Annotated in this window: 46 protein-coding genes (1 of these 46 running past the window's edge); 13 read left to right on the top strand and 33 right to left on the bottom strand. The window is 71.7% G+C overall.

What is annotated here, in order from left to right; genetic code table 11:
- The first annotated feature begins 309 nt into the window (after positions 1-309).
- The 4 genes from AB0E91_RS25825 (at position 310) to AB0E91_RS25810 (ending at position 5,237) form a co-directional block, all read left to right on the top strand.
- Positions 310-3,588, top strand: coding sequence for a nitrate- and nitrite sensing domain-containing protein (locus tag AB0E91_RS25825; protein WP_361786473.1), 3,279 nt, complete (start codon positions 310-312; stop codon positions 3,586-3,588).
- 10 nt (positions 3,589-3,598) lie between these two features.
- Positions 3,599-4,012, top strand: a complete 414-nt coding sequence (locus AB0E91_RS25820; RefSeq protein ID WP_005479603.1) for a roadblock/LC7 domain-containing protein — start codon at positions 3,599-3,601, stop codon at positions 4,010-4,012.
- Positions 4,013-4,108: 96 nt separating this feature from the next.
- On the top strand, positions 4,109-4,675 hold the full coding sequence (locus tag AB0E91_RS25815) for a DUF742 domain-containing protein (RefSeq protein WP_361786470.1): 567 nt from the start codon (positions 4,109-4,111) through the stop codon (positions 4,673-4,675).
- Positions 4,656-5,237 carry an ATP/GTP-binding protein gene (locus AB0E91_RS25810; RefSeq protein WP_361105885.1) on the top strand — a complete coding sequence of 194 codons (582 nt, stop codon included), beginning with the start codon at positions 4,656-4,658 and terminating at the stop codon, positions 5,235-5,237. Before AB0E91_RS25815 ends, AB0E91_RS25810 begins: the two co-directional genes overlap by 20 nt.
- A gap of 122 nt (positions 5,238-5,359) precedes the next feature.
- Here AB0E91_RS25810 and AB0E91_RS25805 read toward each other — a convergent pair whose 3' ends face one another.
- The 3 genes from AB0E91_RS25805 to AB0E91_RS25795 all read right to left on the bottom strand — a co-directional run bounded on the left by AB0E91_RS25805 (position 5,360) and on the right by AB0E91_RS25795 (position 7,962).
- Positions 5,360-5,548 carry an acyl-CoA carboxylase subunit epsilon gene (locus AB0E91_RS25805; RefSeq protein WP_356095393.1) on the bottom strand — a complete coding sequence of 63 codons (189 nt, stop codon included), beginning with the start codon at positions 5,546-5,548 and terminating at the stop codon, positions 5,360-5,362.
- Positions 5,549-5,571: 23 nt separating this feature from the next.
- On the bottom strand, positions 5,572-7,155 hold the full coding sequence (locus AB0E91_RS25800; protein ID WP_361786465.1) for an acyl-CoA carboxylase subunit beta: 1,584 nt from the start codon (positions 7,153-7,155) through the stop codon (positions 5,572-5,574).
- A gap of 309 nt (positions 7,156-7,464) precedes the next feature.
- Positions 7,465-7,962 (bottom strand): hypothetical protein, encoded by a 498-nt coding sequence (locus AB0E91_RS25795; protein ID WP_361786462.1) that lies wholly within the window; start codon positions 7,960-7,962, stop codon positions 7,465-7,467.
- 227 nt (positions 7,963-8,189) lie between these two features.
- Between AB0E91_RS25795 and AB0E91_RS25790 the strand changes: the two genes are divergently transcribed.
- Positions 8,190-8,792: a YceI family protein gene (locus tag AB0E91_RS25790; RefSeq protein WP_361786458.1), complete on the top strand. Its 603-nt coding sequence runs from the start codon at positions 8,190-8,192 to the stop codon at positions 8,790-8,792.
- A gap of 139 nt (positions 8,793-8,931) precedes the next feature.
- On the opposite strand, the gene AB0E91_RS25785 is transcribed toward AB0E91_RS25790, so the two are convergent.
- A complete protein-coding gene (locus AB0E91_RS25785) occupies positions 8,932-10,281 on the bottom strand; it encodes a hypothetical protein (RefSeq protein ID WP_361786455.1) in 1,350 nt (449 codons plus the stop codon).
- Positions 10,282-10,344: 63 nt separating this feature from the next.
- Positions 10,345-13,365 carry a glycoside hydrolase family 3 N-terminal domain-containing protein gene (locus tag AB0E91_RS25780; RefSeq protein ID WP_361786452.1) on the bottom strand — a complete coding sequence of 1,007 codons (3,021 nt, stop codon included), beginning with the start codon at positions 13,363-13,365 and terminating at the stop codon, positions 10,345-10,347.
- Positions 13,366-13,619: 254 nt separating this feature from the next.
- Here AB0E91_RS25780 and AB0E91_RS25775 point away from each other — a divergent pair, with 254 nt between their 5' ends.
- Together AB0E91_RS25775 and AB0E91_RS25770 are read left to right on the top strand one after the other, a co-directional pair.
- Positions 13,620-15,488, top strand: a complete 1,869-nt coding sequence (locus tag AB0E91_RS25775) for a ricin-type beta-trefoil lectin domain protein (protein WP_361786449.1) — start codon at positions 13,620-13,622, stop codon at positions 15,486-15,488.
- Positions 15,489-15,570: 82 nt separating this feature from the next.
- Complete coding sequence (locus tag AB0E91_RS25770; RefSeq protein WP_361786446.1) at positions 15,571-16,158, top strand: GPP34 family phosphoprotein; 588 nt, start codon at positions 15,571-15,573, stop codon at positions 16,156-16,158.
- A 37-nt stretch (positions 16,159-16,195) separates the two neighbouring features.
- On the opposite strand, the gene cimA is transcribed toward AB0E91_RS25770, so the two are convergent.
- From cimA to AB0E91_RS25735, 7 genes are all read right to left on the bottom strand, one after another.
- Positions 16,196-17,800 carry a citramalate synthase gene (gene cimA, locus AB0E91_RS25765; RefSeq protein ID WP_361786443.1) on the bottom strand — a complete coding sequence of 535 codons (1,605 nt, stop codon included), beginning with the start codon at positions 17,798-17,800 and terminating at the stop codon, positions 16,196-16,198.
- A 402-nt stretch (positions 17,801-18,202) separates the two neighbouring features.
- The gene (locus tag AB0E91_RS25760; protein WP_361786440.1) at positions 18,203-19,294 is read right to left on the bottom strand and encodes a branched-chain amino acid aminotransferase; all 1,092 of its coding nucleotides are present in this window, start codon (positions 19,292-19,294) and stop codon (positions 18,203-18,205) included.
- Between the two features lie 316 nt (positions 19,295-19,610).
- Complete coding sequence (locus tag AB0E91_RS25755) at positions 19,611-20,654, bottom strand: 3-isopropylmalate dehydrogenase (RefSeq protein WP_361786437.1); 1,044 nt, start codon at positions 20,652-20,654, stop codon at positions 19,611-19,613.
- A 78-nt stretch (positions 20,655-20,732) separates the two neighbouring features.
- On the bottom strand, positions 20,733-20,864 hold the full coding sequence (locus tag AB0E91_RS25750) for a hypothetical protein (RefSeq protein WP_018544689.1): 132 nt from the start codon (positions 20,862-20,864) through the stop codon (positions 20,733-20,735).
- Between the two features lie 261 nt (positions 20,865-21,125).
- Positions 21,126-21,782, bottom strand: a complete 657-nt coding sequence (locus AB0E91_RS25745; RefSeq protein WP_361786434.1) for a maleylpyruvate isomerase N-terminal domain-containing protein — start codon at positions 21,780-21,782, stop codon at positions 21,126-21,128.
- Positions 21,783-21,903: 121 nt separating this feature from the next.
- On the bottom strand, positions 21,904-23,535 hold the full coding sequence (gene pruA, locus AB0E91_RS25740; protein ID WP_361786431.1) for an L-glutamate gamma-semialdehyde dehydrogenase: 1,632 nt from the start codon (positions 23,533-23,535) through the stop codon (positions 21,904-21,906).
- Positions 23,536-23,600: 65 nt separating this feature from the next.
- Complete coding sequence (locus AB0E91_RS25735; RefSeq protein ID WP_361786428.1) at positions 23,601-24,527, bottom strand: proline dehydrogenase family protein; 927 nt, start codon at positions 24,525-24,527, stop codon at positions 23,601-23,603.
- A gap of 166 nt (positions 24,528-24,693) precedes the next feature.
- Here AB0E91_RS25735 and AB0E91_RS25730 point away from each other — a divergent pair, with 166 nt between their 5' ends.
- Positions 24,694-25,917 (top strand): helix-turn-helix domain-containing protein, encoded by a 1,224-nt coding sequence (locus AB0E91_RS25730; RefSeq protein WP_361786425.1) that lies wholly within the window; start codon positions 24,694-24,696, stop codon positions 25,915-25,917.
- A 4-nt stretch (positions 25,918-25,921) separates the two neighbouring features.
- On the opposite strand, the gene AB0E91_RS25725 is transcribed toward AB0E91_RS25730, so the two are convergent.
- Positions 25,922-26,506, bottom strand: a complete 585-nt coding sequence (locus AB0E91_RS25725) for a TetR/AcrR family transcriptional regulator (protein WP_361786422.1) — start codon at positions 26,504-26,506, stop codon at positions 25,922-25,924.
- Between the two features lie 96 nt (positions 26,507-26,602).
- On the opposite strand from AB0E91_RS25725, the gene AB0E91_RS25720 reads away from it, so the two are divergent.
- On the top strand, positions 26,603-28,183 hold the full coding sequence (locus tag AB0E91_RS25720; RefSeq protein ID WP_361786419.1) for an MFS transporter: 1,581 nt from the start codon (positions 26,603-26,605) through the stop codon (positions 28,181-28,183).
- Positions 28,184-28,244: 61 nt separating this feature from the next.
- Here AB0E91_RS25720 and serA read toward each other — a convergent pair whose 3' ends face one another.
- From serA to AB0E91_RS25690, 6 genes are all read right to left on the bottom strand, one after another.
- Entirely contained in the window at positions 28,245-29,834 is a 1,590-nt protein-coding gene (gene serA, locus AB0E91_RS25715; RefSeq protein WP_161179540.1) for a phosphoglycerate dehydrogenase, read from the bottom strand.
- Positions 29,835-30,092: 258 nt separating this feature from the next.
- Entirely contained in the window at positions 30,093-31,091 is a 999-nt protein-coding gene (gene ilvC / locus AB0E91_RS25710; RefSeq protein WP_361786416.1) for a ketol-acid reductoisomerase, read from the bottom strand.
- 116 nt (positions 31,092-31,207) lie between these two features.
- The gene (gene ilvN / locus AB0E91_RS25705) at positions 31,208-31,732 is read right to left on the bottom strand and encodes an acetolactate synthase small subunit (RefSeq protein WP_018544678.1); all 525 of its coding nucleotides are present in this window, start codon (positions 31,730-31,732) and stop codon (positions 31,208-31,210) included.
- A gap of 21 nt (positions 31,733-31,753) precedes the next feature.
- The gene (locus AB0E91_RS25700) at positions 31,754-33,604 is read right to left on the bottom strand and encodes an acetolactate synthase large subunit (RefSeq protein WP_361786412.1); all 1,851 of its coding nucleotides are present in this window, start codon (positions 33,602-33,604) and stop codon (positions 31,754-31,756) included.
- Between the two features lie 244 nt (positions 33,605-33,848).
- Positions 33,849-36,869 carry an EAL domain-containing protein gene (locus AB0E91_RS25695; RefSeq protein ID WP_361786409.1) on the bottom strand — a complete coding sequence of 1,007 codons (3,021 nt, stop codon included), beginning with the start codon at positions 36,867-36,869 and terminating at the stop codon, positions 33,849-33,851.
- A 405-nt stretch (positions 36,870-37,274) separates the two neighbouring features.
- On the bottom strand, positions 37,275-38,243 hold the full coding sequence (locus tag AB0E91_RS25690; RefSeq protein ID WP_361786406.1) for a 2-hydroxyacid dehydrogenase: 969 nt from the start codon (positions 38,241-38,243) through the stop codon (positions 37,275-37,277).
- Between the two features lie 129 nt (positions 38,244-38,372).
- On the opposite strand from AB0E91_RS25690, the gene AB0E91_RS25685 reads away from it, so the two are divergent.
- On the top strand, positions 38,373-39,383 hold the full coding sequence (locus AB0E91_RS25685) for an aldo/keto reductase (protein ID WP_361786403.1): 1,011 nt from the start codon (positions 38,373-38,375) through the stop codon (positions 39,381-39,383).
- 120 nt (positions 39,384-39,503) lie between these two features.
- Positions 39,504-40,658, top strand: coding sequence for a PQQ-dependent sugar dehydrogenase (locus tag AB0E91_RS25680; RefSeq protein ID WP_361786400.1), 1,155 nt, complete (start codon positions 39,504-39,506; stop codon positions 40,656-40,658).
- Positions 40,659-40,731: 73 nt separating this feature from the next.
- Here AB0E91_RS25680 and AB0E91_RS25675 read toward each other — a convergent pair whose 3' ends face one another.
- The 5 genes from AB0E91_RS25675 to AB0E91_RS25655 form a co-directional block, all read right to left on the bottom strand.
- The gene (locus AB0E91_RS25675; RefSeq protein ID WP_361786899.1) at positions 40,732-43,791 is read right to left on the bottom strand and encodes an AAA family ATPase; all 3,060 of its coding nucleotides are present in this window, start codon (positions 43,789-43,791) and stop codon (positions 40,732-40,734) included.
- A 104-nt stretch (positions 43,792-43,895) separates the two neighbouring features.
- A complete protein-coding gene (locus AB0E91_RS25670) occupies positions 43,896-44,156 on the bottom strand; it encodes a hypothetical protein (protein WP_361786397.1) in 261 nt (86 codons plus the stop codon).
- Positions 44,157-44,365: 209 nt separating this feature from the next.
- On the bottom strand, positions 44,366-44,980 hold the full coding sequence (locus AB0E91_RS25665) for a hypothetical protein (RefSeq protein WP_361786394.1): 615 nt from the start codon (positions 44,978-44,980) through the stop codon (positions 44,366-44,368).
- A gap of 35 nt (positions 44,981-45,015) precedes the next feature.
- Entirely contained in the window at positions 45,016-45,591 is a 576-nt protein-coding gene (locus tag AB0E91_RS25660; RefSeq protein WP_361786391.1) for a GNAT family protein, read from the bottom strand.
- Positions 45,592-45,715: 124 nt separating this feature from the next.
- Positions 45,716-46,216: a hypothetical protein gene (locus AB0E91_RS25655; RefSeq protein ID WP_361786388.1), complete on the bottom strand. Its 501-nt coding sequence runs from the start codon at positions 46,214-46,216 to the stop codon at positions 45,716-45,718.
- Between the two features lie 76 nt (positions 46,217-46,292).
- On the opposite strand from AB0E91_RS25655, the gene AB0E91_RS25650 reads away from it, so the two are divergent.
- Positions 46,293-47,090, top strand: coding sequence for a methyltransferase domain-containing protein (locus tag AB0E91_RS25650; protein ID WP_361786385.1), 798 nt, complete (start codon positions 46,293-46,295; stop codon positions 47,088-47,090).
- Positions 47,091-47,168: 78 nt separating this feature from the next.
- On the opposite strand, the gene gatB is transcribed toward AB0E91_RS25650, so the two are convergent.
- The 6 genes from gatB to AB0E91_RS25620 form a co-directional block, all read right to left on the bottom strand.
- Positions 47,169-48,683: an Asp-tRNA(Asn)/Glu-tRNA(Gln) amidotransferase subunit GatB gene (gatB, locus tag AB0E91_RS25645; protein WP_361786382.1), complete on the bottom strand. Its 1,515-nt coding sequence runs from the start codon at positions 48,681-48,683 to the stop codon at positions 47,169-47,171.
- 16 nt (positions 48,684-48,699) lie between these two features.
- A complete protein-coding gene (locus tag AB0E91_RS25640; protein ID WP_161182188.1) occupies positions 48,700-48,939 on the bottom strand; it encodes a hypothetical protein in 240 nt (79 codons plus the stop codon).
- Positions 48,936-50,429, bottom strand: a complete 1,494-nt coding sequence (gene gatA / locus AB0E91_RS25635) for an Asp-tRNA(Asn)/Glu-tRNA(Gln) amidotransferase subunit GatA (RefSeq protein ID WP_161182189.1) — start codon at positions 50,427-50,429, stop codon at positions 48,936-48,938. The genes AB0E91_RS25640 and gatA overlap by 4 nt, the downstream gene beginning before the upstream one ends.
- Before the next feature lie 6 nt (positions 50,430-50,435).
- Positions 50,436-50,732, bottom strand: a complete 297-nt coding sequence (gene gatC / locus AB0E91_RS25630; protein ID WP_018531282.1) for an Asp-tRNA(Asn)/Glu-tRNA(Gln) amidotransferase subunit GatC — start codon at positions 50,730-50,732, stop codon at positions 50,436-50,438.
- A 115-nt stretch (positions 50,733-50,847) separates the two neighbouring features.
- A complete protein-coding gene (locus tag AB0E91_RS25625) occupies positions 50,848-51,342 on the bottom strand; it encodes a cupin domain-containing protein (protein WP_361786377.1) in 495 nt (164 codons plus the stop codon).
- A gap of 17 nt (positions 51,343-51,359) precedes the next feature.
- Complete coding sequence (locus AB0E91_RS25620; protein WP_361786374.1) at positions 51,360-51,731, bottom strand: DUF4267 domain-containing protein; 372 nt, start codon at positions 51,729-51,731, stop codon at positions 51,360-51,362.
- 91 nt (positions 51,732-51,822) lie between these two features.
- On the opposite strand from AB0E91_RS25620, the gene AB0E91_RS25615 reads away from it, so the two are divergent.
- The gene (locus AB0E91_RS25615) at positions 51,823-52,404 is read left to right on the top strand and encodes a TetR/AcrR family transcriptional regulator (RefSeq protein WP_361786371.1); all 582 of its coding nucleotides are present in this window, start codon (positions 51,823-51,825) and stop codon (positions 52,402-52,404) included.
- 63 nt (positions 52,405-52,467) lie between these two features.
- Here AB0E91_RS25615 and AB0E91_RS25610 read toward each other — a convergent pair whose 3' ends face one another.
- From AB0E91_RS25610 to AB0E91_RS25600, 3 genes are all read right to left on the bottom strand, one after another.
- Positions 52,468-54,678 (bottom strand): bifunctional diguanylate cyclase/phosphodiesterase, encoded by a 2,211-nt coding sequence (locus AB0E91_RS25610; RefSeq protein ID WP_361786368.1) that lies wholly within the window; start codon positions 54,676-54,678, stop codon positions 52,468-52,470.
- A 260-nt stretch (positions 54,679-54,938) separates the two neighbouring features.
- On the bottom strand, positions 54,939-57,134 hold the full coding sequence (ligA, locus tag AB0E91_RS25605; protein WP_361786365.1) for an NAD-dependent DNA ligase LigA: 2,196 nt from the start codon (positions 57,132-57,134) through the stop codon (positions 54,939-54,941).
- A gap of 15 nt (positions 57,135-57,149) precedes the next feature.
- On the bottom strand, positions 57,150-57,671 hold the 3' portion of the coding sequence (locus AB0E91_RS25600) for a methionine synthase (protein ID WP_361786362.1). 486 nt of this gene lie beyond the right edge of the window; 522 of the gene's 1,008 nt are visible here — the last part of the coding sequence; its start codon lies off the right edge, out of view; its stop codon occupies positions 57,150-57,152.

The following is a 57,671-nucleotide window of genomic DNA, read 5'->3' as shown; positions in this document are numbered from 1 at the left end:
GTGTTCATAACAGTTCGGCAGAGGAATATCCGGGGATCGCCACGGGGCGCGTTCGTCCGGTGTCGCTGCGCGCACGAACCCCCCGCCTTTTGCTGGGACTCGCTCGGTATTGACCCGTTTTACCTGCGCCTTACAACCGCGCTGCCCCTGTTTGGAACTGCGCTGGTCCACGTGCTGGAATGCCTGAACTGCCCAGGGGTCAAAGACGTACTGAGTGGCCGAAGACGAACCGGGCTCTGCGAAGACAAACCGGGCTCTGAAGAGACTGCGGCACGAGACGGTGCCGACCGCCGAGAGGTTGTTGGTCGAGTGAGGCGAAGCAAGAACGGTCCCGAGCCGTCGGCGCGGGGCAACTTCACCCCGCCGCCGCGCGCTGCGGCCCCCGCACCGGTTGCACCGGGTCCGGAGCCCGAGGCCGCAGCACCCGCGGCTTCCGGAGGCCGGTTCTCGCCGCGCAACTGGCGGGTGCCGACCAGGCTGAACGCGATCCTGCTCATACCCGTGATGGTCGGTCTGGTCATGGGTGGCTTCCAGGTGAAGAACTCGATCGACACCTGGCAGGACGCGCAGGACGCGGAGAACACCGCCATTCTGGTGCGGGCGTCGCTGTCGTACGCCGACGCCCTGTACAACGAGCGTGACATCAGCGCCGCTCCCCTGCTGAAGGGCAAGGCCGAGACCGCCGAGGACAAGGCGACGGTCACGGGAGCGCGCAAGGCCACCGACGACGCGGCCGACGCGTTCGACAAGGCCGCGCAGAACATGCCGAGCAAGCCGGGCCTGGAGCGCCGGCTGAAGCTGTTCCGCGAGACCGAGCCCTTCCTCCAGACGCTGCGTGCGGGCGCCTACGGCCCCAAGTTCACCGGCGTGCAGACGGAGGAGGGCTACATCAAGGTCGCCCACCCGCTCATGGAGTTCGCCAACGAGCTGGGCCTGGGCACCGGAAACATCACGTCCTACGGCCGTACCGTCTACGCCATCTCGCTCACCAAGGCGGCGCTCTCCCTGGAGCGCTCCATCGGTATGCACATGCTGGTGAAGCCCGGTCCGGACGCCCCCAACCTGGCCAGCCAGCGCGTCGCGCTCTCCTCCTACGCCTATCTGGAGGGCATCGCGGTCGAGGAGTACCTCGGCGGCGGTACCCAGGAGGACTCCGACCGGCTCGACCAGGAGAAGCGGGACATCCAGGCGCAGGGCGCCAAGATGGTGGCCGAGGCCAAGGCCCAGGACCCGTCGTACAAGGCTCCGCCCGCCGACCCGCAGAACATGGTCACGGCGCTCGCCCAGCTGAAGACCACCGACCCGATCGAGCGGCAGCAGCTGGCCCAGCAGGGCGTCACCCCCGCCAACTGGTGGGCGGTCAACACCCTCAAGTTCAAGGCGTACCGCTCCATCGAGTCGGACATGGCCAACAAGGCCGTGAGCGAGGCCTCGGGCATCGCCGACGACGCCAAGATCTCCGCGATCATCACCGGTGCGGCCGTCGTGATCGCGCTGCTGCTCGCCTTCGTCCTCGCCGGTACGGTGGCCCGCCAGATGAGCCGCTCGATGCGCCAGCTGCGCAACGCGGCCTTCGGCATCGCCGAGCAGCGTCTGCCGATGCTGGTCGACCAGCTCTCCCGTACCGACCCCGGCCGGGTCGACACCCGGGTCGCCCCGATCCCGATCCACACCAAGGACGAGATCGGCGAGGTCGCCCGCGCCTTCGACCAGGTCCACCGCGAAGCGGTCCGGCTCGCCTCCGAGCAGGCCCTGCTGCGGGGCAACATCAACGCGATCTTCACCAACCTGTCGCGCCGCAACCAGTCGCTGATCGAGGGCCAGCTGACCCTGATCACCGACCTGGAGAACAACGAGGCCGACCCGGACCAGCTGGAGAACCTCTTCAAGCTGGACCACCTCGCGACCCGTATGCGCCGCAACGGCGAGAACCTCCTGGTCCTCGCCGGCGAGGAGCCGGGCCGCCGCTGGGACCAGCCGGTCCCGCTGGTCGACGTCCTGCGCGCCGCCTCCTCCGAGGTGGAGCAGTACGAGCGCATCGAGCTCTCCGGCGTCCCGGACGCCGAGATCCACGGCCGTGCCGTGACCGACCTCGTCCACCTGCTGGCCGAGCTGCTGGAGAACGCGACGACGTTCTCCTCCCCGCAGACCAAGGTCAAGGTCACCGCGACCCGTCTCCCCGACGGCCGCGTGATGATCGAGATCCACGACAAGGGCATCGGCCTGACGGCCGAGGACTTCGCGGACATCAACCACAAGCTGGCCAACCCGCCGACCGTGGACGCCGCGATCTCCCAGCGCATGGGCCTCTTCGTGGTCGGCCGGCTGTCCGACCGGCACGGCATCCGTGTCCAGCTCCGCCCCTCGGGCGAGCAGGCCGGCACGACCTCCCTGGTCATGCTTCCGGACGCGATCACGCACGGCGGTGGCGGCGAAGTCCCGCTGGAGCACGACGAGTTCACGGTCTCGCAGATCATCCCGGAGCAGCAGTTCCCGGGCGAGAACTTCGGTCAGCAGCAACAGCAGCCGCAGCAGCAGCCGTTGCGCACCGCCGCCGAACTGGGCTTCGACGACAGCCGCTACGAGGTGCCGGACGACATCCGGGGTCTCGACCCCGTCGGCCGCTCGCTGATGCGCGAGGAGCGCCGCGCCGCGCTGGAGACCCACGGCCACCAGCCGCAGGAGGAGACCGGGCAGCAGCCCGCGTTCCCCGATGCCTTCGAGCAGCCGCAGCAGGGCTTCGAGGACCCCTCCGGCTTCCCGGCGCAGCAGCACCCGCAGGCCGCCGCCCCCGAGGCGCAGCAGCCGTACCAGGAGCTGCCGCAGGCGCCGTACGAGGAGCAGCAGTACTACGCCCAGGACGCCGGGGTGCCGCAGAACGACGGCTTCGCCCAGAACGGCGGCTACCCCGACGTGTACCAGGAGCAGGCGCAGAACGGCCATGCGCCGGCGCACGCCTCGGCTCCCGACGCGTTCGGTCCGTACGACGGCGCCAACCGTCAGGACGAGTGGTCCGGGCAGAACGGTTTCCAGAACGACTATCCGGCCCAGTACGCTGCGGAAACGGAGTCTTCGCAGGCCGGTGACGTGAGTGAGCGGAACGGCGTAGGCTTCGAGCGTCCCGGACCGGCCTCCCCCGCCGCCCACGACATGACGAACGCCGGGCTTCCCCGCCGCGGTGGCGTCACGAGCGGTGCGAACGGCGTGAACGGCACGGCCCACGGACAGCAGGGGGCGCCGGCCTCCGCGGCGGGCCCGCTCGCCGCGAACAACGGCGACAGCGGCTGGCGTTCGGCGAACGACGACCGCTGGCAGCAGGCGTCGCAGCTGCGCAAACCCAAGGCGGGCGGAGTCACCTCCTCCGGTCTGCCGCGGCGGGTACCCAAGGCCAACCTGGTCGAGGGCACCGCCGAGAGCACCCCTCAGGGGGGCCCACAGGTCTCCCGCGCCCCGGAAGACGTCCGGGGCAGGCTGAGCAACCTGCGTCGCGGCGTCGAACGCGGACGCAACGCAGGCAGTGAAACGAACGGCCAGGCCACTAACAATCAGCACAGTGGTCCTGACAGCACCTACAACCAGGAGCGTTAGTGTGAGCCCGATGAGCCAGGCGGCACAGAACCTGAACTGGTTGATCACCAACTTCGTGGACAACACCCCGGGGGTGTCCCACACGGTGGTGGTCTCCGCCGACGGACTCCTTCTGGCGATGTCCGAAGGCTTTCCGCGCGACCGCGCCGACCAGCTCGCGGCCGTCGCCTCCGGTCTGACGTCTCTGACGGCAGGCGCCTCCCGGATCTTCGAGGGAGGCAGCGTGAACCAGACAGTTGTGGAGATGGAGCGAGGATTCCTCTTCATCATGTCCGTATCCGACGGTTCCTCGCTCGCCGTACTGGCCCACCCGGAAGCGGACATCGGCCTCATCGGGTACGAGATGGCCCTTCTGGTGGACCGCGCGGGCACGGTCCTGACCCCGGATCTGCGTGCGGAACTCCAGGGCAGCCTTCTCAACTAGCAAGCGGACGGTGCGCGTTCGCGTCCCGGGGCCGTAAGGTTTCGGGACGCGGCTCCACGCATATGGATGCCCGGCACAGTCGGAGGAGGAGAGAAAGTGGCAACACCCCCAGGCGGTTCGCATACGGGTGGCTGGTCGTACGGTCCCGTGCAGGGACAGGACGGCGGTACCGCGAACCCGTACGCTCCCTCCGCCCCCGACCACCGGCAGCCCTACGTACCGCAGGGTCCCGGTCCGGCTCCCTACCAGCAGCCCCAGGCCCCGCGCATCCAGCCGGTGCCCCCGCGCCGCGCCGAGCCGGCGTCGGCCCCGGCCGCCTCGAACAACCCCTTGGTGCGTCCGTACGCCATGACCGGCGGCCGGACGCGCCCGCGCTACCAGCTCGCCATCGAGGCACTGGTGCACACCACCGCCGCTCCGCATCAGATGCAGGGTCAGCTGCCCGAGCATCAGCGGATCTGCAACCTGTGCCGGGAGATCAAGTCGGTAGCCGAGATCTCGGCTCTCCTGACGATCCCCCTCGGCGTGGCCAGGATTCTCGTCGCCGACTTGGCGGAGGCGGGCCTGGTCGCCATCCATCAGCCCGGCGGCGACGAGAACGCCGGTGGCCAGCCAGCCGTGACTTTGCTCGAAAGGGTGCTCAGTGGACTTCGCAAGCTCTAGCGGAGGGCCTTCCCGCTCCACCACGTCCGCGAAGATCGTGGTGGCGGGCGGCTTCGGTGTGGGCAAAACCACGTTCGTCGGCGCCGTCTCGGAGATCAACCCGCTGCGCACCGAGGCCGTCATGACGTCCGCTTCGGCCGGCATCGACGACCTCACCCACACCGGGGACAAGAAGACCACCACGGTCGCCATGGACTTCGGCCGTATCACCCTCGACCAGGACCTGATCCTGTACCTCTTCGGTACGCCCGGTCAGGACCGCTTCTGGTTCATGTGGGACGACCTGGTGCGCGGCGCCATCGGCGCCATCGTGCTGGTCGACACCCGCCGCCTGGCCGACTGCTTCCCGGCCGTGGACTACTTCGAGAACTCGGGCCTGCCGTTCGTCATCGCCCTCAACGGCTTCGACGGCAGCCAGCCCTACAACCCGGAGGAGGTCCGCGAGGCCCTCCAGATCGGCCCGGACACCCCGATCATCACGACGGACGCCCGCCACCGCGCGGACGCCAAGAGCGCGCTGATCACCCTGGTCGAGCACGCGCTGATGGCGCGCCTTCGGTAGTACACACCCGCTGCGAAAGGGGCCCCTCCTGTCGGGAGGGGCCCCTTTCGGTTTCCGGAGCGGGACACGGAGAAGCGGGCCGCCCCGGGTGGGGCGGCCCGCTCTCGTGGGGCGTGTGCGGCTCAGTGCCAGCTGTGCGGGGCGCGGAAGCCGGGCTCGCGCTCCAGGCGGCGCCAGGCGGCGCGGGGGCGGCCTGCGGAGGGGCGGGTGGTGTGGCGGGCCGCGGCGCGGGCGAGGAGGACGGCCGTGATGGCGGCGATGTCCTCGGGCTCGGCGTGGCCCTTCTCGACGCGGATGTCGGGAGTGTTCATGGCTTCGGTCTCCGAGGGCTCGATCACTGCGGCGGGTTGCCGTGCTTGCGGGAGGGCAGGTCGGCGTGCTTCGACTGGAGCATCGCCAGCGACTTGACCAGTACCTCGCGGGTCTCGGCGGGGTCGATCACGTCGTCCACCAGGCCGCGCTCCGCCGCGTAGTACGGGTGCATGAGCTCGGCCTTGTACTCCTTGACCATCTTCTGGCGCATCGCCTCGGGGTCCTCGGCCTCGGCGATCTGGCGGCGGAAGATGACGTTGGCGGCGCCTTCGGCGCCCATCACGGCGATCTCGTTCGTGGGCCACGCGTACGTCAGGTCCGCACCGATGGACTGGCTGTCCATGACGATGTAGGCGCCGCCGTACGCCTTGCGCAGGATGAGCGAAATCCGCGGCACGGTCGCGTTGCAGTAGGCGTAGAGCAGCTTCGCGCCGTGCCGGATGATTCCGCCGTGCTCCTGGTCGACACCGGGGAGGAAGCCCGGCACGTCCAGCAGCGTGATGATCGGGATATTGAAAGCGTCACACATCTGGACAAAGCGCGCAGCTTTTTCGCTCGCCTCGATGTCCAGTACGCCCGCAAGGACCTGCGGCTGGTTGGCGATGATGCCGACGACCTGGCCGTCGAGGCGGGCCATCGCGCAGATGATGTTCCGCGCCCAGCGCTCGTGGACCTCCAGGTACTCGCCGTCGTCGACCAGTTCCTCGATGACCTTGGTCATGTCGTAGGGCCGGTTGCCGTCGGCGGGGACCAGGTCGAGCAGGACGTCGCCGCGCCGGTCGGCGGGGTCGGAGGACTCCGCGCGGGGCGGGTTCTCGCGGTTGTTCTGCGGGAGCAGCGACAGGAGGTAGCGCACCTCCGCGATGCAGGTCTCCTCGTCGTCGTACGCGAAGTGGCAGACGCCGGAGGTCTCGGCGTGCACGTCGGCGCCGCCCAGGCCGTTCTGGGAGATCTCCTCGCCGGTGACCGCCTTGACGACGTCCGGGCCGGTGATGAACATCTGCGAGGTCTCGCGGACCATGAAGACGAAGTCGGTGAGGGCGGGGCTGTAGGCCGCGCCGCCCGCGCACGGGCCGAGCATCACGCTGATCTGCGGGATGACGCCGGACGCCTTGGTGTTGCGCTGGAAGATGCCGCCGTAGCCGGCGAGCGCGGAGACGCCCTCCTGGATGCGGGCACCCGCGCCGTCGTTGAGGGAGACCAGCGGCGCACCGGCCGCGATGGCCATGTCCATGATCTTGTGGATCTTCGTGGCGTGGGCCTCGCCCAGCGCGCCGCCGAAGATCCGGAAGTCGTGCGCGTAGACGAAGACCGTGCGGCCCTCGACCGTGCCCCAGCCGGTGATGACACCGTCGCTGTACGGCTTCTTGGCCTCCAGGCCGAAGCCGGTCGCGCGGTGCCGGCGCAGCTGCTCGACCTCCTGGAAGGAACCCGGGTCCAGGAGCAGCTCGATGCGCTCCCGCGCCGTCAGCTTGCCCTTGGCGTGCTGCGCCTCGGTCGCCTTCTCGCTGGGGCCCGCCAGGGCCTGCGCACGGATCTCGTGCAGCTCGGCGACCCGACCACGCGCGTCCGTCGGCTCACCCGTCGTCTCTTCCAAAACGGTCATGTAGCGACCTTACGAAGGACATCAAGGAAAGCGAGCCGTCCACTCCGTACAGTCTCCGAAGCGTTTTCCTGGTACCACCGAACAGAACTATGCCGACATGCAGCTGTTCCGACTGCCCGGAGGGCGTCGGCGTTGTAGGGGTGCCACAAAGGCCGGTACCGGAGCGGGGCGCGGATCCGATGCCGCGACACGCCAGCCGTGGGGTGAAACGGGGACTCCGGACGGCCGACCCCGCCCACCGTACCCCGAACGGCGGCGGGGGCCGTCCCGGGGTTTTCCGCCCCGGTACGGCCCCCGCCTCGCGGCCGCTCAGCAGCCGCCGCAGTTGTAGTAGAGGACGTCCCAGTGATTGCCCTCGTCGGCGTAGATGTTGCCGGAGCCGGACTGGTACTGCGGCGCGCCGTCGCCGCGCAGCCCGATGTAGGTGAAGGTGTTCTTGATGTACGAGGTCACGCAGGTGTTCTTGCCGTAGTCCAGCTTGTAGCCGTTCCAGTGCGAGTAGGTCCCCGAGGCGTGGCCGGTCTCGGTGCCGCCGGTGATGTTCAGCGCGCAGCCGGTGGCCCGCTTGAGGGTCTGGGCGCCCTGGGCGGTGGGGAGGTTGAGCTGGTCGAACGACGTACAGGTGGAGTTGTTGCGGTTGGAGCAGCCTCCGGAAGAGGACCAGGTGATGCCGACGTCGCGGAACATCTGCGTGGCCGTGGCGTGAGTGATCTTGGTGACGGCGAAGGCGTCGGAGGCGGTGCCGACGACGGCGACTCCGGGCGCGACGACGAGCGCGAGCGCGGTCAGAACGGAACGGATCTTCACGTGGGGAACCCTTCCTGCGGTGGGCCGTGCTTCCTGTGGGGCGGCTGTGCAGGTGGCGCACCGCAGATGGTGCCCGAGTTCTACGCGCGTCCGCCAGAGGGCGGACGTGGTGACTGTGTGTTGGCGTGAAAACACGCACCGGATGATGTTGAAAACCAAACAGAATGGCGTTACCTTCGTAACCGCAGGGTTCGTTGAACCTTAAACAACCTCTCGAGGAGCACACGATGGGCATCTTCAGCCGCAAGGACAGCGCCACCACCGCCGCCACCGCCGAGCCCGGCAGCGACCTGGCCGGGCTCACCGGCGAGTACACGATCGACCCCGCGCACACCACGCTCGGCTTCACGGCGCGGCACGCGATGGTGACCAACGTGAAGGGCAGCTTCACCGAGTTCACCGGCACGCTGCACCTCGACGGCTCGGACGTCGCCAAGTCCACCGCGAGCCTCGACATCAAGATGGACAGCATCGACACGGGCAACGCGGACCGCGACACGCACCTGAAGTCCGCCGACTTCTTCAAGACGGACGAGTTCCCGACGATGACCTTCCGCTCGACCAAGGTGGAGTCCCTCGGCGGTGACGACTACCGCATCACCGGCGACCTCTCCATCCTCGGCACGACCAAGCCGATCTCCATCGACCTGGAGTTCAACGGCTCCGCCAAGGACCCGTTCGGCAACGACCGCATCGGTTTCGAGGGCAAGGCCGAGCTGCTGCGCTCGGACTGGGGCCTGACCTGGAACGCGGCCTTGGAGACCGGTGGCGTGCTCGTCTCCGACAAGATCAAGCTCAACTTCGACGTGTCGGCCATCAAGAACGCGTGAGCCTCTGGCGGCCCGGCCGCGAGTACGGCACCGCGACACCGACGAGCGCCCCGCTTCCCCTGACGGGGGAGGGGGCGCTCGCGCGTGTGCGCCCGGCCCTGGCGCGGATGTGTCGGGCCCGGCGCGGGTGTGCCCGGGCTCAGAAGCCGCCGCCGAAGTCTCCCCCGCCGCCGCTGTCGCCGAAGCCTCCGCCGTCGCCGAAGCCGCCGAAGTCACCGGGGTCGAAGTTGCCGCCCGAGACGTCGCCGCCCTCGAAGCCGCCGAAACCGCCACCGCTGTCACCGAAGCCGCCGCCGTAGTCGGACGCGTAGGCGGGGGTGGACATCATGCCGCCGAGCATGGTGCCCACCAGGAGGCCGGGCAGCAGGCCGCCGCCGAAGTAGCCGCCCGCCCAGGGGCCGTAGGCCGGGCCCGCGTCCCAGTAGGGGCGGCGGCCGTACTCGGTGTCGACCTCGCGCACCGCCGGGTCGCGGCCGTCGGCCAGCCGGGCGGCGTCGGCCGCGCAGACCGGGACCTCGCGCGGGCTGCCGCCGGACGGCGTCCAGAGGGCGTCGGTCACCGAGGGGCCGTGGCGCGGGTCGAAGAAGCAGGGCGGGCGCCGCTCGGGCAGCACGCGTCCCTCGCGGCGGGCGGCCAGCACGGCGAGCGAGAAGCGGCCGTCCTCCAGTGTCTCGGTGACCGCGCGCACGTCCTCGGGTCTGCGGGCCCGGTCCATGAGCTGCTTGGCGTTGTCGTAGGCGTTCAGGGCGCGCTCGTAGTCGGCGCGCATCGCGTCGTCGGCGCCGGGCTCGCCGGGCCGGAAGTCGAGCCGGTCCAGCTCCTCGCCGAAGGCGGTGATGTCCTCGTCCACCACCACGCGGAGCCGGTCGAGGGCGGCGCGCTGGTCCTCGTCGCGGCGGCGCCGGTTGCGGCGGACCAGGGTGTAGGCGCCCGCGCCGGCCGCCACCAGGACGCCGGCGGCCACGATCAGTCCGGTGCCGGAGACTCCCCCGCCGGAGGAGTCCCAGCCGGACGGGGCGTGTCCCTTGACGGTGTCGAGGGCGCGGTCGGTGAAGTCGGTGAGCTGCGCCTTGGCGTTCTCGCCCTGGACGCTCGCCACCAGGTTCTCGCGGGCCGTGTTCGATATGACCACCGCGTCGGCCTTGGCGTTGAAGCGGTCGCCCAGCCTTATGCCGTACAGGCCGGTGATTCCGGTGGCGGTGCGCACGTCGGAGAAGACACTGTCGGTCGGATACCCGGCGGGCAGGACCACTATGAACACCGGCTTCCCGGCGTCCTTTATCCGCTTGGACAGCGCGTCGGCGTCGGCGCGGGAGAGTTGTCCGGAGGCGGCCGGGTCGACGTAGACCGGGTTCTCGCGCAGGGCCCGGCCGATGGTGGACGCGCTCGTCTCCGCGCTCGCGGCGGGGGCGAACACGGTGGTGAGAGCCAGCACCAGCGCGGCCAGCAGCAGCGCGGGGAGGCTTCGGGTCGGCAGGACGGCCTTCATCCTTCGACGCTACCCGAAGCCTCCCCTTTTCGGTCAGGTGTACGGATCACTGGTTCGGGTGAATCAGGCCGCCCGATAGGCCTCCGCCAGCTTGCGCAGCGCCAGTGCGTAGTTCCCGGTCAGCAGCGCGTGGTCGGCCTCGGCGAAGGGCTTCGCCATCGCCGCCGTGATCCGCTGTCCGGCCTTGTCCTGGACGATCAGCCGGGCCTTGGTGACCAGTGCCCGACCGAGTCCGCCGTCGTGCGCCCGCCCGGCCCGCTCCGCCTTCGCGCCGAGCGCCTTCAGCTCGGCCGCGCCACCCTTCGGCACGGTGGTACGGGTGGTCAGACCCCACCCGTAGGGGTACTGCGGGTCGTACGACGCGTCGCCCACGTTGATCGGCAGCTGCGCCTCGGACCTCGGCCAGGTGACTGGGAGCTGTCCGGTGAAGGCCCGCCTGCCGTAGAGCACGTCGGCCACGCCGTCGCCCTCGGTGCCGGGCAGCCAGGAGGCGACCAGGGCGTTGATCCTGCCCAGCTGGTCCCCGATGAGCTGCGGGCGCCCGGAGACGATCAGCACCGCGCACTTCATGGCCGCGCACACCTTGTCCACGGCGGCCCGGTCGGCGGCGGACAGCTGGAGGCTGTGGCCGTTGCCCACGTCGCCCACGCCCTCCGCGTAGGGGGTCTCCCCGACGACGACCACGCCCACGTCGTACCCCTTGGTCGGCGCGGAGGCGTCCTTGGAGTAGGTGACGTCACCGCCCGCCTTCCGCATCCCCTGGAGGATGGTGGTGCCGGGGACGGTGTTCCCGGAGGCGCCCTGCCAGGTGACGGTCCAGCCGCCGGTCTGGTTGCCGATGTCGTCGGCGTTGGACCCGGCGACGTACACCTTCTCGCTCTTCCTCAGCGGCAGCAGCCCGCCGCTGTTCTTCAGCAGTACCTGGGACTCGGCGGCGGCCTGGCGGGCGACGGCGCGGTGGGCCGGGGAGCCGATCGCGGACGCGCCCGAGGTGTTCGCGTAGGGGTGCTCGAACAGGCCGAGGCGGAACTTCTGGGTGAGGATGCGGGAGACCGCGTCGTCGATGCGCCGCTCGGTGACGCGTCCGGCCTTCACCTCGGCGGTGAGGGCCGCGGTGAAGTCCTTGTAGCCGTAGGGGACCATCATCATGTCGACGCCCGCGTTCACCGAGGTGCGCACGTGCGTGGCGTAGTCGCCGGGGAGCTGGTCGATGGCGTTCCAGTCGCTGATCACGAAGCCGTCGAAGCCCATGCGGCCCTTGAGCACGCCGTTGATCATGTCCGCGCGGGCATGCATCTTCACCGGGCCGCGTCCGTCGCCGATGACCTCCAGTGAGGAGTAGGACGGCATGACCGTGCCGATCCCCCGGTCCACGGCGTCCTGGTACGGCGCGAGGTGGACGGCCTCCAGCTGCTGCCGGGTGACCTTGGTGACGCCCTGGTCGATCGTGTAGGTGCCGGTGGTGGAGGAGCCGTAGGCGGTGCCGCCGTCGCCGACGAAGTGCTTGGCGGTGGCGAGGACCTTGTCGGAGCGGGCGAGGTCGCGGCCGTCGGCGCGGCCCTGGAGGCCCTGGATCACCGTCTCCAGGGACTCGACCAGCGCCGGGTCCTCGCCGAAGGACTCGTAGGAGCGGCCCCAGCGTTCGTCGCGGGTCACGCACAGGCAGGGCGCGAAGTCCCAGGGGATGCCGGTGGCGCGGACCTCGGCGGCGGTCACCGTGCCGGTCTGCTGGGCGAGCCCGGGGTCACGTGTGGCACCGATGCCGATGTTGTGCGGCATGATCGTGGCGCCGACCAGGTTGTTGTGGCCGTGCACCGCGTCCACGCCGTAGATCAGCGGGATCTGGAACCGCGTTGCCTGGGCGCGCAGTTGGAAGCCGTCGATCATCTTCGCCCACGCCTCGGGGGTGTTGGGGGTGGGCGTGGAGCCACCGCCGGAGAGCAGCGAGCCGAGGTCGTAGGACGCGATGTCGGCCGGGTCGCTGACGGCTCCGCGCTCGGCCTGGGTCATCTGGCCGATCTTCTCCGCGAGCGACATCCGGCCGAGCAGGTCGGCCACCCGCTTGCGCAGGGACAACTTGGCGTCCAGGTACGGCAGTCCGTGGGCGTCGATGACGATCTGCGGGGTCTCGGCGGGGGCCTTGGCGCCGGTCACCGTGAGCTTGAGCGGGATCGTCTCGGCGGCCTCGGCACTGCGGTCCTTCAGGGTGGCCACCTTGACGGTCCGCGAGGTGCCGGAGGGGGCGCCGGCCGGGAAGGTGAGGGTGCCGTCGGCGGGCCGGTAGTCGGTGCCGGGGCGGGCGGTGCCGCCGGAGGTGGTGTAGCCGACGGTCACCGGGTCGGTCAGCGGCTTCTCCCCGGTGGTGGAGACGGTGACGCGGACGGAGGCGGTGTCGCCCTCGCGCACGGTGTGGACGGCCGCGTCGGTGGTGACGGAGGCGTGCAGCGCGGGGTCGGCGGCGCCGTAGAGCTCGACGCCGTCCATGGCGAAGCGGCCCTTGACGCCGGTCGGCAGCGTGACGGCGTAGCCCCACATCTCGGTGAGGCCGAGGACGTGGTCGATACCGCCGACGGGCTGGTAGTCGGTGCGATAGGTGAACGCGCTGAACGGGATCTCGATCTGCTTCCAGCCGGTGAAGTCGTCGGTGAAGGAGGTCGTCCACAGCTCGGACGCCTCGCCGTTGGCGCCGCCGTCCTTGATCTCGAAGGCGATCTTCCTGCCGTTGTCCTGGCCGTCCCACCAGAAGCGGATGCCCCGGTGCGCGGACCAGTCGTGGGCGGGTCCGGCGGCGGCGTAGTCGTGGGTGAAGCCGCCGTAGCCGCTGATGTCGTAGCCGCCGGTGAGGACCTTGGTGCCCTCGGGGGCGTCGGCGCGTGCGGCCAGTTCCAGGGCGGGCGGGTCGTCGCTGTCGCCGCCCCAGGTGAAGATGCCCTCGGCGGGCTGGGCGGCGAAGGGGACCTCGCCCTCGAAGCGGTCGACGGACACGGGCGGCGGGTCGGCGGCGCCCGAGGCGGTGGCGGCCGCGGTCAGCGGGAGAGTCGCGGTCAGCAAGGCGGCGGAGACGAGCAGGGCGGTTCTGCGCATAAACCCTTCGGACCCTTCGCTTGGCTCACAGTTCACTCATGACTTAACTCACGCCGTGAGTCAACTGCCGCCCCCGGCAGGCGTCAAGGCTTCACACCGGAAGTGGAACACCGCCGACTCATGTGTGGAGCAGGGGTGTTGTGCGTTCGCCTTCTGAATGCGCGACCCCTTGACGGACGGTGGAAGCCGTCATTTACTCACGCCTCGCACGCCGCTGTTCCCCATCCCCCCACCTCCCCGAAGGGCGGCGCTCCATGGGACCACCCCTGCGTCCGGTCCGGCTGCTGCTGGCCGCGCTGCTGACCACCGCCGGGCTCGGCACCCTCGCCGTCCCCGCCGCGCACGCGGCGGGCGAGCCGGTGACGGCCTGGCTCACCACCACCGACGACTCCGGCGGGCGGCACGTCACCCGCGGGCTCCAGCAACAGGCGCCGTTCGCCTTCTCCTCGGGCACCGGCGGCTCCGGCGAGAACATCACCGTCGACGAGGGCACCCGCTACCAGACCTTCACCGGCGGCGGCGCGTCCTTCACCGACACCGCCGCGTGGCTGCTGAACAGCAGCGGCGCGCTGTCCCAGGCCACCCGGGACGCCACCCTGCGCAAGCTGTTCTCCCCCACGGACGGCATCGGCCTGTCGTTCCTGCGCAACCCGATGGGCGCCTCCGACCTGGCCCGCTCCGGCTACACCTACGACGACGTGCCCGCCGGGCAGACCGACCCCTCGCTCGCCAGGTTCTCGATCGCGCACGACCTCGCGGACGTCGCCCCGCTCACCCGGCAGGCGGTCCAGCTGAACCCGTCCCTCACCGTCATGGCCTCCCCGTGGACCGCCCCGGCCTGGATGAAGGACAGCGGCTCGCTCAACGGCGGCTGGCTGAAGGCGGAGGACTACGGCGCCTACGCGTCGTACTTCGTCAAGTACCTCCAGGCGTACCGCGATCAGGGCGTGAACGTCTCCTACGTCACCGCGCAGAACGAGCCGACCTGCTGCTCGGGCTACCCCTCGATGAGCTGGAACGCGAGCGGCCTCGCCTACTTCACCAAGAGCGAGTTGCTGCCCAGGCTCCAGCAGGCGGGGCTGTCCACCAAGGTCCTGGCGCACGACTGGAACTGGGACTCCTACGACGCCTACGCCGCCCAGACCGTGGACGACGCGACCGTGCGCAGCCACCCCAACTTCGGCGGCATCGCCTGGCACGGCTACGGCGGTGACGTCGACAAGCAGACGGCCGTGCACAACCAGTACCCGAACCTGGACGCCTTCGCCACCGAGCACTCCGGCGGCACCTGGATCGCCGACCAGCAGCGCGAGGACATGTCCAACATCATCGACTACACCCGCAACTGGGCGAAGTCGGTGACCAAGTGGTCCCTCGCGGTGGACCAGAACATGGGCCCGCACAACGGCGGTTGCGGCACCTGCACGGGTCTCGTCACCGTGCACAACGGTGACAGCCGCAGCGGGAGCGTGGACTACACCGTCGAGTACTACGACATGGGCCACCTCACCAAGTTCGTCCGCCCCGGCGCCCAGCGCATCGCCTCGACGGCCTCCACCGCCGTGCCCAACGTGGCCTGGCGCAACCCCGACGGCAGCAAGGCCCTGATCGCCTACAACGGCGGCTCCTCCGCACGCACGGTGACCATCAACTGGGGCGGACAGCAGGCCACTTACTCCCTCCCCGCCCGCACCTCCGCCACCTTCACCTGGTCCGGCACCCAGTCCGGCGACGGCGCCCGCACCGGCGCCTTCACCGGTCTCGCGGGCAAGTGCCTGGACGTGGCGGGCGGTTCGTCCGCCAACGGCACCGCCGTCCAGCTCTACGACTGCAACGGCAGCGCCGCCCAGCAGTGGACGGTCGCCACGGACGGCTCGGTCCGCGCCCTCGGCAAGTGCCTCGACGTCACCTCCGCCTCCACCGCGAACGGCGCCAAGGTCCAGCTGTACGACTGCAACGGCACCGGCGCCCAGCAGTGGTCCTACAACACCTCCACCGGCGACGTGGTCAACACGGCGGCGGACAAGTGCCTGGACGTGACGGACAACTCCTCGGCGAACGGGGCCAGGGCTCAGATCTGGTCGTGCACGGGCGCCGCGAACCAGAAGTGGACGCTCCGCTAGTCCGCACGGCGGCGCGACGGGTTTCCCGGTCGGGCGGTGGTGGTACGCGGCCCGTATCACCCCTCCTGACCGGGAGCCCCAGATGACCACACCGCAGGATCTGCTGTTCGTCGTGCTCGACGTGCGGGCCGACCGGCCCGTGGAGCGCGGGGATCTCTCGCTGGCGCTGGCGGGGGCCGAGCTGCTGGACCTGGCCGGGGCCGGGGTGGTGAGCCTCCGGGAGGACCGGATCGTGCCGACCTCAGGGCATCTCACCGGGGACCGGCTGCTGGACGAGGCGGCCGCCGCGCTGGTGCGCGAGGAGCCGTACGAGTCGGTGGAGGACTGGCTGTGGCGGCGGGGGAACGGGCTCGCCGCGGCTTATACGGCCGCGCTGGAGCCGGGCGGGTCCGGGCTGCGGCACCTGTTCAAGCGGGCCGAGCCGGCGGACTCGGCCGGGCGGCGGCAGGCGGCGGAGCGGTGGGCCGTACGGGAACCCGTGCTGACCGGGCTCGCGGCGGAGCTGGGCATCGGGGAGCCGGGGGCGAAGAGCGCGGAGGAAGGCGCCGAGGACGACCGGGTGGCGCTCGTGCTCGCCGCCGTCGGGGACGCGCTGACCGAGCTGGAGGCGGTGCGGCAGCGGCGGCGGATCGAGGAGGACGCGTTCGACAACGTCTGGCGCGCTCCCTGACCGCCGCCGCACCCGGCTGCCCGGCCCTGCTCGGCGGCTACTCGGCCGGTTCGACGCCCGCGCGCAGCAGGCCGTAGGTGTAGGCGTCCTCCAGGGCCTGCCAGGAGGCGGCGATGACGTTCTCCGCGACGCCGACCGTGGACCACTCCCCCGCGCCGTCGCCCGTGGAGATCAGGACGCGGGTCGTGGACTGGGTGCCGTGCTTGCCCTCCAGGATGCGGACCTTGTAGTCCACCAGCTCCAGCTTGGCGAGCTGCGGGTAGATCTTCTCCAGGGCCACGCGCAGCGCCCGGTCGAGGGCGTTGACCGGGCCGTTGCCCTCGGCGGTGGCGACGATCCGCTCGCCCTTGGCCCACAGCTTCACGGTCGCCTCGTTGGCGTGGGTGCCGTCGGGGCGGTCCTCGACGATCGCGCGCCAGGACTCCACGTCGAAGTACTTCAGCGGAGCGCCCTGGGCCTCGGCGCGCAGCAGCAGCTCGAAGGAGGCGTCGGCGGCCTCGTAGGTGTAGCCCTTGAGTTCGCGCTCCTTGACCCGCTCGACCACCCGGCCGACCAGTTCGCGGTCGTCGCCGAGGTCGACGCCCAGCTCGCGGCCCTTGAGCTCGATGGAGGCGCGGCCCGCCATGTCGGAGACCAGCATCCGCATGGTGTTGCCGACCTGCTCGGGGTCGATGTGCTGGTAGAGGTCGGGGTCGACCTTGATGGCGGAGGCGTGCAGCCCGGCCTTGTGGGCGAAGGCGGAGACGCCGACGTAGGGCTGGTGGGTGGAGGGGGTGAGGTTGACGACCTCGGCGATGGCGTGGGAGATGCGGGTCGTCTCGCGCAGCGCGCCGTCGGGCAGCACCTTCTTGCCGTACTTCAGCTCAAGGGCGGCCACGACCGGGAAGAGGTTGGCGTTGCCGACCCGCTCGCCGTAGCCGTTGGCCGTGCACTGCACGTGGGTCGCGCCCGCGTCGACGGCGGCGAGGGTGTTGGCGACCGCGCAGCCGGTGTCGTCCTGGGCGTGGATGCCGAGCCGGGCGCCGGTGTCGGCGAGCACGGTGGCGACGACGGCGCCGATCTGCGCCGGGAGCATCCCGCCGTTGGTGTCGCAGAGGATGACCACGTCGGCGCCGGCCTCGGCGGCGGTCCGTACGACGGCCTTGGCGTACTCGGGGTTGGCGCGGTAGCCGTCGAAGAAGTGCTCGCAGTCCACGAAGACGCGGCGGCCCTCGGCGCGGAGGTGAGCGACGGTGTCGCGGACCATCTCCAGGTTCTCGTCGAGCGTGGTGCGCAGGGCGAGTTCGACGTGCCGGTCGTGGGCCTTGGCGACCAGGGTGATCACCGGGGCGCCCGACTCCAGCAGGGCCCTGACCTGCGGGTCGTCTGCGGCCTTGGCACCGGCGCGGCGGGTGGCGCCGAAGGCGACGAGCGTCGCGTTCCTCAGGTCCAGCTCTTTCGCGGCGCGGGCGAAGAACTCGGTGTCGCGCGGGTTGGCGCCGGGCCAGCCGCCCTCGATGAAGCCCACGCCGAAGTCGTCCAGGTGCCGCGCGATGGCCAGCTTGTCCGCGACGGTGAGGTTGATGCCCTCGCGCTGCGCGCCGTCGCGCAGCGTGGTGTCGAAGACGTGGAAGGAATCGTCGAGCTCGCTGGTTGCGGTCATGGTCTCAAGGCTCCTGTTGTGATGTCGGTCTTACCGGAATGACCGGCTCCACCGTTCCCCCCAGTTTCCCTCACGCTCCGTCACCGGCCGTGGGTGGGCCGAAAACGAAAAAACCTCTCGCGGGTGCGAGAGGTCTGCGCGCGGGTCGAGGACGACGATGCCACCCGTACCTGGTCGTACGAGGTGGTCACTGCGGACCGGCGCGCCTGCTGCCCATAATCATGGAGAGCGAGAACACGGGGGAAGTCTGGCACAGAACGCCCACCGTCCCACCGGCCGTCTCAGTATGCGGGCGCGGGTGTCCAGAACGGCGAACGGGCAAGCGCCCCGGACCTGCGGGGTCCGGGGCGCTTCCCTGTCGGCGGCTGCCGGGAGCCTTACGGCGAACCGTTACGGCACGCCTTACTGCGCCAGTTCGTGCATCCAGCCGTGCTTGTCCTCGGAGATGCCGCGCTGGAGGTCGAGCAGGGCCTCGCGCAGGCGGAGGGTGACCTCGCCGGGCTGACCGTCGCCCTGCTTCCACTCGGCGCCCTCGCGCTTGACGGTGCCGACCGGGGTGATCACGGCGGCGGTGCCACAGGCGAAGACCTCGGTGAGGGTGCCGTTCTCCGAGTCGCGCTGCCATTGGTCGACGGAGACGCGGCCCTCCTCGGCCTCGTAGCCCAGGTCGCGGGCGACGGTCAGCAGGGAGTCGCGGGTGACGCCCTCCAGGATGGAGCCGGTCAGGGTGGGGGTGACGATCTTGTTTCCGTAGACGAAGAACAGGTTCATGCCGCCCAGTTCCTCGACCCACTTGTGCTCGACGGCGTCGAGGTAGCAGACCTGGTCGCAGCCCTTGGCGGCGGCCTCGGCCTGGGCGAGCAGGGAGGCGGCGTAGTTGCCGCCGGTCTTGGCGTCGCCCATGCCGCCGGGGACGGCGCGGACACGGTCCTCGGAGGCCCAGATGGAGACGGGCTTCACGCCACCCTTGAAGTAGGCGCCGGCCGGAGAGGCGATGACGATGAACAGGTACTCGTTGGACGGCTTGACGCCCAGGCCGACCTCGGTGCCGATCATGAAGGGGCGCAGGTAGAGCGACTCCTCGCCGCCGTGCGCGGGCACCCAGTCCTTGTCCTGCGAGACCAGCGCGTCACAGGCCTCGACGAAGGTCTCGACGGGCAGCTCGGGCATCCCGAGGCGGTGCGCGGAGCGCTGGAAGCGGCGCGCGTTCTGCTCGGGGCGGAAGGTGGCGACCGAGCCGTCGGGGCGGCGGTAGGCCTTCAGGCCCTCGAAGATCTCCTGCGCGTAGTGCAGGACGTTGGTGGCCGGGTCGAGCGGGATGGCGGCGTACGGGACGAGTTGGCCGTCGTGCCAGCCGCGGCCCTCGGTCCACCGGATGGTCACCATGTGGTCGGTGAAGTGGCGGCCGAAACCGGGGTTGGCCAGGATCGCCTCGCGCTCGGTGGCGGCGAGCGGGTGGGCGGAGGGCTTGAGCTCGATCGTGGGCGTCGTCATGAGCGGGAATCCTTCTCTTCCTGGCGTGGTCGGGGCGGCTTCCGGTCTTTCGGCCGGACCGGGGTCGCCCCCGGCGAAACGCAGCACCGGTCGTGGCGGGCCGCGCTCACGCACCCGCACCGGCCGGAGGGCCGGTGTGAGGACGTCCGAGCATTCCCTCATACCGCGGCTCCGCGTTCGATTATCGCGCGGAGCCGGGGCCGGAAGGAATCGGGGTGAATGCGGACCCAGAGGTTGATGGTGGCATCGCGTGGGCGCACGGCAAAGGGCCGCCGGGCGCTGGACGCGACCCGGCGGCCCTCGGGGGCCCGGCGGGTCAGCCGGTTACGCCCGCTACGAGCGCGTCGCCGATCTCGGCGGTGGAGCGGGCGGGGCCGCCCACGCGGGCGGTGAGGTCGGCGGCCACGGCCGCGTCGACGCGGTCGGCCTCGGTCTCGTAGCCGAGGTGGCGCAGCAGGAGGGCCACGGAGAGGACCGTGGCGGTGGGGTCGGCCTTGCCCTGTCCGGCGATGTCCGGGGCCGAGCCGTGGACGGGCTCGAACATCGACGGGTACTCCCGGCCCGGGTTGATGTTGCCCGAGGCCGCGACCCCGATGCCGCCGGAGACGGCCGCGGCGAGGTCGGTGATGATGTCGCCGAAGAGGTTGTCGGTGACGATGACGTCGAAGCGCTCGGGCTGGGTGACCAGGTAGATGGTGGCCGCGTCGACGTGGATGTACTCGGTGGTGACCTCGGGGTACTCCTCGGCCACCTTGTTGAAGATGTTGGTCCACAGGTGCCCGGCGAAGGTCAGCACGTTGTTCTTGTGGACCAGGGTGAGCTTCTTGCGCGGGCGGGCCTGGGCGCGGGCGAAGGCGTCGCGGACGACGCGCTCGACGCCGTAGGCGGTGTTCACCGAGACCTCGGTGGCGACCTCGTGCGGGGTGCCGGTGCGGATGGTGCCGCCGTTGCCCGTGTACGGGCCCTCGGTGCCCTCGCGGACCACCACGAAGTCGATCTCCGGCTGGCCGGCGAGCGGGGTGGCGACGCCGGGGAGCAGCTTGGAGGGGCGCAGGTTGACGTGGTGGTCGAAGGCGAACCGGAGCTTGAGCAGGAAGCCGCGCTCCAGGACGCCGGACGGGACACTCGGGTCGCCGATGGCGCCGAGCAGGATGGCGTCGTGGCCCTTGAGGGAGGCGAGGTCGGCGTCGGTGAGGGTCTCACCGGTGGCGTGGTAGCGCCGGGCGCCGAAGTCGTACTCCGTGGTCTCCAGCTTCACGTCCTCCGGGAGGACGGCGGAGAGGACCTTGAGACCTTCGGCCACGACCTCCTGGCCGATGCCGTCACCCGGGATCACTGCGAGATCGATGCTGCGAGACATGTCGGCACCCTACTCCGGCGTCCCAGGTGATGACACGAGCTGTCCGCGATGCGGACAGGATCGCCCTCGGGGGGCGGCTCAGTGGCCGGTCTCGCCGCCGTTGTCACGGCGGTCCAGGGCGCGCTGGAGGGCGGCGGCGGCCTGGGCGCGGTCGGTCTCGTTCGTACGGGAGGTGTGGCGGACTCGGCGGCGGACGGTCGTCTCGGCCATGGGAAATCGACTCCTTCGACAGAGCTGGGGCACGGCAGCGATGAGCTGTGAGACGCCGGAAGGGGCGGAGAGCGGGCGCCGCAGGGGTTGCCTGCACGGGGCGCGGCTCACGACCGCCATTCGCTGATGGAGCGAGTCGTTCGGCTCATCCCAAGCTAAGGGACCGGCCCGCGCCTGTCTGCATCATTACTCGGACTTCCTACTATCTGAGACGGCGCGTCGGGCCGGACCGGGCTGACCTGCGCTTTCGCGCGCCCCGCCTCAGCCGAGGACGAACGGCAACCGCGCGGCCAGGGCACCGAGCCGGGCCCTCTCCCCGGCCGTCGGGGCGCGGCGGCCCGTGCCGAGCAGAAGGGCGTCCGTGTCGGACATCCCGGCGGGGAAGGGTTCGCCGGTGATGCGCTCCAGGAGGGCACGGGAGGCTGCCAGGCCCTCGGCGGGCGGGGGCGGCGCGTCCGGGAGGTGGGCGACGAGGTCCAGGTGGTGGAGGGTCCATTCCAGGACGTACGCCGAGAGGTAGTCGGCGGTGGTGAGGACCTGGTCCTGGGTGGTGACCCGGGTGGCGGGGTCGGCGAGCCGAGCCGCGCGGCCCGCCGCCGAGCCCACGTCGTCCAGGTGGAACCTGAGCAGGGCGGGGTCCTCGTAGGCCGCCGCGAGCCGGACGGTCAGGGCGTCGAGGGGGTCGTCGCCGGTGGGCGGGGTGTGGGTGACGGTCCAGTAGGTCGCCGCGTCGTGGGTCGGGGGCGTGTCGGCGGGCGTGACCAGGGTGATCAGGACGTCCTGGGCGTCGACGACCAGGTGGCACACCAAGTCGCGGACGAGCCAGCCCGTGCAGCCGGAGGGGCGGGCGAAGTCCGCGTCCGGGAGGGCGGCCACCGTCTCGCGCAGCGCCGTCCAGGAGAGGGAGAAGGGGTCCATGGCGCGGGACGCTAGCAGTGGCCGGGTATGGGGGGCGGGCGCCGGCAGCGGCCGGGTACGGGAACGGCCCGGGAGACCCCGACTCGTGGTCGGGGTCTGCCGGGCCGGTTCACCGGGAAGGTCAGCCCATGTGCGGGTAGCCGTACTCGGTCGGCGGGACCAGCGTCTCCTTGATGGCGCGGGTCAGGGTCCAGCGCATCAGGTTCTGCGGGGCGCCGGCCTTGTCGTCGGTGCCGGAGGCGCGACCGCCGCCGAAGGGCTGCTGGCCGACGACGGCGCCGGTGGACTTGTCGTTGATGTAGAAGTTGCCCGCCGCGTAGCGGAGCTTCTCCATCGTGTACGCCGCCGCCGCGCGGTCGTTGGCGATGACCGAGCCGGTGAGGGCGTAGTCGGAGACGGACTCCATCTGGGTCAGCATCTCGTCGTACTTGTCGTCCTCGTAGACGTGGACGGCGAGGAACGGGCCGAAGTACTCGGTGCGGAACACCTCGTTCTCCGGGTCGGTGCACTCGACGACGGTCGGACGGACGAAGTAGCCGACCGAGTCGTCGTAGGTGCCGCCCGCGACGATCGTGCAGGTGGGGTCCTGCTGCGCGCGGTCGATGGCGTCCTTGTTCTTGGCGAAGGAGCGCTCGTCGATGACCGCGCCGATGAAGTTCGACAGGTCGGTGACGTCACCCATGGTCAGACCGTCGACCTCGGCCGCGAACTGCTCCTTGAAACCGGAGTTCCAGATGGAGGCCGGGATGTAGGCGCGGGAGGTGGCCGAGCACTTCTGGCCCTGGTACTCGAAGGCACCGCGGGTCAGGGCGGTCTTCAGCACGGCGCGGTCGGCGGAGGGGTGCGCGACCACGAAGTCCTTGCCGCCGGTCTCGCCGACCAGGCGCGGGTAGGCGCGGTACTTCTCGATGTTGTTGCCGACCGTCTTCCACAGGTACTGGAAGGTCTTGGTCGAGCCGGTGAAGTGGATGCCGGCCAGGTCGCGGTGGTTCAGGGCGACCTCGGAGACCGCGATGCCGTCACCGGTGACCAGGTTGATGACGCCCTTGGGCAGACCGGCCTCCTCCAGCAGCGCCATCAGCAGCACGGCGGCGTGGGTCTGCGTGGGGGACGGCTTCCAGACCACCACGTTGCCCATGAGGGCGGGCGCGGTGGGCAGGTTGGCGGCGATGGCCGAGAAGTTGAACGGCGTGATCGCGTAGACGAAGCCCTCCAGCGGGCGGTGGTCCATGCGGTTCCACACGCCCGGGGAGTTGGCCGGGGGCTGCTCGGCCAGGATCTGGCGGGCGTAGTGCACGTTGAAGCGCCAGAAGTCGACGAGCTCGCAGGGGCTGTCGATCTCGGCCTGCTGGGCGGTCTTGGACTGGCCGAGCATGGTGGAGGCGGCGATGGTCTCGCGCCAGGGGCCGGCCAGCAGCTCGGCGGCGCGCAGGATGATCGCGGCGCGGTCGTCGAAGGACATCGCGCGCCAGGCCGGGGCGGCGGCCAGAGCGGCGTCGACGGCGTCCTGGGCGTCCTGGGTGGTGGCGTTGCGCAGGGTGCCGAGGACGGCCTTGTGGTGGTGCGGCTGGACGACCTGGAACGGCTCGCCGCCGCCCATCCGCTTCTCGCCGCCGATGGTCATCGGCAGGTCGACCGGGTTCTCGGCCAGCTCCTTGAGCTTGGCCTCAAGGCGGGCCCGCTCGGGCGTGCCGGGGGCGTAGCCGTGCACCGGCTCGTTGACGGGGGCGGGGACCTGGGTCACAGCGTCCATGGGTTCCGTAACTCCTTGATGTGAGCGGGTGATGGGGGGCTCGGCCGAGCGGGGTGGGGGGGGTTTCAGCCCTTGCTGACCATCGAGCGCAGGAAGAAGCGCAGGTTCGCCGGCTTCTCCGCGAGGCGCCGCATGAAGTAGCCGTACCAGTCGGTGCCGTAGGCGGTGTAGACACGCATCCGGTGGCCCTCGGCGGCGAGCCGCAGGTGCTCCTCGCTCCGGATGCCGTAGAGCATCTGGAACTCGTACTCGTCGAGCTTACGGCCGGCGCGGTGGGCCAGTTCCTGGGCGATGGCGATGAGGCGCGGGTCGTGGGACCCGATCATCGGGTAGCCCTCGCCCTCCATCAGGGTCCGCAGGACACGCACGTACGCCTTGTCGATCTCGTGCTTCTGCTGGTAGGCGACCTCGGCGGGCTCCTTGTAGGCGCCCTTGACCAGGCGCACCCGGCTGCCCGCGGCGGCGAGGCGGCGGGCGTCGGCCTCGGTGCGGAAGAGGTAGGCCTGGATGACGCAGCCGGTCTGCGGGAAGTCCTTCCGCAGCTCCTCGTGGATGGCGAACATCGAGTCGAGGGTGGTGTGGTCCTCGGCGTCCAGCGTCACCGTCGTACCGATGGCGGCGGCCGCCTCGACGACGGGGCGGACGTTGGCGAGGGCCAGCTCGTGGCCGCCGTCCAGCGCTTGGCCGAACATGGAGAGCTTGACGCTCATCTCGACCTTCTCGCCGAGGTTCAGGAGCGCGAGGCGGTCGATCAGCGCGAGGTAGGCGTCGCGGGCGGCGTAGGCCTGCTCGGGGGTGGTGATGTCCTCGCCGACGACGTCCATCGTCAGCTGGAGGCCCCGGGCGGTCAGGTCCTCGATGATCGGGACGATGTCGTCCACGCCCTCACCGGGGATGAAGCGGTCGACGACCTGCTTGGTCACGGGCGCCGCCGTGACGAGACGGCGCATCCGGTCGCTGCGCGACGCGGCGAGAATCACAGGACCCAGCACGGGGCACCTCCAACAGCACAAGCACCAAGCCGGCCGTCGGCCGACGATGCGGCAACGGCGCGGAGAACCACCGTGAAACCTAAGGATCTCTCCGATGGTCGGCCATCGACAGCTGTCACGCATCCGTTCCCCCGATCTCAGACAGATGTATGAAGGCCCCTCGGATATGCGGCAGAATGCCCGGGTGGCGGCGGATACCGGATCGTTTCACCGAGGCGACTACCAGGAGCTGGTGGACGAGATCTCGGAACTGCTGGACGCCCCGGCGACCCTGGAGAGCCGGGACTTCGAGCTGATCGCCTTCGGGGCGTACGACAGCGAGGGCGACCTCGATCCCACGGCCCTGGACCCGGTGCGCGCCCGCTCGATCCTGACCCGGCGTTCGACGGCGGCGGTGCGGGCGTGGTTCGAGGGCTTCGGCATCACCCGCGCGACGGCGCCGGTGCGTATCCCGCCCACTCCGGAGGCCGGGGTGTACCGGGGCAGGATCTGTCTTCCGGTACGCCATCGGGGTGTCGTCCTCGGTTACGTGTGGCTGCTGGACGACGATCCGGGCCCGACCGATGCCCAACTGGCCGCCGCCATGCAGGTGACCGGCCGGATCGGCGCGCTCCTCGCGGACGAGGCGCGGGCCGGTGCGGGGCTCGGCCGGGAGCTGCGGGCGGTGCTGACCGCCGGGGAGGGCTGGCAGCGGGACATGGCGGTGACCGAGCTGCGTACGGCGCTCGGTCCGCGCGCGGACGGCCCGCACACCGTGGTCTGCGTGGCCCCCTGGCCCTCGGCCGACCCCGACGACGCCCCCTCGGTCCGTACGGTCCCGCACGCGACCGCGCTGTGCACGGTGCCGTGGGGTGCCACCGGGCAGAGCCTGGCGGTGCTGGTGCGGCTGCGCAGTACGGACGTGACGGCTCCGGCGCTGACGGCGGCGGCGGCGCGGCTGGTGCAGGAGGCGGAGGGCGGGGGCCCGTCCGGCGTCCGGGTCGGGGTGGGCATCGGCGATCCGCGGACCGGGATCGCGGAGCTGGGGACCATCTGGCGGGAGGCGTCGGCCGCGGCGCGGGCCGCGCTGGCCGAGCCGAGGTTCGGGCCGGTCGCCCAGTGGCGCGGGATCGGGCCGTACCGGCTGCTGACCACGCTGCCGCCGAGCGCGGTCCAGGACCCGGTGGTGCTGCCGCTCCTCTCCCCCGCCCACCAGGAGCTGGCCCGCACCGCCGAGGTCTATCTCGACCGCGCGGGCCAGGCGGGCCGGGCCGCCGCCGAGCTGGGCATCCACCGGCAGACGCTGTACTACCGGCTGTCCCGGGTGGAGCGGCTGACCGGTCTCGACCTGGACGACGGCGAGGACCGGCTGCTGCTGCACATGGCGCTGAAGCGGGCGCGGCTGGGCTGAGGGGTCAGCCCTTCTGGGCCGCTGTGATGATCTGGCGCAGCCCCTCGGTGAGGCGGTCGGCGGTGGGCGCGGACTTGGGGTCGAAGGACCACTGCGCGATGAGGCCGGTCATGAGAGTCACGTAGAACGCGCCGAGGGTGTCCGCGGTCTCGTCCGTGACGTCCTCCTCGCGGCCGCCCATGAGCAGCGGGATGAGGCCGCGCCCCGCCTCCCGCTGGGCCGTGGCCAGATGGTCGCGGACCTCGGGCATCTGGTCGCCCATGGTCACGACCTCCATGCTGAGCCGCCAGATCGAGCCCGGTTCACGCATGGTGCCGATGATGTTCGACCACACCTCCTCGAACCGCTCGGTGGAGCCGGGCGGCGTGGCGCTCTCGCCGGTCGCCTCCCCCTCGAACGTGTCACCCATCGCCTCGACGAGGGAGACGTACGCCCGCGCGAGCAGCGCGTCCTTCGAGCCGTAGTGGTAGCCGATGGAGGCCAGGTTGGTGCCGGACTCCTTCACGATGTCGCGCGCCGTGGTGCGGCCGAACCCCTTGGCCAGCAGGCAGCGCTTGGCGCCTTCGAGCAGATCCTCACGGTGTCCCATGCCGGTCAGCGTACCCGGGGCCATACAAGCGTCCTAGACGCATGACTTATACAGTCGTCCTAGACAAGCGTTTAAGACGCGCGTACATTCCTCGGCATGGTGAATCCGACGAGCACCACCCCAACCCCCTTCCAGGACAAGCCCGTTCGCGCCGGACGCCGCGAGTGGACCGCGCTGGGCGTGCTGATGCTGCCGCTGCTGCTGGTCTCGATGGACGTCTCGGTGCTGTACTTCGCGACCCCCGCGATCAGCGCCGACCTCCGGCCGAGCGGCACCCAGCAGCTGTGGATCTTCGACATCTACGGCTTCGTCCTGGCCGGGCTGCTGATGACGATGGGCGCGCTCGGCGACCGCTTCGGCAGCCGTCGGCTGCTGCTGGCGGGGGCCGCCGCCTTCGGCGCCGCCTCCGTCCTCGCCGCCTACGCCGACAGCGCGGCGACCCTGATCGCGGCCCGCGCGGTGCTCGGTGTCGGCGGCGCGACCCTGATGCCGTCGACCATGGCGCTGCTGCGCACGATGTTCACCGACCCCGGCGAGCGGGCGAAGGCGATCGGGCTGTGGTCCGGGGTGATGACCGGCGGCATCGCGCTGGGCTCGGTGATGAGCGGGGTCCTGGTGGAGCACTTCTGGTGGGGCTCGGTCTTCCTGGTCAACCTGCCCGCGATGCTCCTGCTGCTGGTCCTCGGCCCGGTCCTGCTGCCCGAGTCGCGGAAGACGGCCTCCGGCCACTTCGACTGGCCGAGCGTGCCGCTGTCGCTGGCCGCCGTCCTGCCCGTGGTCTACGGCCTCAAGGAGATCCCCTCCGAGGGCTGGCATCCGCTGTACGTCGTCTCGGTGACGGTGGGTCTGCTCTTCGCCGCGCTCTTCGTCCACCGTCAGCGCACGGCCGCCGCGCCGCTGGTGCCGCTCACGCTGCTGCGGCGGCGGGGCTTCACCCCGGCGGTGGTGCTGACGCTGGTGTCGGCGTTCGGGATGCTGGGCTCGGCCATCTACACCACGCAGTACCTCCAGTCGGTGCTGGGCAAGAGCCCGCTGTCGGCCGCGCTGTGGAGCCTGTTGCCCTCGGTGCTCATCGGGGTGGCGGGGCCGGTGACCGCCGCGCTGGTCGCCCGGGGCGCGGACCGGGGCCGGGTGGTCGCCGCCGGGTTCGCGGTCTCCGCCGTCGGGTACGTCCTGCTCGCGTTCACCGGCACCGACTCCCTGTGGCTGGTCCTTGCCGGGGCCGGGGTGCTGGCCTGCGGCGCGGTGATGGTGATGTCGCAGCTGACCGACCTGGCGATGGGCACCGTCCCGGTGGAGCGGGCGGGCACCGCGTCCTCGCTGCTGGAGACGGCCACGGAACTGGGCGGGGCGCTCGGGATGGCGTTCCTGGGCTCGGTCGGCGCCGCCGTCTACCGGCACGGGATGCCGTCGGACGCCCCGGGTCCGGCGCGCGAGACCCTGGGCGGCGCCCTGGCCACCGCCGCCCGGCTGCCGGGCCGTACCGGCGAGGCGCTGCTGGCCTCGGCGCGCGAGGCGTTCACCAACGGGATGCAGGCGGCGGCGCTCACCGGGGCGGTGGTGCTGGCGCTCGCCGCGATCGGGGCGGCGGTGACGCTGCGCGGGCTCGGCGCGGAGCAGACCGGCACCGATCAGGACACGGAGCGGGCCGACACGAAGCAGCTCGACCCGAGGTAGGGGGAAACGCCGGAGCGCCGGGCGGACCGATGATCGGTCCGCCCGGCGCTCCGTTACGTGCTCAGACCAGGTTCACCGACCGGGCGGACGTCGCCCCGATCTCCTCGGCCAGCTCGGTCAGCGTGCCGGGCGAGACCGTGTCGTCCACGGTCAGCACGGCCAGCGCCTCGCCACCGGCCGCCGCGCGGGCGACCTGCATACCGGCGATGTTGATGCCCGCCTCGCCCAGGACCCGGCCGACGGTGCCGACGACACCGGGACGGTCCTCGTAGCGCAGGACGACCATGTGCTCGGCGAGCGCGAGGTCGACGTCGTACTCCCCGACGGCCACGATCTTCTGGACGTGCTTGGGGCCGGCCAGCGTGCCGGAGACCGAGACCTCCTCGCCGCCCGCGAGGGTGCCGCGCACGGTGACCACGTTGCGGTGGTCGGCCGACTCGGAGCTGGTGGTCAGGCGGACCTCGACCCCGCGCTCCTGCGCGAACAGCGGCGCGTTGACGTAGGAGACGGTCTCGTCCACCACGTCCTCGAACACGCCCTTGAGCGCGGAGAGTTCGAGCACCTTCACATCGTGCTGGGTGATCTCGCCGTAGACCTCGACGTCGAGGCGGACCGCGACCTCGCCCGCGAGGGCGGTGAAGATGCGGCCGAGGCGCTCGGCGAGCGGCAGGCCGGGCTTGACGTCCTCGGCGATGACACCGCCCTGGACGTTGACCGCGTCCGGGACCAGCTCACCGGCGAGCGCGAGGCGCACCGAGCGGGCGACCGCGATGCCCGCCTTCTCCTGGGCCTCGTCGGTGGAGGCGCCCAGATGCGGGGTGCAGACGACCTGGTCCAGCTCGAAGAGCGGGGAGTCGGTGCACGGTTCCTTCGTGTACACGTCGAGACCGGCGCCCGCGACGCGGCCCTCCTTGAGCGCCGCGTACAGCGCGGCCTCGTCCACGATGCCGCCGCGCGCGGCGTTGACGATCCGCACGGTCGGCTTGACCTTGCGCAGCGCCTCGTCGCCGATCAGGCCGAGGGTCTCGGGGGTCTTGGGCAGGTGGACGGTGATGAAGTCGGAGACCTCGAGGAGTTCGTCCAGGGACAGCACCTTGACGCCCATCTGCGCGGCCCGGGCGGGCTGCACGTAGGGGTCGTAGGCGACGACCTTCATGCCGAACGCGGACATGCGCTGCGCGACCAGGGCGCCGATGCGGCCGAGGCCGACGACGCCGAGGGTCTTCTCGGCCAGCTCGACGCCGGTGTACTTGCTGCGCTTCCACTCGCCGTTCTTCAGGGCGGTGTTCGCCTGCGGGATGTTGCGCGCGCTGGCGAGGAGGAGGCCGCAGGCCAGCTCGGCGGCGGTGACGATGTTGGAGGTGGGGGCGTTGACGACCATCACGCCGGCCTTGGTGGCGGCGGAGACGTCGACGTTGTCCAGGCCGACGCCGGCTCGTGCGACGACCTTCAGCTTCTTGGCGGCGGCGATCGCCTCGGCGTCGACCTTCGTGGCGGAGCGGACCAGAATCGCGTCCACGTCGGCGATGGCGGGGAGCAGCTCGGCACGGTCGGCTCCGTTGCAGTGCCGGATCTCGAAGTCCGGTCCGAGTGCGTCGACGGTCGCGGGCGACAGCTCTTCAGCGATGAGTACGACGGGTTTCGAGCTCACGTGAGTCCTCACAAGTCCAATGCGGACGGCCGTCCCGACGGCCGCTGGCGGTGGAGGGGTGCTAGCCGCGTGGAAGACGCACGACACTGTGGGCCTGACGCGTATGTAGTGGTGCAGTGTAGTGCGACGACGCCCGGCCGACTGTGCCGCTGCGGAAGGATCACCCGGACGGGAAGCGCCGCTTTGTACGGGGCCGGCGTACGGCCCCGCGGCCGCGCGCCCCCGGCGAACGGGGAGCGCGGCCGCGGGGCCCGTCGGTCACGCCTCTTCGTCGACCCAGGACATCAGCTTGCGCAGCTGCTTGCCGGTGGTCTCCAGCAGGTGCTCGGAGTCCTGCTTCTTGTACTCGTCGTACTTCTTCAGGCCGCCGTGGTACTCGTCCATCCAGTTCTTGGCGAAGGTGCCGTCCTGGATCTCGGCGAGGACCTGCTTCATCTCGGCCTTGGTGGCGTCGGTGACGATGCGCGGGCCGGTGACGTAGTCGCCCCACTCGGCGGTCTCGGAGATGGACCAGCGCATCTTCTCCAGGCCGCCCTCGTACATGAGGTCCACGATCAGCTTCAGCTCGTGCAGGCACTCGAAGTAGGCGATCTCCGGCTGGTAGCCGGCCTCGGTCAGGGTCTCGAAGCCCGCCTTGACCAGCGCGGCGGCGCCGCCGCACAGCACGGCCTGCTCACCGAACAGGTCGGTCTCGGTCTCCTCGGTGAAGGTCGTCTTGATGACGCCGGCCCGGGTGCCGCCGATGGCCTTGGCGTACGACAGGGCCAGCGCGAAGCCGTTGCCGGAGGCGTCCTGCTCGACCGCGACGATGCAGGGGACGCCGCGGCCCTCCTCGTACTGACGGCGGACCAGGTGGCCCGGGCCCTTGGGGGCGACCATGCAGACGTCGACGCCCGCCGGGGGCTTGATGAAGCCGAAGCGGATGTTGAAGCCGTGGCCGAAGAACAGCGCGTCGCCGTCCTTCAGGTGCGGGGCGATGGACTCCTCGTAGACCTGGGCCTGGATGGGGTCCGGGACCAGGATCATGATGACGTCGGCCTCTTCGGCGGCCTGGGCCGGGGTGACCACGCGCAGGCCCTGCTCCTCGGCCTTGGCCTTGGACTTGGAGCCCTCGGGCAGACCGACGCGGACGTCGACGCCCGAGTCCCGCAGCGACAGGGCGTGGGCGTGGCCCTGGCTGCCGTAGCCGATGACCGCGACCTTGCGGCCCTGGATGATGGACAGGTCTGCGTCGGCGTCGTAGAACAGCTCGGCCACTGGAACTCTCCTTGATGTGCGGATGTGCGTCCCACCGTATTGCGGCGGGGTGACGGAAGGTCTGGGGGTCTCGGCATCCGGTCGCCGCGCCGGTGTGGCGACGACCGGGCCGGGGGTCACGCCGAGCGGTCGAGGGCGCGCAGCGAGCGGTCGGTGATGGAGCGGGCGCCGCGGCCGATGGCGATCGTGCCGGACTGGACCAGCTCCTTGATGCCGAAGGGCTCCAGCATCTTGAGCATGGCGGACAGCTTCTCGCCCGAGCCGGTGGCCTCGATGGTGACGGCCTCCGGGGAGACGTCGACGGTCTTGGCGCGGAAGAGCTGGACGATCTCGACGATCTGGGAGCGGGTCTCGTTGTCGGCGCGGACCTTCACCAGGACGAGTTCGCGCTGGACGGCCTGGCCGGGCTCCAGCTCCACGATCTTGAGCACGTTGACGAGCTTGTTGAGCTGCTTGGTCACCTGCTCCAGGGGCAGGTCCTCGACGCCGACCACGATGGTGATGCGGGAGATGTCGGGGTGCTCGGTGACGCCCACCGCGAGCGAGTCGATGTTGAAGCCGCGGCGGGAGAAGAGGGCGGCGATGCGGGCGAGGATGCCCGGGGTGTTCTCCACCAGGACGGAGAGCGTGTGCTTGGACATGGTCGTTTACGTCTCTCTCGCTCAGTCGTCCGCGCCGTCGCCGAAGTCGGGGCGGACGTCACGGGCGGCCATGATCTCGTCGTTGCTGGTGCCGGCGGCGACCATCGGCCACACCATGGCGTCCTCGTGGACGATGAAGTCGACGACCACGGGGCGGTCGTTGATGGCGTTGGCCTCCGCGATGACCTTGTCCAGGTCCTCGGGGCGCTCGCAGCGCAGGCCCACGCAGCCCATGGCCTCGGACAGCTTCACGAAGTCCGGCACGCGGGTGCCGCGGGCCTCCGGGTTGACGTCGTCCGGGCCGGAGTGCAGGACGGTGTTGGAGTAGCGCTGGTTGTAGAAGAGGGTCTGCCACTGGCGGACCATGCCGAGGGCGCCGTTGTTGATGATGGCGACCTTGATCGGGATGTTGTTCAGCGCGCAGGTGGTCAGTTCCTGATTGGTCATCTGGAAGCAGCCGTCGCCGTCGACGGCCCAGACCGTGCGGCCGGGCTGTCCGGCCTTGGCGCCCATGGCGGCCGGGACCGCGTACCCCATGGTTCCGGCGCCGCCGGAGTTGAGCCAGGTCGCGGGCTGCTCGTACTGGATGAAGTGGGCGGCCCACATCTGGTGCTGGCCGACGCCCGCCGCGAAGATCGTGTCGTCGGGGGCGAGCTGTCCGATGCGCTCGATGACGGCCTGCGGGGAGAGCGAGCCGTCCCCGGGGCGCTCGTAGCCGAGCGGGTAGGTCTCGCGCCAGCGGGTCAGATCGCGCCACCAGGCGGTGTAGTCGCCCTGGTTGCCCTCGCTGTGCTCCTTCTGCACGGCCTGCACCAGGTCGGCAAGGACCTCGCGGGCGTCGCCCACGATCGGCACGTCGGCCTCGCGGTTCTTGCCGATCTCGGCCGGGTCGATGTCGGCGTGCACGATCTTGGCGTACGGCGCGAAGCCGTCGAGCTTGCCGGTGACGCGGTCGTCGAAGCGGGCACCGAGGGCGACGATCAGGTCGGCCTTCTGCAGCGCGGTGACGGCGGTGACCGAACCGTGCATGCCCGGCATTCCCACGTGCAGCGGGTGGCTGTCGGGGAACGCGCCGAGCGCCATCAGGGTGGTGGTGACGGGCGCGCCGGTGAGTTCGGCGAGGACCTTCAGCTCGGCGGTGGCGTGTGCCTTGAGGACACCGCCGCCGACGTAGAGGACCGGGCGCTTGGCGGCGGTGATCAGCTTGGCGGCCTCGCGGATCTGCTTGGCGTGCGGCTTGGTCACCGGGCGGTAGCCGGGCAGGTCCATGACGGGCGGCCAGGAGAAGGTGGTCTTCGCCTGGAGGGCGTCCTTGGCGATGTCGACCAGGACCGGGCCGGGGCGGCCGGTGGAGGCGATGTGGAACGCCTGGGCGATCACCCGGGGGATGTCCTCGGCCTTGGTGACCAGGAAGTTGTGCTTGGTGATCGGCATGGTGATGCCGACGATGTCCGCCTCCTGGAAGGCGTCGGTGCCGATCGCCTTGGAGGCGACCTGGCCGGTGATCGCGACCAGCGGCACCGAGTCCATGTGCGCGTCGGCGATCGGCGTGACCAGGTTGGTGGCACCGGGGCCCGACGTGGCCATGCAGACGCCGACCTTGCCGGTGGCCTGCGCGTAGCCGGTGGCCGCGTGACCCGCGCCCTGCTCGTGGCGGACCAGCACGTGCCGGACCCGGGTGGAGTCCATCAGCGGGTCGTACGCCGGCAGGATCGCGCCGCCGGGGATGCCGAACACCGTGTCCGCGCCTACCTCCTCGAGGGAGCGCACGAGCGACTGGGCGCCCGTGACGTGCTCGACAGGGGCGGCGTGCTGCCCTCCGGATCGGGGCCGCGGCTGCGGATGGTGGGCCCCGGTGGCCTGCTCGGTCATCGGCATTCTCTTCTCGATGCTGAGGGTTTTTGCGAGATTTGAGCGGAGCTGGAGCGCCGCACGAGGGTCGCTCGTGCAACAAAAAACCCCTCGTGCCGGGACGGCAAGCGAGGGGAGCGCGTCGGGGAGGTCGCTGGGGATTTCCGGATCGTCCTCCGGTCGTCCCAGCTCAGCCGACGCGCTTTCCAAGTACGAGAATTCGGGTGCGCATGGCATTGACCCTCCCTCCGGCGCGCACCTACTGTCAAGTGGGTGGGACAGCCGTCTCATTATGTGAGCGGAGGGTGGTGGTACCACCGATCACCGCGGACACGCCCCCGGCGTACACCCCGGCACCCGCGGCAGCGCCCGCGCCCTTGCCCGCGAGGACGGGCTCGCCCCCGGTGTGCGGCACCGGGTAGCGCCCGGCGGCGAGCGCGCGGCGCAGCCGGTACTCGTCCACCGGCCCCGCGAACGCCATGCCCTGGCCGTGGGTGCAGCCCATCGCGCGCAGGGCGACGACCTGTTCGGGCAGGTCCACGCCCTCGGCGACGGACTGGAGACCGAGATCGCCCGCGATCCGCAGCAGCCCACTGGTGATCTTGTGCAGCCGGGCGGACTCCACGACGCCCTCGACCAGACCGCGGTCGAGCTTGAGGATGTCCACCGGGAGCCTGCGCAGTGCGGTGAAGGCCGCGCAGCCGCCGCCGAAGCCGTCGAGCGCGATCCGCACCCCGAGCCTGCTGAGGGCGGTCAGCCGCCGCTCCAGCTCGTCCAGGGAGAGCCGCGGGTCGGTGTCGGAGAGTTCGATCACGAGCGCCCCGGGCGGCAGGCCGTGCCGGGTCAGCAGCGCCTCGATGGTGCCGAGCGGCGGCAGCGAGCGGTCCAGGAGCCGCCGGGCGCTCATCCGGACCGCGACCGGGACGACCAGTCCCCCGGCGGCCCGCTCGGCGGCCTGCTCCACGGCCTCGCGGAGTATCCAGCGCTCCAGCTCGGCCGTCTTGTCGCCGTCGTCCGCGACCCGCAGGAACTCGGCGGGGGTGAACAGCACGCCCTGCGAGGAGCGCCAGCGCGCGTGTGTGGAGACCGACGCGATCCGGCCGTTCTCCAGACAGACCACCGGCTGGTGCAGCAGCGCGAACTCGCCGTCGTGCAGCGCGGCCCGCAGCCGTCCGGCCAGCTCGGCCTTGCGGACGACGTCCTGCTGCATCTGCGGGCGGTACAGCTCCACCCGGCCCTTGCCGCCCGCCTTGGCGCGGTACATCGCCAGGTCGGCGTTGCGCAGCAGCTCGCCCGCGCCGAGTCCCGGCTCGGCGAAGGCGACGCCGATGGAGGCGTTGACCCGGACATCGTTGCCGTCGATGGCGTAGGGCTGGGAGAGGGTCGCCCTGAGGCGGTCGGCCAGCTCCAGGATGTTCCGCTCGCGCGCGGTGCGGTCGCGGGTGCCGTCGCCGGTGATCAGGGCGGCGAACTCGTCGCCGCCGAGGCGGGAGGCGGTGTCCGACTGGCGCACCGCCTCGTGGAGCCTGCGGGCGGCCTGGACGAGGAGCTGGTCCCCGGCCTGGTGTCCGATGGTGTCGTTGACGGCCTTGAACCCGTCCAGGTCGATGAAGAGCACGGCGGTGCCGCGCAGGGCGGCACCCCGGTCGCTGGCCCGGCGCCCGGACAGGGCCTGCTGGACGCGTCTGGTGAACAGGGCCCGGTTGGGCAGGTCGGTGAGCGGGTCGTGCTCGGCGTTGTGCTGCAACTGGGCCTGGAGCCGGACGCGTTCGGTCACGTCTCGGCTGTTGAAGATCAGGCCGCCGTGGTGCCGGTTGACGGTGGACTCGACATTGAGCCAGCCGCCCGTACCGGAGCGGAAGCGGCACTCGATGCGGGTGGTGGGTTCGTCCGGCGGACCGGCGGCGAGGAAGCGGCGTACCTCGTGCAGGACGCAGCCCAGGTCCTCGGGGTGGATGAGCTTGGCCAGTTCGGTGCCGACGAGTTCCTCGGCGGGGCGGCCGTAGACCCCGGCGGCGGCCGGGGAGACGTACCGCAGGATGCCGCTCGGCGCGGCGATCATGATGACGTCGCTGGAGCCCTGCACCAGGGAGCGGAAGTGGTTCTCCTGGTGGGCCAGTTCGTGGGCGAGGGTGATGTTGTCCAGGAGCATGATGCCCTGGCGGACGACGAGCGCGAGGACGACGGCCCCGGCCGTGATCAGCACGACGTGGTCGGGCCTGCGGCCGTTGAGCACGTTGTACAGGATGCCGAGCGTGCACACGGCGGCGGCGAGGTACGGGGTGAGCGCGGCGAGCGAGCCGGTGATCGGGCGGCCCGCCGGGTACCGGACCTGTTCGGCGTCCGGTGCGGGCGGGCGGCCGGAGCCCCCGGTGCGCTGCCCGGGGACGCGGTCACGCGCCGTGCGGGGCTGCTGCCCGTCGGGGCCGTGCGCGTGCTGCCTCGGGGCGGCCCAGGGGGCGTACGCGAGCAGCAGCGAGCCGGCGAACCAGCCCGCGTCGAGCAACTGCCCCGAGCGGTAGTGGCTGTGCAGCAGCGGGGAGGTGAACAGCGCGTCGCACATCACCGTGAGGGCGAGGGCGCCGATCGCGGTGTTCACCGCCGTGCGGTTGCCCGGGCTGCGCCGGAAGTGCAGCGCGAGGACCATGCTGACCAGGGCGATGTCGAGCAGTGGGTACGCCAGCGAGAGCGCGGTGTGCGCGACGCTCGGGCCGTCGAAGCGGGCGGCCTGGGCGAGGGCGAGGCTCCACGACAGGGTGAGCAGCGAGCCGCCGATCAGCCAGGCGTCCAGGGTGAGACAGATCCAGCCCGCCCGGTTCAGGGGGCGTTTGGCGAGGACCAGCAGGCCCACGATGGCGGGCGGCGCGAAGCAGAGGAAGAACAGGTCGGCGTAGCTCGGGCTGGGCACGGTGCGGCCGAGGACGACCTCGTACCACCCCCAGACCGCGTTGCCGAGGGCGGCCATCGCGGAGGAGAGCGCGAAGAGCAGCCAGGCGGGGCGGAAGCGCACCCCGGGGCTGCGGGCGTAGAGGAAGCAGGAGACCGCGGCGATGCCCGCGGCGGCGGCAAGCCCGAAGTCGCCCATGAACAGCGCGACTTGCTTGCTGCCCCAGCCCAGCGCGGCCCCGATGCCGTACGCCCCGCAGATCAGGGCGAGCACGAGCTGCTGGGCCAGGCGGGAGCCCTCGGCGGCGGGCGGCGGGACCGGCCTCGGGGCCTGGGGCGGCTGCGGCGCGCGCAGCACCCCGTCGAGCGCGGTCGGCGTGAGCGAGGGGGGCGCGTTCACCGGGGCCTCCCGGTCCGTGCCGGTCCCCGGTCGGCGGGGAGACGGTGGACGGGCCTCCTGCGGGCGCCCGGCCTGTGGTGCGGTCCGGGCCGTGAGCCGTGGTGCGAGCCGTGGTGCCCGTGACGGCTCGTGTGATGGCCGCGACCGCGCGCGGTCGTGCGCCAGGGTCGCCGCCGGCGGCTCCGCCGCGTCGGATCGTTCGTCCATAGGCCGTGCATCGCCCGTCGCCCCCCTCACCATTCCGAAGTTTCCATCCCCGGCGCCGAACGGTCGGCGGCGCTGCCCCTGTCGGGACGATACACCAGTATCGTCACTCAGGGACATAGCTTCTCTACTCTCCGTGACGACCAGCGGTGATGCGGGCACGGACCGCGCCCGAAGGGTCGCGGAGGGTGCCCGGAGCGGTCAACCGCCGGTGGTGCAGGGGCCGGTGGTGAGGATCACGTTGCGCAGCGGCTCATGGTTCACGAACCGGCTCAATTGGTCCACGAGCAGTCGCTCGGCACGCGGCGGGAACGCGGAGCTGAGCCCGCCCACGTGCGGACTGATCAGTACACCGGGTGCCCGCCACAACGGGTGCCCCGGCGGCAGCGGTTCGGGGTCGGTCACGTCGAGCGCGGCGGTGAGCCGTCCGCGCTCCAGCTCGGCGAGCAGCGCGCCGGTGTCGACGACGGGTCCGCGCGCGACGTTGACCAGCAGCGCGCCGTCCTTCATCCGGGCGAGGAAGGCGGCGTCGGCCAGGTACCGGGTCGTCTCGGTGAGCGGCACGGAGAGGATCACCACGTCGGCCTCGGGGAGCAGCGTGGGCAGTTCGGTGAGCGGGTGCACCAGACCGCGCTCGGTGGTGCGCCGGGAGCGCGCGACGCGCAGCACGCGCGCCGGTTCGAACGGTACGAGCCGGTCCTCGATCGCCTCCCCGATGGCGCCGTACCCGACGACGAGCACGGTCCGGTCGGCCAGCGACGGCATCGGCGCGGGCCGCCAGCGCTCCTCGTCCTGGGCCCGGACGAAGCCGGGGATGCCGCGCAGGGCGGACAGCGTGAGGGTGAGCGCCAGCTCGGCGGTGCTCGTCTCGTGCACCCCGCGCGCGTTGCACAGGCGAACGCCGGGGCCGACCTCCGAGAGCGCCGGAAGCATGTCGTCCACCCCGGCGGTGAGGGTCTGGATCAGCCGCAGCCGGGTCATCTCCTTCAGCGGGCGGTGCTTGACCGCCGCGCTGCGCAGGTACGGCACCACGTACGCCACGCAGTCGGCCGGGTCGCCGGGGAACTCCTGCTCCCCGTTCTCGCCCCCGTCCCAGAAGAGATGGCGGAACCCGTCGGGGAGTCCGTGGATCTTCTCCGGGGGAATGGGCAGCCAGACGTCATCGGTCATGTGCGGGAGGCTAATTCAGGACGGTCGTGCCGGGAGGCGTTTCGGGTGGTCGCGGGCGAGAGGCCGATTCCGGCGGGGCCGGTGGCAGAGGTTAGGTTGGGGCGGAGGGCGAGGGAGGTTCGCGGGCAGGTGGAGCGCAGGACGATCGGCGCGGGGATCCTCGCCGCGGGGGCCGTCGGGCTCGGGTGCATGCCGATGAGCTGGGCCTACAGCGCGTCGCGGCGGCGGGGCGAGGAGTCGCTGCGAACCGTGCACCGGGCCCTGGACCTGGGCGTGGATTTCCTGGACACCGCGGACATGTACGGCCCGTTCACCAACGAGCTGCTGCTCGGGCGGGTGCTGAAGGAGCGGCGCGCGGACGCCTTCGTGGCGACCAAGGCGGGGCTGCTGGTGGGCGGCGACCGGCACGTCGTGGCCAACGGCCGCCCCGGCTATGTGAAGCGCGCCTGCGACGCCTCGCTGCGCCGCCTCCAGACCGATGTGATCGACCTCTACCAGCTGCACCGCGCCGATCCCGAGGTCCCGGTCGAGGAGACCTGGGGCGCGATGTCCGAGCTGGTGCGGGCCGGGAAGGTGCGGGCGCTCGGGCTGTGCGCGGTGGGCCCGCGCGGCACCCGCCGCTCCGGGACCGGCCCCTACGACGCCACGCTGGACCAACTCCGGCGGGTGCAGCCGGTGTTCCCGGTGGCCTCGGTGCAGGCGGAGCTGTCGGTGTGGTCGCCGCAGGCGCTGCGGGCCCTGCTGCCGTGGTGCGAGGCGCGGGGTGTGGCGTTCCTCGCGGCGATGCCGCTGGGCAGCGGCTTCCTGACCGGCACGCTGACCCCGGGCCACGGTTTCGAGCCGGACGACGTACGCGCCCGGCACCCCCGCTTCACCGCCGAGATGATGGCAGCCCACCAGCCGGTCGTGGCCGATCTGCGCCGCGTCGCCCGCCGCCACGGCCCCGGGGTCACCCCGGCCCAGGTCGCCCTGGCCTGGGTCCTGTCCCGGGGCCGCCATGTGATCGCCCTGCCCGGCACCAAGCACGCCCACTGGGCCGAGGAGAACGCGCGGGCGGCAAAGCTGCGGCTGACCCCGGAGGACCTGGCGGAACTGTCGGGGGCGCCGGGGCCGTCGGCGGCGCGAGGGGCCTGGGGCTGACCGGGGGTGTTTCGGGGAACTCCGGGCTCCGGATGTGGCTCTTCGGGAACGGGAACGGTGTCGCGGTACGTTTCCGCGTCAGACGGGTAGCTGTTCCACGGCCGCAGCTCCGAGAGGATCTTGATCGTGCGAAGCCGAATCCTGCCGGCGGTGCTGGCGACGACCGCGCTGCTGCTCGTGGCGGGCTGCTCCGCCGACAGCGGCGGGGTGTCCGACGGCGGCCGGAGCACCACACCCGGCGGTCCGGCCACGGGCACCGCGTCCCCTGCCGCTCCCGCCGCCAAGGGCTCGGTGACGGTGCTGCGCACGGCGGCCGACGGCCTGCGCACCCCCTGGGGACTCGCGCCGCTGCCCGGCGGCGATCTGCTGGTCTCCTCCCGCGACGACGCCACGCTCACCCGGATCGACCCGAAGACGGGCGAGAAGACCGTGCTGGGCCGGATCTCCGGCGTCTCCCCGGACGGGGAGGGCGGCCTGCTCGGCATCGCCCTGTCCCCGGGCTTCGCCTCGGACCACATGGTCTACGCCTACTTCACCTCGGCCTCCGACAACCGCATCGTCCGCGTGCGCTACGACGAGAACAAGCCGTCCGGTGAGCAACTCGGCGCCCCGGACACGGTGTTCAAGGGCATCCCCAAGGGCCGCATCCACAACGGCGGCCGCATCGCGTTCGGCCCCGACGGGATGCTCTACGCGGGCACCGGCGAGAGCGGCAGCGGCGACCTGGCCCAGGACCGGAAGTCGCTCGGCGGCAAGATCCTCCGGCTGAGCCCGGAGGGCGAACCGGCGCCCGGCAACCCCTTCCCCAACTCGCCCGTGTACTCCTACGGCCACCGCAATGTGCAGGGCCTGGCCTGGGACTCCCAACAGCGGCTCTTCGCCTCGGAGTTCGGCCAGGACACCTGGGACGAGCTGAACGCGATCGCCCCCGGCGGCAACTACGGCTGGCCCGACGCCGAGGGCAGGTCCGACGACAAGCGGTTCACGAGTCCGCTGGCCCAGTGGCACACCGACGAGGCTTCCCCCAGCGGCATCGCCCTGGTGAACGGCGTGATCTGGATGGCGGGGCTCAGGGGCGAGCGGCTGTGGCGTGTCCCGCTGCGCGGCACCGCCGCCTCGGCGCCGCCCCAGGCGTTCCTCGACGGCGAGTACGGCCGCCTGCGCACGGTGGTCCCGGCGGGCGGCGACCGCCTCTGGCTGCTCACCAGCAACACCGACGGACGCGGCGACCCGAAGAAGGGCGACGACCGGCTGCTCGAGCTGCGGGTGAGCTGACGGGCACTCGCCCTGGCGGCGGTGGGGCCGTTGTCCGGCGGCCGCGGGCACCGTTGTCCGGCGCGCGCCGACATCACCCCGCCACCAGTCGCTCCTCCCCCGGTGGGAACAGCTCCAGCCGGTGGGCCAGCGCCGCCGCCTCGCCCCGGCTCGACACCCCCAGCTTCGCCAGGATGTTGGAGACGTGCACGCTCGCCGTCTTCGGGGAGATGAACAGCTCCTCGGCTATCTGCCGGTTGGTACGGCCGGCCGAGACCAGGCGCAGCACGTCCCGCTCCCGGCCGGTGAGACCGAGGGCGGTGGCGGGGTCCGCGACGGCGAGGGGCTGCTTCGGGGCGCGGGCCGGGGTGAGGCGGGCGCGGCGGCCGAGCCGGGCCACCGCGTCGGCCAGCGGACGGGCGCCCAGATGCTCCGCGACCGCCCCGGACAGCCGCAGCAGCTCCGCCGCCCGGTCCCGCTCGTCGTCCCCGCCCTCCGCGAGCAGCGCCTCGGCCAGCCGGTGGCGGACCCGGGCGAGATCGTACGGCCGGTCCAGGCACTCGAAGGCGCAGGCCACCGGCGACCAGTCGGCGGCCGTCGCCCGGTCCTCCGCGCGCAGCAGCTCCGCGCGGGTCCACTCCGCGTACGCCCGCCAGAGCGGGACACCGGTCGGCATGGTCCGCGTGGTCTCGCGGAGCAGGGCGAGCTGTGCGGCGCGGCCGGGCTCGGCGGCGGGCAGGGCGCGGACGTCGGCCTCGGCGGTGGCGGCGGCCAGCAGCAGCGGCCAGGCGTCCCGGTGGGCGCCCGTCGGCACCCCGCGCTCCAGCGTCGCGCGCAGCTCGGCCCGGGCGTCCTCGAACCGGCCCTCCTCGGCGGCGACCCCGAGGGCGACCCGGGCGAGGGGCAGCCACTGCTGGGGCATCGGGTCCTGCGTGCCGTAGCGCTCGTGGGCGACGGCCAGGTGCCGGGCCGCTTCCGTGATGTCGCCCCGGGCCAGCGCGAACCGGGCGAGGTTCAGGGCACCGCCGCCCTGCGGCCGGGCGCTGGTGCCGGTACGCAGGGCCCGCTCGGCCGCCTCGGCGGCCTCGCTCCAGCGGCCGAGCGCGTACAGCGTCTCGGCGAGGTTGCTCCACATCCACGCCTGCGGGTCGAGCGGTCCGGAGCGGCGGGCGAAGTCGAGTCCTTCGCGCAGCAGGGGTTCGGCCTCCCGCTGGCGCCCGAGGGTCAGCAGGGCGGAGGGCAGGTTGATGTAGGCGCGCCGGGCCACCTCGGTCACGCCCTCCGCGAGCGCGTCGGCGCTGACCTGGCGCAGCTCCGCGAGTCCGGCGTCGATGCCGCCCGCGTCGATCATGAGGCTGCCCAGGGTGAGCCGGGCGTGCAGCTCGATCTCGCGGGCGCCGACCATGCGCGCGTACTCCACGGCCCGCTCGGCGGCGGCGAAGGCGTCCGGGCCCGGCCGGTGCAGCATGGACCACCCGGCGACGAGGGCCAGCACCTCGGCGTGCACCTCGGAGGGCGGCAGACCGCGCACCAGGTCCTGGGCGGTGGCCAGTTCACGCCAGCCGTCGCCCCGGGCCAGCGCCTGGACCAGCCGCGAGCGCTGCACCCAGAACCAGGCGGAGCGAAGGGGGTCGGGCTCGTCCTCCAGGAGCCGCAGCGCGCGTTTGCAGATCTTCAGCGCGCGTTCGCGCTCACCGCCGAAACGCCCCGCCACCACCGCCTCCGCGAGCAGGTCGACGTAGCGCAGCGGGGCGGCCGGACGGCCCTGCTCTCCGGACGGGAGCGCGCAGGCCGGGTAGACGTCCATGCAGTCGATGGGGCGCAGGGCCGCGCGGGTCTCGTCGGGCGCGGTGTCCCACAGGACCGTCGCGCGCTCCAGGAGGCGCATTTGCTCGGTGTAGGCGTGTCTGCGGCGGGCCACCACGGCGGCGTCGAGGACGGCGGGCAGCGCCTTGGCCGGGTCGTGGGCGTGGTACCAGTACCCCGCCAGACGCAGCACACGGGCGTCGGCCGCGACGAGCCCGGGATCGGCCTCCAGGGCTTCCGCGTAACGGCGGTTGAGCCGGGAGCGCTCGCCGGGCAGCAGGTCGTCGGCGACGGCCTCGCGGACCAGGGAGTGGCGGAAGCGGTAGCCGTCGCCGTCCGGGTCCGGGATGAGGATGTGGGCGCCGACGGCGGCGCGCAGGGCCTCGATGAGGTCGTCCTCGGCGAGCCGGGCGACGGCGGCGATGAGCCGGTGCTCCACCGTCGAGCCGCCTTCGGCGATGATCCGGACGACCCGCTGCGCGCTCTCGGGCAGCGCCTCGACGCGGACCAGGAGCAGATCACGCAGGGAGTCGGTGAGTCCGGTGCCGCAGCCCTCGCAGCCGGCCACGGCCAGCTCCTCCACGAAGAAGGCGTTGCCGTCGGAGCGTTCGAAGATGGCGTCGACCTGGCGCGGGTCGGGTTCGGCGGCGAGGATGCCGGCGATCTGGCGGCCGACCTCCTCGCGGGTGAAGCGGGCGAGTTCGAGGCGGCGGACGGTGCGCAGCCGGTCCAGCTCGGCGAGCAGCGGGCGCAGCGGGTGGCGGCGGTGGATGTCGTCGGAGCGGTAGGTGGCCAGCAGCAGGACGCGGCCGGTGCGCAGGGTGCGGAAGAGGTAGGCGAGGAGATGGCGGGTGGCGGTGTCCGCCCAGTGGAGGTCCTCCAGGATCAGCACCACGGTCCGCTCGGCGGCGGCCCGCTCCAGGAGCCGGGCGGTCAGCTCGAACAGCCGGGCCGTGCCCTGTTCGTCGGGCCGGTCCGCGGCCGTGCTCTCGCCCAGCTCGGGCAGCAGCCGGGCCAGTTCGCCCTCCTGTGTGCTCGCCGCGTCGGCGAACGGCTCGGGCAGTGCCGCGCGCAGGGTGCGCAGCGCGCCGGAGAAGGGGGCGAACGGCAGCCCGTCGGCGCCGATCTCCACGCAGCCGCCCCGCGCGACGACCGCGCCCCGGGCCGCCGCGAGGGCGCCGAACTCCTCGGTGAGGCGGGTCTTGCCGACCCCCGCCTCACCGCCGAGCAGCAGCGCCTGCGGCTCTCCCCCGGCGGCGCGGGCGAGCGCGTCTCTCAAGGTGTCCAACTCATCGGCACGGCCGACGAACACGGGACTGACGGACCTGGTTTCCACGTGCCCGAGCATCGCACGGGTCGGGGAGGTGACGGCGGGAGTTTTCCACAGGGCTGGTGTGATCGTCGTACCACCACCCGTCTTTGACGCCGCGGCAGTGCTCACCGGCCCGTTCCTCACGCCGCGCGCGTGAACCGGTGCCGTTCCGGACCGTCCGAGCGCCCGGGCCCGTCCGGACGCCCCGGACCGTCCGAGCGCCCCGGACCGCCGGTATGCGAATCGGCCTCCGTACCGTCCTGCCGGGCGCCCGCACCGCGCCCCTCGTCCCGGCGCGTCTCACGGGCCGTGCGTACCGCCTCGCGGACCAGCCGGTCCCGTTCGGCCGTGCGGCGCAGCTCGGCGGAACGCATCCGGTGGTAGTCGTCGTACGCGAACATGGCGTGTCCTCCTGGGATTTCGGGTCGGGTCGCTCGCTTCTCGCGAGGACTCCACCCTCCGCTCCCAGGGGGTGGCCCGGCATCGGGCGAGTTCCGCATCTTGGCGGGGCCGCCCCTGCCCCGGGCACGCATAAGGGGGCCTCAGAGACTCGCCGGAGGCCCTGAGGACACTCCGGGGACTCTCTGAGGCCCCCTGAGGATGAGCCGGGTCAGCTCGCCGAGGGCAGGCCGAGCAGGGCGTCGGAGTACTTCAGCACCGCGAGCAGCAGGCCGATGACGCCGAGCGAGACACCCGCCCAGGCGACCGACTTGATCCAGGGCGCCTGCGGCCGGCCGGGGGCGCCGAAGGCGGGCCGGATCAGGACGACCACGCCGGTGACCAGCGCGGCGACCGCGAACAGGCCGGCCCACAGGGCGGTGGCGTGCCAGGCGTCGCCGTAGACCGCCTTGATCTGCTGGGAGACGCTCGCACTGGACGAGGTCTGCAACTGGCCGATGAGCTGCGCACGGGCCGAGGCCAGCGTGCCGATCCAGCCGCCGTTGAGCGAGACCAGGCCGAGCGCGGCCGAGACCACGGCGGCGGCGCCCTGCCCGACCCCGGTCTTCTCCCGGGGCGCGGCGGGGTCGTCCTCGCCGAAGGACTCGTCGGCGTCCTCGCCGGAGGTCTCCTCGTGGTCCTCGGCCGAGGGCTCCACCGGGCCGGCGCCGGACTCCGTCTCCGAAGCCTCCGCCTCGGGGGCCTCCTTCTCGGGGGCCTCGGCCACCGGTGCCTCCTCAGGTGCCCGCTCGTCGTCGGTCTTGGTGACGTCTGTCTTCGTAGCCATGCCCGGCACCGTACGGATGGAGTCTGAGAGTCGTCTTAACGATCGCTGTGCGCTGCGCTCGCGCGTGCCGCACGCCACTCCGGGGCGAGCACCGCCCAGATCTCGGTGTCCTGGCGCACCCCGCGGTGCGGGAAGTTCTCGCGGAGGACACCCTCGCGGCTCATGCCCAGCCGCCGGGCCACATTGACGCTGGGCTGGTTCGCGGGCGCGACCAGCCACTCCACGCGGTGCATGCCGCGCTCGTCGAACGCCCAGTCGAGGAGCACCCGCATCCCGCGCGTGACGAGCCCGCGCCCGGCCGCCTCCGGCACCAGCCAGCAACCGGCCTCGCAGGTGCCCGCCTCCGTGTCCCAGATCCGGAAGAGCAGGCCGCCGACGAGCTTGCCGTCCAGCCATATGCCGTGCAGGCTGCCGCTGTCGGTGGCGCGCTTGTCGGCGTACCGCTTCAGAAAGGCACGCGCGCCTTCCAGGTCCGGCACCGCGTCCGGCAGACCGACGTACCGCCCGATGAAGTCCCGTGCGCCGTCGATGGCGGCGAACATCGCCTCCGCGTGCCAGACCTCCATGGGCCGCAGTTCGGCGCCGTCGTCCCCGAGGGATGTCGCGTACATCGTGTTCCGCTTCCTTCCGCAGTCCCCGGCGGTTCTTCCGGCCCGGGCCGCGACGAGCTTTTCACACCCCCGGTTCGCGTTCCCCCGCATTTCACACCCCGTCGAACCGGTCGCCTCGGTCGAATCAGTCGAACTGGTCGCCCAGCGCCATGATCATCGTCCCCGCCACCAGGAGCCACAGCGCGCGGCGGGTACGGCCCCGGGAGCCGAGGAACCCCGCGAGGGCGCACACGGCGGCACCGAGGGCGTAGGCGGCGGGCACCAGCGCGGGTTCGGCCCTGGTCAGCCGGAAGAGCGCGGCCCCGACCCCGGCGGCGCAGAGCACGGCACCGGTGAGGACGGAGGCCCAGCGGGCGCGGCGGGCTTCGTCGTACTCGTCATCGTCATCGTCGTCGTCCGGGGCGTCGGCCGGATCGTCATCCGGGTGGTCGTCCGCGTCACCGTCCGGATCGTCGGCGTCACCCGCGCCGTCGGCGTCGTCGGCGTCCCCGTCAGTGTCTTCGCCGCCGTCCCCCGCCAGGCCCTCGGCACCCGCCGTCTCCTCGTCGCTGTCCCCCGTGCTCTCCGCGAGGTCGTCCCGTTCGGCGGTGACGGGTGCGGTGCCGGAATCGGTACGTCCACTCATGCGGCGCGAGCGTAGCGCCTCGCCTGGATCAATCCCGGTGCGGGGCCGCCCGTAAGGGTGCTATCCCTAATCGTTCGTGACCGGAAATCCGCAGAGCCCCGACGAACTCACCCGTCGTCTCACCCTTCCCCGCTACCCCCGCTCCGCCCGCTACGACGCCCGCTGGACCATCGAGAACCAGATGGGTCCGCACGCCCTGTGGCTGCTGGAGTGGCTGGCGCCCGCGCTCGGGCTCGACCGGCTGCCGCCCGGTGCCCGCGTGCTCGACCTCGGCTGCGGGCGCGCGATGACCTCCGTCTTCCTCGCCCGCGAGTACGGCGTCCAGGTCGTCGCCGCCGATCTGTGGGTACGGCCGGAGGAGAACGCGGTACGGATCGCCGAGGCGGGCCTGGCGGACCGGGTGCTGCCCGTGCGCGCCGAGGCGCACGAACTGCCCTTCGGGGACGGCTCGTTCGACGCGATCGTGTCCGTCGACGCGTACCAGTACTTCGGCACCGACGACCTCTATCTCCCGCAGCTGACCCGGCTGTTGAAGCCCGGTGGCCGGATCGGTGTCGTCGTGCCGTCCCTGCGGGAGGAGTTGGAGGGAGCCGAGCCGCCCGCTTCGCTCGCCGCCCACTGGGAGCCCGCCTACTGGTGCTTCCACTCCCCCGCCTGGTGGCACCGGAACTGGACGCGCACCGGCGCCGTGACCGTGGAGGCGGCCGACCGGCTGGAGGACGGCGCGCGCGAGTGGCTGCTGTGGAGCGAGGTGTGCGCCGAGGAGAGCCCGAGCGAGTTCATGCGGGGCCTCGCGCGCGACTGCGTCGACCTGCTGAAGGCCGACACGGACGAGCTGCTGGGCTTCGCCCGGATCGTGGGCCGGCGCACATAGCGGCGCGCCCCGCGTACACAAGGGTGTGGCCCCGCAGGACGCGTTGTCCTCCGGGGCCACGACCGGTGTGTGCGGGACTCAGCCCTCGCTCACGCCCAGCTGCTCCAGGATCAGCTCCTTGACGCGGGCGGCGTCGGCCTGGCCACGGGTGGCCTTCATGACCGCGCCGACCAGGGCGCCGGCCGCCGCCACCTTGCCACCGCGGATCTTGTCCGCGATGCCCGGGTTACCGGCGATGGCCTCCTCGACGGCGGTGGTCAGCGCACCCTCGTCGGAGACGACCTTCAGGCCGCGCTTCTCCACGACCTCGTCCGGGGTGCCCTCGCCCGCGAGGACGCCCTCGATGACCTGACGCGCCAGCTTGTCGTTCAGATCACCGGAGTTGACCAGCGCGGTCACTCGCGCGACCTGCTCCGGCGTGATCGCCAGCTCGTCCAGGGACGTGCCCGACTCATTGGCGCTGCGCGCCAGTTCGCCCATCCACCACTTGCGCGCGGAGGCCGCGTCGGCACCGGCGTCGATGGTGGCGACGATCAGGTCCAGCGCACCGGCGTTGGTGATCGACTGCATGTCGGTGGCCGAGATGCCCCACTCCGCAAGGAGGCGGGTACGGCGGGCCAGCGGCAGTTCGGGCTGCGCGGCGCGGATCTTCTCGACCCACTCGCGCGAGGGCGCCACCGGGACGAGGTCGGGCTCCGGGAAGTACCGGTAGTCCTCGGCCTCCTCCTTCACGCGGCCCGAGGTCGTGGACCCCGTGTCCTCGTGGAAGTGGCGGGTCTCCTGGATGATCGTGCCGCCGCCGTCGAGCACGGCCGCGTGCCGCATGATCTCGAAGCGGGCCGCACGCTCGACCGAGCGCAGCGAGTTGACGTTCTTCGTCTCGGAGCGCGTACCGAACTTCTCGCGGCCGTGCGGGCGCAGCGACAGGTTCACGTCGCAGCGCATCTGGCCCATCTCCATGCGGGCCTCGGACACGCCGAGGGCCCGGATGACCTCACGCAGCTCACGGACGTAGGCGCGCGCGACCTCGGGGGCCCGCTCGCCCGCGCCCACGATGGGCTTGGTGACGATCTCGATGAGCGGGATGCCCGCGCGGTTGTAGTCGAGCAGGGAGTGGGACGCGCCGTGGATACGGCCGGTGGCGCCGCCGACGTGCGTCGACTTGCCGGTGTCCTCCTCCATGTGGGCGCGCTCGATCTCCACGCGGAAGGTTTCGCCGTCCTCCAGCTGCACGTCGAGGTAACCGTCGAAGGCGATCGGCTCGTCGTACTGGGAGGTCTGGAAGTTCTTCGGCATGTCCGGATAGAAGTAGTTCTTCCGGGCGAAGCGGCACCACTCGGCGATCGAGCAGTTCAGCGCGAGGCCGATCTTGATCGCGGACTCGACGCCGGTCGCGTTGACGACCGGGAGCGCGCCGGGCATGCCGAGGCACACCGGGCAGGTCTGCGAGTTGGGCTCGGCGCCCAGCTCGGTCGAACACCCGCAGAACATCTTGGTGTTGGTGCCGAGTTCGACATGGACCTCAAGGCCCATGACGGGGTCGTACGACGCCAGAGCGTCCTCGTACGACACCAGGTCGGTCGTGGTGGTCACGGTGAAAACTTCCCTCTCAGCCCAGCAGGACGTCGTCGTCGCCCAGCCGCTTCAGCTCGCGGTAGAGGATGGCGAGCCCGGTGACGATGGCGACGGCGGACGCGGCGGCGTCGATCAGGCGCAGCGTGTCGTGCTCGGCGCGGGCCTTCTTGATCTGCTTGGCGACACCGACCGCGCTGAACGCGGTCCCGGCCATGGACAGGTACGTGCCGGACCTCGACTTCTTGAAGCCCTTGGCCTTGTTCAGTGCACTCACAGCGACGGTGCCTCCTCGATGAGCGGGTGTCCCCACTTTTCCACGAAGGCGGCCTCGACGGCGGCGCCGACCTTGTACAGCCTGTCGTCCTTCATCGCCGGGGCGATGATCTGCAGGCCCACCGGGAGGTTGTCCTCCGGGGCGAGACCGCAGGGCAGCGACATGGCCGCGTTGCCCGCGAGGTTCGTCGGGATGGTGCACAGGTCCGCGAGGTACATCGCCATCGGGTCGTCGGCGCGCTCGCCGATCGCGAAGGCGGTGGTCGGGGTCGTCGGGGAGACGATCACGTCGACCTGCTCGAATGCCTTCTCGAAGTCCCGCGTGATGAGGGTGCGGACCTTCTGCGCGGAGCCGTAGTAGGCGTCGTAGTAGCCGCTGGAGAGGGCGTACGTGCCGAGCATGATGCGGCGCTTGACCTCGTCGCCGAAGCCCGCCTCACGGGTGAGGGAGGTGACCTCCTCGGCCGAGTGGGTGCCGTCGTCGCCGACCCGGCGGCCGTAGCGCAGGCCGTCGAAGCGGGCGAGGTTGGAGGAGCACTCGGACGGCGCGATCAGGTAGTACGCCGACAGGGCGAGGTCGAAGGACGGGCAGTCCAGCTCGACGATCTCGGCGCCCAGCTCCTTCAGCAGCTCGACGGACTCGTCGAAGCGCTGGAGGACACCGGCCTGGTAGCCCTCGCCGCGGAACTGCTTGACGACACCGACGCGCATCCCCGCGACCGAGCCGTTGCGCGCGGCCTCGACGACCGGCGGGACCGGGGCGTCGATGGAGGTGGAGTCCAGCGGGTCGTGACCGGCGATGACCTCGTGCAGCAGGGCCGCGTCCAGGACCGTACGGGCACAGGGGCCGCCCTGGTCGAGGGAGGAGGAGAAGGCCACCATGCCGTAGCGGGAGACCGAGCCGTACGTCGGCTTGACGCCGACCGTGCCGGTGACGGCGGCCGGCTGGCGGATGGAACCGCCGGTGTCGGTGCCGATGGCGAGCGGGGCCTCGAAGGAGGCGAGCGCGGCGGAGGAACCGCCACCGGAGCCGCCGGGGATCTTGGTGAGGTCCCAGGGGTTGCCGGTCGGGCCGTACGCGCTGTTCTCGGTGGAGGACCCCATGGCGAACTCGTCCATGTTGGTCTTGCCGAGGATGACGACGTCGGCGTCCTTGAGGCGCTTGGTGAGCGTCGCGTCGTACGGCGGGATCCAGCCCTCGAGGATCTTGGAGCCGACGGTGGTCGGGATGCCCTCAGTGGTGAAGATGTCCTTGAGTGCGAGCGGGACGCCGGCCAGCGGGCCGAGCTTCTCGCCGCGGGCCCGCTTCTCGTCCACGGCACGGGCCTGGGCGAGCGCACCCTCGCGGTCGACGTGCAGGAAGGCGTGCACCTTCTCGTCGACGGCGCCGATGCGGGCGAGGTGGGCCTCGGTGACCTCGACGGCCGTCAGCTCGCCGGAGGCGATCTTCTCGGCGATCTCGGCGGCCGTGAGCTTGATGATGTCGGTCATGACTTGTTAGTCCTCCCCCAGGATCTGCGGCACCTTGAAACGCTGCTGCTCCTGGGCGGGGGCGCCGGAGAGCGCCTGCTCGGGGGTGAGCGAGGGACGGACCTCGTCCGCGCGCATGACGTTCGTCAGCGGGAGCGGGTGCGAGGTCGGCGGTACGTCTTGGTCGGCGACCTCACTGACGCGGGCGACCGCGCCGATGATGTCGTCCAGCTGTCCCGCGAAGTGGTCGAGCTCTTCGGGCTTCAGCTCCAGACGCGCCAGCCGGGCGAGGTGGGCGACCTCCTCGCGCGTGATGCCAGGCATTCAGCGTTCCTCTGGGGTGAGTGTGTGTGCTTTGGGCCAATCCTATGGGGCGGGCCCGGGTACCCGTGAAACGGTTTCCCGGGGCCCGCGCCCCATGGCTCCACGCCCACCCCGCTCAGCGGCGCCGGTCCTCCCACACCTCGCTCCGCAGGAAGTGGTTGTCGTACCGCTCCTGCACCTCCAGCAGGCTCTCCGGGGTCAGCTCGCCGAGGCGGATGCGCTGGAGGTGGCGGAAGTACTCGAAGCGCTCGACGCCGGGGGTGATGACGACCAGGAGATCGGCGGTGGAGCCGGGGACGGCGGCGAAGGCGTGGGGGCGGTCCGGCGGGACGACGATCAGGTCACCGCGCCCGGCGGTCACGATGTCGTCGCCGGAGAGGACCTCGGCGGCGCCGTCGAGTAGGTAGAACATCTCGGCGGAGTGGTGGTGGACGTGCGGACGGGCGCCGTCGGCCCCCTCCGCGAGGGTAACGCGCACGGTGGACAGCGCGCCCCCGCTCGCGCTGCTGTCGGCCAGCAGCCTGACCCCGACGGGCTCTCCGCCGATCACCTCGGCGTCGGCGTCCCGGACGAGCACGGTCTCGTCGAACTTCGGCACGAACAGTGACATGACTTCCCCCTGTGAGATCAGACGGCGAAGAGCAGAGCGGCGCTGATCAGGACAACGACGCAGGTGGCGAAGTGGATCCCGAAGGCGACGGCCCTCGTGCCCCCGTTGCGCAGGACGATCAGCGTGTCGCCGAGCGGGATGAGGGCGACGCAGAGCATGAACCACGCCTCGGCCCGCACGCCGACGAAGAGGAGCAGGGCGAGACCGACCAGGCCGAAAGTGCCGTCCCTCAGCCCCTTGATCGAGAGATAGGCCCCCGCGTCGCCGTCGGGCCGGGCGGGGACTCCGTAGCCGGCCGCGGCGGAGGCGGGCTGGAACAGGAAGCGGTAGCCGATGAACACGCAGAACAGATCGAGCGCGACGGCCAGGGTGTACGCGGTGACGAGCATGTCTTCTCCCCCTGTTTTCTAGCAGCGCTAGCAGTAATAGCGAAGCTAACAGAGCGAAGACAGAAATGCTAGCACTGCTAGAATCCGAACCATGTCGATCCAGACGCGCCGCGAGCGCGAACGAGCGGAGCGCGAGCGGCTGATCATCACCGCCGCACGGGAACTGGCCGAGGCCGAGGGCTGGGACGCGGTCACCACCCGCCGCCTGGCCGCCGAGATCGAGTACAGCCAGCCGGTCCTCTACAGCCACTTCAAGGGCAAGGACGCGATCATGGCCGCGGTCGCGGTCGAGGGCTGCGTGGAACTGGCGGCGGAGCTGCGGGCCGCCCGCACCGGGGCGGCGGACTCAAAGGGCGCCCTGGCGGCCGTGGGCAGGGCGTACACCGCCTTCGCCCACCGCAGGCCCGCCCTCTACGACGCGATCTTCACCCACCCGGTGGACCTGCCGTTCGCCACGCCGGAGGCCCCGGCCCCGCTCCAGGAGGCGTTCGGTGAACTGTTCCAGGCGGTGGAACCGACGGCGGGCGAGAACGAGGACCGGGGCCTCCTCACGGAGACCTACTGGGCAGCCCTGCACGGGTTGGTGACACTGATGCGAAGCGGCCGCCTGCCGAAGGAAGCACAGGAGACAAGGCTGGCCCTACTGATCAACCACTTCACGACAACTCCCTGAGGGGCGCGGGGAACTGCGCGACCAGCCACACCGAACCGGCACCCGCCAACGGCGAGAACCCCCCTATTCCCCGGCCGGAAGCGCCGCGGGCGACCGCCACCCCCGAGACCCCCGAGCCCGCAGCCAGGCGGTGGTCTCCTCGGGAGGCATAGCGGCAGCGACCAGCCACCCCTGCACCGCGTCACACCCCAGATCCCGCAACCGCTCCCACGTCTCGTCGTCCTCCACACCCTCGGCGACGACCACGAGCCCCAGCGAGTGCGCCAGGTCCACCGTGCACCGCACGATCTCCGCGTCCTCGTTGTCCACCGCGAGCCGCGCCACGAAGGACCGGTCGATCTTCAACTCGCTGACGGGCAGCCGCCGTAGATGCACCAGCGACGAGTACCCCGTACCGAAGTCGTCGAGCGACATCTTCACCCCGTGCCCCGTGAGCGCGGCCAGCGTGTCGGCAGCGCGGGTCGGGTCCTCGAGGAGCACATGCTCGGTGATCTCCAGCTGAAGCGCCCCCGCCGGGACCCCGTGCCGGGCGAGCCGGGCGGCGACCGAACCGGCGAAGCCGGGCGAGTGGACGTCGCGCGGGGAGACGTTGACGGCCACGGGTACCCGCAGGCCCTGTTCGCGCCAGCGGGCGACCTGGGCGAGGGCGGTCTCCAGGACGTACTCGGTCAGCAGCGGCATCAGCCCGGAGGTCTCGGCGATGGCGATGAACTCGTCCGGCGGAACCTTTCCGCGCTCCGGGTGCACCCAGCGCACCAGGGCCTCCAGACCGGCGACCTGTCCGTCGAAGCGCACCTTGGGCTGGTAGTGCAGCTGCACCTCGTGGGCGTCCAGGGCGCGGCGCAGATCGCCGAGCAGGGCGAGCCGGTCGGGGGTATTGGAGTCCCGCTTGGACTCGTACGCCTCGACGCCGGAGCGGTCCCGCTTCGCCTGGTACATCGCCACGTCGGCGCGGCGCAGCATCCCCTCGGCGTCCAGGGCGTGGTCGGGGAAGAGGGCGACGCCCGCGCTGGCCTCCAGGACGAGGGTGAGCCCGTCGAGGTCGAGCGGGGAGCTCAGCGCGGTGACCAGGCCGCGGGCGATGCGGGTGGCCGAGGTGGTGGAGTCGGCCACGGGCAGCAGGACGGCGAACTCGTCACCGCCGAGCCGCGCGGCCTCCGCTCCGCGCGGCAGGGCGTGCCGCAGCCGTTCCGCGATCTGCAGCAGTAACCGGTCCCCGGCGAGATGACCGAGGGTGTCGTTGACGGACCGGAACCGGTCGAGGTCGATCAGCAGGAGCGCGGAACGCGCCCCGATGCGTTCGGCGTCGTCCAGCGCGGTCCAGATGCGCTCCAGCAGCCACTGCCGGTTGGGCAGTCCGGTCAGCGGGTCGCGCAACTGCTCCTCGGCGCGCGCCCGGGCCATCCACAGCGCGGAGTCGAGCGCGATCAGCGGGACGGCGAACAGCGGCAGCAGCACCGGCTGCGCGTCCGCGACCACGCACACCAGCGGGGCGATGCCGAGCAGCGCCACCGCGACCAGTCCCTGTCTGACCAGAGCGCTGCGGGCGATGGTCGGCAGCCCGCGCCCGCGCGGGGCACGCAGGTACCACAGCAGCCCCCGGCCGACGACGAGGTACGCGGCGGCCGCGAGGACGGTCTCGGGGACGGTGCCGAGCCCCCAGCCGCCCATCCCCCAGGGCCGTTCGACGGTGGGCACCCGGCCGAACGCGCCGAGCACCAGGGCGCCCGCGCCGATGCCGAGGATGTCCACCGCGCCGTGCAGCAGTCCCTGGGCGAGGCGCTGCCGCCGGGCCGCGCCGACCAGGACGACGACGGTGAGGCTGACCAGGGCCGCGGGTATCCAGCCGTAGAGCAGCAGGACGGCGAGGGTGAGTGCGGCGCCGGAACCGGTGCCGCCCCACCAGCGGGCGCGGCCCAGCATGACGAGGTGTCCGACGATGACGCCGGTGAGCAGGGCGAGCGCCCAGCCGGCCGTGCCGCTCGGGAAGAGGGCGTGGCCCTCGACGAAGGCGGCGGCCAGGCCGCCGGTGAGCAGGAGTCCGGCGGCGCCGACCACGAGCGCGGGCAGTGACCGCAGTCGGCGCAGCCGGGAGGGGGCCGGAGCGCCGAGGGCCGGCGGGAGTTCGGGAGTTCGCGCGGGGGCGGGGAGGGGTGCCGGGACGCGTGGACCGGCGCGGTCGCCGCTCTGCCCCGTCCACCGGTTCCCCCGCCACGCGCCCGGGCGGCGGCGCGGCCGCCGTGGGTCCGGGGCAACGCTCTCGGTCGGTTCCATTCCCGTCCCTCTCACAGCCGGCGGTGCCCACGCCACGCGGCTCGATGGCCGTCGGCCATCGGCGGCCCGGCGGTGTACAGCCCTCCCCCGGGCCGCCCGGCGGCCGCGGAGATGCACCGGCCGCGGCTGGGCACGGCGGGCGCACATCTCAACAGTAGGCCGCCAAGGGCTTCCTGGGGCAGCGGTCGTGGACGGTTGCCCGAATGCGGCCGGGCCACCCGTATGCACCTGATATGCGCCGATCGGGTGGCCTTCAACCGCTACTCCTCGGTCGGCAGGGCGACTTCGGCCGCCGCGTCGGGGCCGCTGTCCAGCAGGACGGTGAAGCCGTCCTCGTCCAGGACGGGCACCTTGAGCTGCATCGCCTTGTCGTACTTGGAGCCGGGGTTGTCACCGACGACCACGAAAGAGGTCTTCTTGGACACCGATCCGGTCACCTTCGCGCCCCGGGTCTGGAGCGCCTCCTTGGCGCCGTCGCGGGTGAAGTTCTCCAGGGTGCCGGTGACGACGACGGTGAGTCCTTCGAGCGGGCGCGGGCCCTCGTCCTCGCCGGTGGCCTCCTCCTCCAGCGGGACTCCGGCCGCCTTCCACTTGCGCACGATCTCGCGGTGCCAGTCCTCGGCGAACCACTCCTTGAGCGCGGCGGCGATGATGGGGCCCACGCCGTCGGTGGCGGACAGCTCCTCCTCCGTGGCCGCCTCGATGCGGTCGATGGAGCGGAACTCGCGGGCGAGCGCCTGCGCGGCCACCGGGCCGACATGACGGATGGACAGGCCGTTGATGAAGCGGGCGAGCGGGCGCTGCTTGGCCGCCTCGATGTACTCCAGGAGGGCGAGGGTGTTCTTCTTCGGCTCGCCCTTCTGGTTGGCGAAGACGGTGACGACCTTCTCCTCGCCGGTCTTCGGGTCGCGCTTGGGCAGCCCGCTGTCGGGGTCGAGGACGTACGCCTTGATGGGGAGCAGCTTCTCGACCGTCAGGTCGAACAGGTCGCCCTCGTCCACCAGCGGCGGTTCGGCGGGCTCAAGGGGGCGGGTGAGCGCGGCGGCGGCCACGCCTCCGAAGTGCTCGATGTCCAGGCACTCGCGTCCCGCGAGGTAGGCCACGCGCTCTCTCAACTGGGCCGGGCAGGTACGCGCGTTGGGGCAGCGGAGGTCGATGTCGCCCTCCTTCATGGCCCGCAGCGGGGTGCCGCACTCGGGGCAGTTCGCCGGCATCACGAACTCCCGCTCGCTGCCGTCGCGCAGGTCGACCACCGGGCCGAGGATCTCCGGGATGACATCACCGGCCTTGCGCAGCACCACCGTGTCGCCGATGAGCACGCCCTTGGCCTTGACGACCTCCTGGTTGTGCAGGGTGGCGAACTCGACCTCGCTGCCCGCGACCTTGACCGGCTCGACCTGGGCGTAGGGGGTGACGCGGCCGGTGCGGCCGACGCCGACCTTGATGTCGACGAGCTTGGTGTTGACCTCCTCCGGCGCGTACTTGTACGCGATGGCCCAGCGCGGGGCGCGCGCGGTGGAGCCCAGGCGGCCCTGGAGGCGGATCTCGTCGAGCTTGACGACGACACCGTCGATCTCGTGCTCCACGGAGTGGCGGTTCTCGCCGTAGTACGCGATGAACTCCCGTACGCCGTCGAGGTCGTTCACCACACGATTGTGCGTGGAGGTGGGCAGGCCCCAGGTCTTGAGCAGGTCGTACGCCTCGGACAGACGGGTGAGGCCGCTGAAGCCCTCCAGGGCGCCGATGCCGTGGACGACCATGTGCAGCGGGCGGGTGGCGGTGACGCGCGGGTCCTTCTGGCGCAGTGAACCGGCCGCCGCGTTGCGCGGGTTGGCGAAGGGCTTGTCCTCGGCGGCGACCAGGCGTTCGTTCAGCTCCAGGAACTTGTCCATCGGGAAGTAGACCTCGCCGCGGATCTCCACGAGGTCGGGCACCTCGTCGCCGTGCAGGCGGTCCGGGATGTCGGCGATGGTGCGGACGTTGGGCGTGATGTCCTCGCCGGTGCGTCCGTCGCCCCGGGTGGCGGCGCGGGTGAGGCGGCCGTGCTCGTAGGTGAGGTTGACGGCGAGGCCGTCGACCTTCAGCTCGCACAGGAAGTGGTACTCCTGGTCGCCCAGTTCGCGGTGGACGCGGTCGGCCCAGGTGGCCAGCTCCTCGTCGTCGAAGGCGTTGTCCAGGGAGAGCATCCGCTCGCGGTGGGCGACGGCGGTGAACTCGGTCTCGTAGGACCCGGCGACCTTCTGGGTGGGCGAGTCCGGGGTGCGCAGCTCCGGGTACTCCTCCTCCAGGGCCTCCAGGCTCTTGAGCAGCCGGTCGAACTCCGCGTCGCTGACGACGGGAGCGTCCTTCACGTAGTACCGGAAGCGGTGCTCCTCGACCTGCTCCGCGAGCCGCCCGTGCCGCTCGCGCGCCTCGGCGGGCACCGTTGTCGTCGCCGCTTGCTTGTCGCCGGCCACCGTGTGGTCCTCCCGTTACTCAGGGTTGTCCGCGAGGGATCTCGCCGCCCGGACGCAGTGGGCGAGCGCCTTGCGGGCGTAGGCGGGGGAAGCACCCGCCAGACCGCACGTGGGCGTGACCGTGACCGCCTCCGCGAGCAGCCCCGGACGCAGCCCCAGCCTGCGCCACAGCGTCCTGACACCCATGACGCTACCGGCAGGGTCCGACAACGCGGCATCGGTGCCGGGCACGACACCCGCGAAGAGCCGGGTGCCCGCCTCGACGGCCTCGCCGATCGCGTCGTCGTCACGTTCGGTGAGAAGGGCGAAGTCGAAGGAGACGGCGTCCGCGCCCGCGCGGCGCAGCAGCGCGAAGGGCACGTCGGGGGCGCAGGAGTGGACGAGGGCGGGGCCTTCGCCGTTGGCGCCGAGCACGTCGCGCAGGGCGGACTCCACTATCTGGCGGTCGACGGCGCGGTGGGTGCGGTAGCCGCTGGCGGTCCTGACCTGGCCGCGCAGTACGGCCGTCAGGGAGGGCTCGTCCAGCTGGAGGACGAC

This window comes from Streptomyces sp. NPDC026659 (assembly GCF_040638245.1).
In the GTDB taxonomy this organism is placed as follows: Bacteria; Actinomycetota; Actinomycetes; order Streptomycetales; family Streptomycetaceae; genus Streptomyces.
Note: the sequence above shows the minus strand (reverse complement) of the source record. Positions and strands in the feature narration are given on the sequence as shown.

Coding starts and splice junctions, on each gene's coding strand:
- AB0E91_RS25820 (WP_005479603.1), top strand. CDS start 3,599: ATGAGCCAGGCGGCACAGAACCTGAACTGGTTGATCACCAACTTCGTG.
- AB0E91_RS25805 (WP_356095393.1), bottom strand. CDS start 5,548: ATGAACACTCCCGACATCCGCGTCGAGAAGGGCCACGCCGAGCCCGAG.
- AB0E91_RS25800 (WP_361786465.1), bottom strand. CDS start 7,155: ATGACCGTTTTGGAAGAGACGACGGGTGAGCCGACGGACGCGCGTGGT.
- AB0E91_RS25790 (WP_361786458.1), top strand. CDS start 8,190: ATGGGCATCTTCAGCCGCAAGGACAGCGCCACCACCGCCGCCACCGCC.
- AB0E91_RS25785 (WP_361786455.1), bottom strand. CDS start 10,281: ATGAAGGCCGTCCTGCCGACCCGAAGCCTCCCCGCGCTGCTGCTGGCC.
- AB0E91_RS25780 (WP_361786452.1), bottom strand. CDS start 13,365: ATGCGCAGAACCGCCCTGCTCGTCTCCGCCGCCTTGCTGACCGCGACT.
- AB0E91_RS25775 (WP_361786449.1), top strand. CDS start 13,620: ATGGGACCACCCCTGCGTCCGGTCCGGCTGCTGCTGGCCGCGCTGCTG.
- AB0E91_RS25770 (WP_361786446.1), top strand. CDS start 15,571: ATGACCACACCGCAGGATCTGCTGTTCGTCGTGCTCGACGTGCGGGCC.
- cimA (WP_361786443.1), bottom strand. CDS start 17,800: ATGACCGCAACCAGCGAGCTCGACGATTCCTTCCACGTCTTCGACACC.
- AB0E91_RS25760 (WP_361786440.1), bottom strand. CDS start 19,294: ATGACGACGCCCACGATCGAGCTCAAGCCCTCCGCCCACCCGCTCGCC.
- AB0E91_RS25755 (WP_361786437.1), bottom strand. CDS start 20,654: ATGTCTCGCAGCATCGATCTCGCAGTGATCCCGGGTGACGGCATCGGC.
- AB0E91_RS25750 (WP_018544689.1), bottom strand. CDS start 20,864: ATGGCCGAGACGACCGTCCGCCGCCGAGTCCGCCACACCTCCCGTACG.
- AB0E91_RS25745 (WP_361786434.1), bottom strand. CDS start 21,782: ATGGACCCCTTCTCCCTCTCCTGGACGGCGCTGCGCGAGACGGTGGCC.
- pruA (WP_361786431.1), bottom strand. CDS start 23,535: ATGGACGCTGTGACCCAGGTCCCCGCCCCCGTCAACGAGCCGGTGCAC.
- AB0E91_RS25730 (WP_361786425.1), top strand. CDS start 24,694: ATGCGGCAGAATGCCCGGGTGGCGGCGGATACCGGATCGTTTCACCGA.
- AB0E91_RS25725 (WP_361786422.1), bottom strand. CDS start 26,506: ATGGGACACCGTGAGGATCTGCTCGAAGGCGCCAAGCGCTGCCTGCTG.
- AB0E91_RS25720 (WP_361786419.1), top strand. CDS start 26,603: ATGGTGAATCCGACGAGCACCACCCCAACCCCCTTCCAGGACAAGCCC.
- ilvN (WP_018544678.1), bottom strand. CDS start 31,732: ATGTCCAAGCACACGCTCTCCGTCCTGGTGGAGAACACCCCGGGCATC.
- AB0E91_RS25700 (WP_361786412.1), bottom strand. CDS start 33,604: ATGACCGAGCAGGCCACCGGGGCCCACCATCCGCAGCCGCGGCCCCGA.
- AB0E91_RS25690 (WP_361786406.1), bottom strand. CDS start 38,243: ATGACCGATGACGTCTGGCTGCCCATTCCCCCGGAGAAGATCCACGGA.
- AB0E91_RS25675 (WP_361786899.1), bottom strand. CDS start 43,791: ATGCTCGGGCACGTGGAAACCAGGTCCGTCAGTCCCGTGTTCGTCGGC.
- AB0E91_RS25670 (WP_361786397.1), bottom strand. CDS start 44,156: ATGTTCGCGTACGACGACTACCACCGGATGCGTTCCGCCGAGCTGCGC.
- AB0E91_RS25665 (WP_361786394.1), bottom strand. CDS start 44,980: ATGGCTACGAAGACAGACGTCACCAAGACCGACGACGAGCGGGCACCT.
- AB0E91_RS25660 (WP_361786391.1), bottom strand. CDS start 45,591: ATGTACGCGACATCCCTCGGGGACGACGGCGCCGAACTGCGGCCCATG.
- AB0E91_RS25655 (WP_361786388.1), bottom strand. CDS start 46,216: ATGAGTGGACGTACCGATTCCGGCACCGCACCCGTCACCGCCGAACGG.
- gatA (WP_161182189.1), bottom strand. CDS start 50,429: ATGACCGACATCATCAAGCTCACGGCCGCCGAGATCGCCGAGAAGATC.
- gatC (WP_018531282.1), bottom strand. CDS start 50,732: ATGCCTGGCATCACGCGCGAGGAGGTCGCCCACCTCGCCCGGCTGGCG.
- AB0E91_RS25625 (WP_361786377.1), bottom strand. CDS start 51,342: ATGTCACTGTTCGTGCCGAAGTTCGACGAGACCGTGCTCGTCCGGGAC.
- AB0E91_RS25620 (WP_361786374.1), bottom strand. CDS start 51,731: ATGCTCGTCACCGCGTACACCCTGGCCGTCGCGCTCGATCTGTTCTGC.
- AB0E91_RS25615 (WP_361786371.1), top strand. CDS start 51,823: ATGTCGATCCAGACGCGCCGCGAGCGCGAACGAGCGGAGCGCGAGCGG.
- AB0E91_RS25610 (WP_361786368.1), bottom strand. CDS start 54,678: ATGGAACCGACCGAGAGCGTTGCCCCGGACCCACGGCGGCCGCGCCGC.